58 protein-coding genes, 1 tRNA gene and 1 pseudogene (2 of these 60 cut by a window edge) are annotated in these 55,491 nt (G+C 63.3%); 34 read left to right on the forward strand and 26 right to left on the reverse strand.

Translation table 11 applies throughout. The features are described from left to right. Nucleotides 1-693: the 3' portion of a DUF1013 domain-containing protein gene (locus X743_RS166200; RefSeq protein WP_023763715.1), read on the forward strand. It extends 3 nt beyond the left edge of the window; only the last 693 of its 696 coding nucleotides appear in the window; its start codon lies off the left edge, out of view; its stop codon occupies nt 691-693. 49 nt (nt 694-742) lie between these two features. Here the strand turns inward: X743_RS166200 and X743_RS166195 are convergent, their stop codons facing one another. From X743_RS166195 to X743_RS1000000170270, 4 genes are all read right to left on the reverse strand, one after another. Continuing rightward, complete coding sequence (locus X743_RS166195; RefSeq protein WP_013529238.1) at nt 743-1,462, reverse strand: YafY family protein; 720 nt, start codon at nt 1,460-1,462, stop codon at nt 743-745. Between the two features lie 168 nt (nt 1,463-1,630). Beyond that, on the reverse strand, nt 1,631-2,038 hold the full coding sequence (locus X743_RS166190) for a hypothetical protein (RefSeq protein WP_013892622.1): 408 nt from the start codon (nt 2,036-2,038) through the stop codon (nt 1,631-1,633). Nucleotides 2,039-2,104: 66 nt separating this feature from the next. Then, entirely contained in the window at nt 2,105-2,695 is a 591-nt protein-coding gene (locus tag X743_RS166185) for a DJ-1/PfpI family protein (protein ID WP_023763716.1), read from the reverse strand. 104 nt (nt 2,696-2,799) lie between these two features. Beyond that, nucleotides 2,800-2,967 (reverse strand): hypothetical protein, encoded by a 168-nt coding sequence (locus tag X743_RS1000000170270; RefSeq protein ID WP_013892624.1) that lies wholly within the window; start codon nt 2,965-2,967, stop codon nt 2,800-2,802. Between the two features lie 298 nt (nt 2,968-3,265). Between X743_RS1000000170270 and X743_RS166180 the strand changes: the two genes are divergently transcribed. Both X743_RS166180 and X743_RS28755 read left to right on the forward strand, forming a co-directional pair. Next, on the forward strand, nt 3,266-4,213 hold the full coding sequence (locus X743_RS166180) for a ring-cleaving dioxygenase (RefSeq protein ID WP_023763717.1): 948 nt from the start codon (nt 3,266-3,268) through the stop codon (nt 4,211-4,213). 116 nt (nt 4,214-4,329) lie between these two features. Next, the gene (locus X743_RS28755) at nt 4,330-4,491 is read left to right on the forward strand and encodes a hypothetical protein (protein ID WP_023763718.1); all 162 of its coding nucleotides are present in this window, start codon (nt 4,330-4,332) and stop codon (nt 4,489-4,491) included. A 32-nt stretch (nt 4,492-4,523) separates the two neighbouring features. Here X743_RS28755 and X743_RS166175 read toward each other — a convergent pair whose 3' ends face one another. From X743_RS166175 to tkt, 7 genes are all read right to left on the reverse strand, one after another. Then, nucleotides 4,524-5,237 carry an SGNH/GDSL hydrolase family protein gene (locus X743_RS166175; RefSeq protein ID WP_023763719.1) on the reverse strand — a complete coding sequence of 238 codons (714 nt, stop codon included), beginning with the start codon at nt 5,235-5,237 and terminating at the stop codon, nt 4,524-4,526. 59 nt (nt 5,238-5,296) lie between these two features. Next, nucleotides 5,297-6,037 (reverse strand): thioredoxin family protein, encoded by a 741-nt coding sequence (locus X743_RS166170; RefSeq protein WP_023763720.1) that lies wholly within the window; start codon nt 6,035-6,037, stop codon nt 5,297-5,299. Between the two features lie 161 nt (nt 6,038-6,198). Then, complete coding sequence (locus X743_RS166165; protein WP_023763721.1) at nt 6,199-7,224, reverse strand: class I fructose-bisphosphate aldolase; 1,026 nt, start codon at nt 7,222-7,224, stop codon at nt 6,199-6,201. A gap of 149 nt (nt 7,225-7,373) precedes the next feature. After that, complete coding sequence (locus tag X743_RS166160) at nt 7,374-8,570, reverse strand: phosphoglycerate kinase (protein ID WP_023763722.1); 1,197 nt, start codon at nt 8,568-8,570, stop codon at nt 7,374-7,376. 158 nt (nt 8,571-8,728) lie between these two features. Further along, nucleotides 8,729-10,609, reverse strand: coding sequence for a potassium/proton antiporter (locus tag X743_RS166155; RefSeq protein WP_023763723.1), 1,881 nt, complete (start codon nt 10,607-10,609; stop codon nt 8,729-8,731). 296 nt (nt 10,610-10,905) lie between these two features. Next, nucleotides 10,906-11,916: a type I glyceraldehyde-3-phosphate dehydrogenase gene (gap, locus tag X743_RS166150; RefSeq protein WP_013892632.1), complete on the reverse strand. Its 1,011-nt coding sequence runs from the start codon at nt 11,914-11,916 to the stop codon at nt 10,906-10,908. Nucleotides 11,917-12,075: 159 nt separating this feature from the next. Continuing rightward, a complete protein-coding gene (gene tkt, locus X743_RS166145) occupies nt 12,076-14,067 on the reverse strand; it encodes a transketolase (RefSeq protein ID WP_023763724.1) in 1,992 nt (663 codons plus the stop codon). 262 nt (nt 14,068-14,329) lie between these two features. Here tkt and X743_RS166140 point away from each other — a divergent pair, with 262 nt between their 5' ends. The 4 genes from X743_RS166140 (at nt 14,330) to X743_RS166125 (ending at nt 16,905) form a co-directional block, all read left to right on the forward strand. After that, a complete protein-coding gene (locus tag X743_RS166140; protein WP_023763725.1) occupies nt 14,330-14,602 on the forward strand; it encodes a DUF4164 domain-containing protein in 273 nt (90 codons plus the stop codon). An 11-nt stretch (nt 14,603-14,613) separates the two neighbouring features. Continuing rightward, a complete protein-coding gene (locus X743_RS166135; RefSeq protein ID WP_013892635.1) occupies nt 14,614-14,979 on the forward strand; it encodes a cell division protein ZapA in 366 nt (121 codons plus the stop codon). 249 nt (nt 14,980-15,228) lie between these two features. After that, nucleotides 15,229-15,888, forward strand: a complete 660-nt coding sequence (locus tag X743_RS166130; RefSeq protein WP_023763726.1) for a peroxiredoxin — start codon at nt 15,229-15,231, stop codon at nt 15,886-15,888. Nucleotides 15,889-16,044: 156 nt separating this feature from the next. Then, nucleotides 16,045-16,905: an MBL fold metallo-hydrolase gene (locus tag X743_RS166125; RefSeq protein WP_245264146.1), complete on the forward strand. Its 861-nt coding sequence runs from the start codon at nt 16,045-16,047 to the stop codon at nt 16,903-16,905. A 274-nt stretch (nt 16,906-17,179) separates the two neighbouring features. Here X743_RS166125 and rpoH read toward each other — a convergent pair whose 3' ends face one another. Both rpoH and X743_RS166115 read right to left on the reverse strand, forming a co-directional pair. Continuing rightward, the gene (gene rpoH / locus X743_RS166120; RefSeq protein ID WP_013892638.1) at nt 17,180-18,091 is read right to left on the reverse strand and encodes an RNA polymerase sigma factor RpoH; all 912 of its coding nucleotides are present in this window, start codon (nt 18,089-18,091) and stop codon (nt 17,180-17,182) included. A 209-nt stretch (nt 18,092-18,300) separates the two neighbouring features. After that, nucleotides 18,301-19,353 (reverse strand): RluA family pseudouridine synthase, encoded by a 1,053-nt coding sequence (locus tag X743_RS166115; protein WP_023763728.1) that lies wholly within the window; start codon nt 19,351-19,353, stop codon nt 18,301-18,303. Nucleotides 19,354-19,379: 26 nt separating this feature from the next. Between X743_RS166115 and X743_RS166110 the strand changes: the two genes are divergently transcribed. From X743_RS166110 to X743_RS166080, 7 genes are all read left to right on the forward strand, one after another. Continuing rightward, nucleotides 19,380-19,763 carry a hypothetical protein gene (locus X743_RS166110; RefSeq protein ID WP_023763729.1) on the forward strand — a complete coding sequence of 128 codons (384 nt, stop codon included), beginning with the start codon at nt 19,380-19,382 and terminating at the stop codon, nt 19,761-19,763. Next, nucleotides 19,760-20,164, forward strand: coding sequence for a VOC family protein (locus X743_RS166105; protein ID WP_023763730.1), 405 nt, complete (start codon nt 19,760-19,762; stop codon nt 20,162-20,164). The genes X743_RS166110 and X743_RS166105 overlap by 4 nt, the downstream gene beginning before the upstream one ends. Nucleotides 20,165-20,255: 91 nt before the next feature. After that, nucleotides 20,256-20,330, forward strand: a tRNA-Glu gene (locus X743_RS166100). Between the two features lie 19 nt (nt 20,331-20,349). Then, nucleotides 20,350-20,721, forward strand: coding sequence for a hypothetical protein (locus tag X743_RS166095; protein ID WP_023763731.1), 372 nt, complete (start codon nt 20,350-20,352; stop codon nt 20,719-20,721). Nucleotides 20,722-21,511: 790 nt separating this feature from the next. Continuing rightward, nucleotides 21,512-22,093 (forward strand): VOC family protein, encoded by a 582-nt coding sequence (locus tag X743_RS166090; RefSeq protein WP_023763732.1) that lies wholly within the window; start codon nt 21,512-21,514, stop codon nt 22,091-22,093. Between the two features lie 22 nt (nt 22,094-22,115). Continuing rightward, entirely contained in the window at nt 22,116-22,961 is an 846-nt protein-coding gene (locus X743_RS166085) for a glutathione S-transferase family protein (protein ID WP_023763733.1), read from the forward strand. 265 nt (nt 22,962-23,226) lie between these two features. After that, the gene (locus X743_RS166080) at nt 23,227-23,619 is read left to right on the forward strand and encodes a hypothetical protein (protein ID WP_023763734.1); all 393 of its coding nucleotides are present in this window, start codon (nt 23,227-23,229) and stop codon (nt 23,617-23,619) included. 152 nt (nt 23,620-23,771) lie between these two features. On the opposite strand, the gene X743_RS166075 is transcribed toward X743_RS166080, so the two are convergent. Next, nucleotides 23,772-23,987: a hypothetical protein gene (locus X743_RS166075; RefSeq protein ID WP_023763735.1), complete on the reverse strand. Its 216-nt coding sequence runs from the start codon at nt 23,985-23,987 to the stop codon at nt 23,772-23,774. A 312-nt stretch (nt 23,988-24,299) separates the two neighbouring features. On the opposite strand from X743_RS166075, the gene X743_RS166070 reads away from it, so the two are divergent. Next, on the forward strand, nt 24,300-25,223 hold the full coding sequence (locus X743_RS166070) for a DUF2865 domain-containing protein (protein ID WP_023763736.1): 924 nt from the start codon (nt 24,300-24,302) through the stop codon (nt 25,221-25,223). A 137-nt stretch (nt 25,224-25,360) separates the two neighbouring features. Then, nucleotides 25,361-25,596: pseudogene (locus tag X743_RS1000000174090) on the forward strand (hypothetical protein). A 49-nt stretch (nt 25,597-25,645) separates the two neighbouring features. Here X743_RS1000000174090 and X743_RS166065 read toward each other — a convergent pair. After that, on the reverse strand, nt 25,646-26,002 hold the full coding sequence (locus X743_RS166065) for a hypothetical protein (protein ID WP_224686826.1): 357 nt from the start codon (nt 26,000-26,002) through the stop codon (nt 25,646-25,648). 182 nt (nt 26,003-26,184) lie between these two features. Here X743_RS166065 and X743_RS166060 point away from each other — a divergent pair, with 182 nt between their 5' ends. The 7 genes from X743_RS166060 to phoB all read left to right on the forward strand — a co-directional run bounded on the left by X743_RS166060 (nt 26,185) and on the right by phoB (nt 35,684). Next, a complete protein-coding gene (locus X743_RS166060; RefSeq protein WP_023763738.1) occupies nt 26,185-29,952 on the forward strand; it encodes a PAS domain-containing protein in 3,768 nt (1,255 codons plus the stop codon). Between the two features lie 531 nt (nt 29,953-30,483). Continuing rightward, nucleotides 30,484-31,539, forward strand: coding sequence for a phosphate ABC transporter substrate-binding protein PstS (gene pstS, locus X743_RS166055; protein WP_023763739.1), 1,056 nt, complete (start codon nt 30,484-30,486; stop codon nt 31,537-31,539). A 66-nt stretch (nt 31,540-31,605) separates the two neighbouring features. Next, complete coding sequence (gene pstC, locus X743_RS166050; RefSeq protein WP_023763740.1) at nt 31,606-32,589, forward strand: phosphate ABC transporter permease subunit PstC; 984 nt, start codon at nt 31,606-31,608, stop codon at nt 32,587-32,589. A gap of 4 nt (nt 32,590-32,593) precedes the next feature. Then, nucleotides 32,594-33,445 carry a phosphate ABC transporter permease PstA gene (gene pstA, locus X743_RS166045; RefSeq protein WP_023763741.1) on the forward strand — a complete coding sequence of 284 codons (852 nt, stop codon included), beginning with the start codon at nt 32,594-32,596 and terminating at the stop codon, nt 33,443-33,445. Further along, nucleotides 33,442-34,245 (forward strand): phosphate ABC transporter ATP-binding protein PstB, encoded by an 804-nt coding sequence (gene pstB, locus X743_RS166040; RefSeq protein WP_013892654.1) that lies wholly within the window; start codon nt 33,442-33,444, stop codon nt 34,243-34,245. The genes pstA and pstB overlap by 4 nt, the downstream gene beginning before the upstream one ends. A 25-nt stretch (nt 34,246-34,270) precedes the next feature. Continuing rightward, nucleotides 34,271-34,978, forward strand: a complete 708-nt coding sequence (gene phoU / locus X743_RS166035) for a phosphate signaling complex protein PhoU (protein ID WP_023763742.1) — start codon at nt 34,271-34,273, stop codon at nt 34,976-34,978. A gap of 16 nt (nt 34,979-34,994) precedes the next feature. Continuing rightward, nucleotides 34,995-35,684, forward strand: a complete 690-nt coding sequence (gene phoB, locus X743_RS166030) for a phosphate regulon transcriptional regulator PhoB (protein WP_010911896.1) — start codon at nt 34,995-34,997, stop codon at nt 35,682-35,684. 167 nt (nt 35,685-35,851) lie between these two features. Here phoB and X743_RS166025 read toward each other — a convergent pair whose 3' ends face one another. Further along, nucleotides 35,852-37,096, reverse strand: a complete 1,245-nt coding sequence (locus X743_RS166025; protein ID WP_023763744.1) for an ROK family protein — start codon at nt 37,094-37,096, stop codon at nt 35,852-35,854. 270 nt (nt 37,097-37,366) lie between these two features. Here X743_RS166025 and xylF point away from each other — a divergent pair, with 270 nt between their 5' ends. The 4 genes from xylF (at nt 37,367) to X743_RS166005 (ending at nt 42,481) form a co-directional block, all read left to right on the forward strand. Next, nucleotides 37,367-38,407 carry a D-xylose ABC transporter substrate-binding protein gene (gene xylF / locus X743_RS166020; protein WP_013892657.1) on the forward strand — a complete coding sequence of 347 codons (1,041 nt, stop codon included), beginning with the start codon at nt 37,367-37,369 and terminating at the stop codon, nt 38,405-38,407. A 143-nt stretch (nt 38,408-38,550) separates the two neighbouring features. Beyond that, nucleotides 38,551-39,867 carry a sugar ABC transporter permease gene (locus X743_RS166015; RefSeq protein ID WP_023763745.1) on the forward strand — a complete coding sequence of 439 codons (1,317 nt, stop codon included), beginning with the start codon at nt 38,551-38,553 and terminating at the stop codon, nt 39,865-39,867. A 15-nt stretch (nt 39,868-39,882) separates the two neighbouring features. Further along, nucleotides 39,883-40,695, forward strand: a complete 813-nt coding sequence (locus X743_RS166010) for an ATP-binding cassette domain-containing protein (RefSeq protein WP_013892659.1) — start codon at nt 39,883-39,885, stop codon at nt 40,693-40,695. Between the two features lie 145 nt (nt 40,696-40,840). Further along, a complete protein-coding gene (locus X743_RS166005) occupies nt 40,841-42,481 on the forward strand; it encodes a CHASE domain-containing protein (RefSeq protein WP_023763746.1) in 1,641 nt (546 codons plus the stop codon). A 94-nt stretch (nt 42,482-42,575) separates the two neighbouring features. Here the strand turns inward: X743_RS166005 and X743_RS166000 are convergent, their stop codons facing one another. The 6 genes from X743_RS166000 to X743_RS165980 all read right to left on the reverse strand — a co-directional run bounded on the left by X743_RS166000 (nt 42,576) and on the right by X743_RS165980 (nt 46,053). Continuing rightward, nucleotides 42,576-42,821 carry a YMGG-like glycine zipper-containing protein gene (locus X743_RS166000; protein ID WP_023763747.1) on the reverse strand — a complete coding sequence of 82 codons (246 nt, stop codon included), beginning with the start codon at nt 42,819-42,821 and terminating at the stop codon, nt 42,576-42,578. 83 nt (nt 42,822-42,904) lie between these two features. Further along, nucleotides 42,905-43,231 carry a hypothetical protein gene (locus tag X743_RS165995; protein ID WP_023763748.1) on the reverse strand — a complete coding sequence of 109 codons (327 nt, stop codon included), beginning with the start codon at nt 43,229-43,231 and terminating at the stop codon, nt 42,905-42,907. A gap of 135 nt (nt 43,232-43,366) precedes the next feature. Continuing rightward, entirely contained in the window at nt 43,367-43,543 is a 177-nt protein-coding gene (locus X743_RS1000000172705) for a hypothetical protein (RefSeq protein ID WP_023763749.1), read from the reverse strand. Nucleotides 43,544-43,675: 132 nt separating this feature from the next. Beyond that, a complete protein-coding gene (locus X743_RS165990; RefSeq protein ID WP_023763750.1) occupies nt 43,676-44,707 on the reverse strand; it encodes a sensor histidine kinase in 1,032 nt (343 codons plus the stop codon). 179 nt (nt 44,708-44,886) lie between these two features. Beyond that, nucleotides 44,887-45,051: a DUF1328 domain-containing protein gene (locus X743_RS1000000170285; RefSeq protein ID WP_013892665.1), complete on the reverse strand. Its 165-nt coding sequence runs from the start codon at nt 45,049-45,051 to the stop codon at nt 44,887-44,889. A gap of 207 nt (nt 45,052-45,258) precedes the next feature. After that, entirely contained in the window at nt 45,259-46,053 is a 795-nt protein-coding gene (locus X743_RS165980) for a response regulator (protein WP_023763751.1), read from the reverse strand. Nucleotides 46,054-46,277: 224 nt separating this feature from the next. Between X743_RS165980 and X743_RS165975 the strand changes: the two genes are divergently transcribed. Then, on the forward strand, nt 46,278-46,481 hold the full coding sequence (locus tag X743_RS165975; RefSeq protein WP_013892667.1) for a NepR family anti-sigma factor: 204 nt from the start codon (nt 46,278-46,280) through the stop codon (nt 46,479-46,481). A gap of 3 nt (nt 46,482-46,484) precedes the next feature. After that, complete coding sequence (locus X743_RS165970) at nt 46,485-47,036, forward strand: sigma-70 family RNA polymerase sigma factor (protein WP_013892668.1); 552 nt, start codon at nt 46,485-46,487, stop codon at nt 47,034-47,036. 42 nt (nt 47,037-47,078) lie between these two features. On the opposite strand, the gene X743_RS28540 is transcribed toward X743_RS165970, so the two are convergent. Further along, nucleotides 47,079-47,528 carry a response regulator gene (locus tag X743_RS28540; protein ID WP_031257401.1) on the reverse strand — a complete coding sequence of 150 codons (450 nt, stop codon included), beginning with the start codon at nt 47,526-47,528 and terminating at the stop codon, nt 47,079-47,081. A 333-nt stretch (nt 47,529-47,861) separates the two neighbouring features. Here X743_RS28540 and X743_RS165965 point away from each other — a divergent pair, with 333 nt between their 5' ends. Both X743_RS165965 and X743_RS165960 read left to right on the forward strand, forming a co-directional pair. Continuing rightward, nucleotides 47,862-48,188, forward strand: coding sequence for a DUF883 family protein (locus tag X743_RS165965; RefSeq protein WP_023763754.1), 327 nt, complete (start codon nt 47,862-47,864; stop codon nt 48,186-48,188). A gap of 11 nt (nt 48,189-48,199) precedes the next feature. Further along, nucleotides 48,200-48,682 carry a hypothetical protein gene (locus X743_RS165960; protein WP_023763755.1) on the forward strand — a complete coding sequence of 161 codons (483 nt, stop codon included), beginning with the start codon at nt 48,200-48,202 and terminating at the stop codon, nt 48,680-48,682. Between the two features lie 28 nt (nt 48,683-48,710). Here the strand turns inward: X743_RS165960 and X743_RS165955 are convergent, their stop codons facing one another. After that, nucleotides 48,711-50,243, reverse strand: coding sequence for an HWE histidine kinase domain-containing protein (locus X743_RS165955; RefSeq protein ID WP_023763756.1), 1,533 nt, complete (start codon nt 50,241-50,243; stop codon nt 48,711-48,713). A gap of 133 nt (nt 50,244-50,376) precedes the next feature. On the opposite strand from X743_RS165955, the gene X743_RS1000000170290 reads away from it, so the two are divergent. After that, nucleotides 50,377-50,550 carry a hypothetical protein gene (locus X743_RS1000000170290; protein ID WP_013892673.1) on the forward strand — a complete coding sequence of 58 codons (174 nt, stop codon included), beginning with the start codon at nt 50,377-50,379 and terminating at the stop codon, nt 50,548-50,550. Nucleotides 50,551-50,579: 29 nt separating this feature from the next. Here the strand turns inward: X743_RS1000000170290 and X743_RS165950 are convergent, their stop codons facing one another. Then, on the reverse strand, nt 50,580-51,500 hold the full coding sequence (locus X743_RS165950; RefSeq protein WP_023763757.1) for a diacylglycerol kinase family protein: 921 nt from the start codon (nt 51,498-51,500) through the stop codon (nt 50,580-50,582). A gap of 281 nt (nt 51,501-51,781) precedes the next feature. Between X743_RS165950 and X743_RS165945 the strand changes: the two genes are divergently transcribed. Next, nucleotides 51,782-53,083, forward strand: coding sequence for a PRC-barrel domain-containing protein (locus tag X743_RS165945; RefSeq protein ID WP_023763758.1), 1,302 nt, complete (start codon nt 51,782-51,784; stop codon nt 53,081-53,083). Between the two features lie 61 nt (nt 53,084-53,144). Here X743_RS165945 and X743_RS165940 read toward each other — a convergent pair whose 3' ends face one another. After that, nucleotides 53,145-54,713, reverse strand: coding sequence for an alkaline phosphatase family protein (locus X743_RS165940; RefSeq protein WP_023763759.1), 1,569 nt, complete (start codon nt 54,711-54,713; stop codon nt 53,145-53,147). A 226-nt stretch (nt 54,714-54,939) separates the two neighbouring features. Here X743_RS165940 and X743_RS165935 point away from each other — a divergent pair, with 226 nt between their 5' ends. Beyond that, on the forward strand, nt 54,940-55,491 hold the 5' portion of the coding sequence (locus X743_RS165935; protein WP_023763760.1) for a VOC family protein. The gene runs 381 nt beyond the window's last position; the window shows 552 of its 933 coding nt (coding positions 1-552); it begins with the start codon at nt 54,940-54,942; its stop codon lies beyond the right edge, outside the window.

A 55,491-nucleotide genomic window follows, 5' to 3' on the forward strand; every position in this document is an offset into this window, starting at 1 on the left:
GCCAATACGCTGCTGATGCCCAAGGCGACCGCCGTCTGGCTGGTCGACAACACCGCGCTCTCCTTCGAGCAGATCGCGCAGTTCTGCGGGCTGCATCCGCTCGAGGTCAAGGCGATCGCCGATGGCGAATCGGCGCAAGGCATCAAGGGCATGGACCCGATCATGACCGGCCAGCTGACCCGCGACGAGATCGCGCGCGCCGAGAAGGATGCCAACCATCGGCTGAAGCTTTCGGACCCCAAGGTTCGCGTGCCCGAATCCAAGCGCAAAGGCCCGCGCTATACGCCGCTGTCGAAGCGCCAGGACCGGCCGAATGCCATTCTGTGGCTGGTGCGCAACCATCCCGAACTCAAGGACGCGCAGATTTCGCGCCTCGTCGGCACCACCAAGTCGACGATCGAGCAGATCCGCGAACGCAAGCACTGGAATTCGGCCAACCTGCAGCCGATGGACCCGGTGACGCTGGGCCTTGCCTCGCAGATCGACCTCGACATGGAAGTCAACCGCGCTTCGCGTGGCCGCGAACAGGCACAGCCGGTCGGCGACACGCTGCTGCCGGCGGCCCTGACCGAGCGGCTGGTGCCGGCCCCGGAGAAGCCCAAGGACGAGGACGCCGAACTCGATGCCAACGCCGTGTTCGCCAAGCTCTCGGCACTGAAATCGAAGGACGAGGATTCCGACGACGAGAAATGAGCGCCCGCAACATGACGACAAAAAAGCCCGCTTCGAGCGGGCTTTTTTGTCAGCTTCGCGCCGCGCGGTCCGGCGCCATGCCGTAATCCTCGCTGCGTTCCACCGCGCGGTAGAAGTCGGCGAGCTGCTTGCCGCGCTCCGGCTTGAAGATGCGGCCGGCGATGACCACCGAGGCGATGCGGTCGATGCGGAAGGCGCGGAAGTCGTCGCGCATCTCGCACCAGGCGACCAGCGTCCATACCTTGCCCCAGAACCACAGGCCGAGCGGCCGGATGTCGCGCGCGGTGCCGCGCCCTGCCTCGTCCGAGTAGTCGATGGTCAGCACCTGGCGCTTTTCCACCGCCCGCTCGATCAGGTCGATCGCCTCGCGGGCGGCGTCGCTGACCACCCACATCGGCGTGTGGATCTCGGTGCGGGCAATGCGGTCCTTCTCGGCATCGGGAAGCACGGCGCCGATCTTGACCAGCGCCTCGTCGGCGGCACGCGCCATGGCGGCGCCGCCGAAGGCGCGCACCATGCGCGCGCCGGCAACCAGCGCCACGATCTCGTCACGCGTGAACATCAGCGGCGGAAGGTCGAAACCCTCCCTCATCATGTAGCCAACGCCAGCCTCGCCGTCGATCGGCACCCCGGTCGACTGCAGGTCGGCTATGTCGCGATAGATCGTTCGCTCGGAAACCTCGAGCCACGTGCCGAGCTTCTGGGCGGTGACCAGACGGCCACCACGCAGATGCTGCACGATCTGAAAGAGCCTGTCGGCGCGGCGCATCGTTTGCTTCCCCAGTGTTTTTCCTGGAGCAGTTCACCGTTTTATGGAAACGGCGACCTGCTCCAACTCTTTGTCTTGATGCAATTCCGGACGGAAAACCGTTCCACACCGGAATTGCTCCATGCATGCAGTGGCTCCCGGACAGGATCCACTTCCAAATGACATGCATTAAGGTTTCAGCCCTTCGCGCTTGCGCTGCGCGGCAACGAACTCCGCGCCAAAGGACAGTTTTTTCGTTGTCGGCGTCTTCGCATCGAGCACGCGCCAGAATGGGGCGATGTCGCTCAGCGTCATGCCGCGTTCGAGATCCTCCCTGGCGGCTTCGGCAACGGTGCGCAGATGATAGCCTATGGTGACCGGGCATGTCACTTCGGCGCCATGTTCGACGGCAAGCGCGGTGCGCAACGCGCGCACGTCCATCTCGACGCCTTGGGGAATGGAACGGATGAAATCGTCGACCTGCCGCGCCGTCGGCACCAGCATCGGCTGGCCTTCGACGACGTCTCCCATCGTGCGCGGCGTTGGTTTCACGCCGTTGATGCCCGGCGTGTTCAGCCTGTCGTTCCAGCTTTTCATCGATCGTCCTCTCGGCCGGCCATGCGCATTATCCCACCATCGCACGCAGCTACTGACAGCATACTGTCAGGAGGCTTCAGCATACTCCCTGGCGAACAGCCCCCGCATCTGCGCGAGATCGCCGCCCTTTTCGGGGTAGAGCGTCTGCAAAAAGGCAAGGGCGAAGGTGCCGGGCGCCGAACCCGGCGCGGAAACGATCCTGCCGTCGGCCACGGCATGCAGGACGTCCTGGTAGTTGATGTCGCCGGCATAACCGGTTTCGTGGCGGTTGATCCAGTCGCGGCCATTGCTGGTATGCCTGGCCTTCGCGAACAGGCCGGCCCGGGCCAGCGCAAGCGTCCCGGCGCAGATGCCGCCAACGACGCCGTCGCGGGACGCGACGGCCGTAAGCAGTCCTGCGACATCCGGCTGTGCCTTGCCCGCCCATTGATCGGAACCGATTACGGCGACGGCATCGAGATCTGCATTCTCATCGACACTCGCGGAGCGGTCGGGCGTTAGCCGAAAACCGCTGATTCCGGTTACCGGCTTGCCTTCAGGCGTCAGCGAGACGGCGCGGGCGCCGAACCATTCCACCGCCGAGGCCGCCAGCAAGCCATATTCCCAGTCGGCGAAGCCTTCGATGAACAGAAAGCCGATTGTCTTCCGATCAGGCATAAGCTCGCTCCATCCCTTTAGCGCCGGACTTTGTTTTCATGCATGTCGCGATATATCTGGGCGTTGACGCGCCCATGTCCAACGCGCTGTCTCGAAATCTTGTCTCAATTGCCGCGATGGCGACGATCGGCATACATGTCCGGCCAGCCGATATCCTTGCGGATGTCCGCCGGCAGCGAATTCATGAAGCGCTGGGTGCGGATCTCGTTGCGCATGGTCCGCACCTTGCCGACATAGTGCTGCACGCCGCGAAGAATGGTAAACCCGTTCATGACTATTCTCCTCTCTCTGACTGGAGGCAGTATCGCATACCCCTCCTGACAGCAGTCTGTCAGGAGGATGGCAGGGCGCACGACAATAGCGCGCACGGGCGGGGTCGCCGGAGAGTGGCTCTTGGACCACGGCCTCCGACCAGCTTACGGACAGTCGATTGTTCACTGAGTAGGAGCAAATCAATCTGCCATTGTTCAATCAGCAGCGACGGACTGTCGGAGCGCAAGGCCTTCAGCGTCATGGCTGCCGTTCCGATATGGAGGGAGAAAATTCCCCCCAAAAACAGGGAGACGCCCCATGAGCCTGCAACTGACAGGAATCCACCATCTCACCGCCATCACGGCCAACGCGCCCGGCAATCTTCACTTCTACACGAAGGTGCTAGGGTTGCGGCTGGTCAAGAAGACGGTGAACCAGGACGACACCTCGGCCTACCACCTTTTTTACGCTGACGGCGAGGCTTCGCCGGGCACCGACCTCACCTTCTTCGACTGGCCGGTCGGGAGCGAGCGGCGCGGGACGCACAGCATCGTGCGGACCAGCCTCAGGGTCGGCAGCCGGGATAGCCTTGCTTGGTGGAAACAGCGCCTGACCGGCGAGACGATCGCGACGGGAGAAATCACCGAGACTGGCGGCTATGCCAGCCTGGATTTCGAAGACCCCGAGGGCCAGCGCCTGCGGCTGGTCAGTGATGGCGGCAAGGGCGACAGTCATCCCTGGGCGCAAAGTCCGGTTCCGGCCGAGCACCAGATCCGCGGGCTCGGACCGATCGTCATCAGTGTCCCCGACATCACCAACACCGAGGCGGTGGTGAGGGGGGTCATGAACATGCGCAAGGCGCGGGAGTATGCGTCGCCGGAAGGCCAGGTTCACGTCTTTGAAATGGGCGAGGGTGGGCCGGCGGCGGAGCTGCATGTCCTGGTGCAGCCAGGTGTCGCGCCGGCAAGGCAAGGCACCGGTGCGGTCCATCACGTTGCGTTCAGGGCGCCGGACCAGGAGACGCTGCATCAGTGGACGGCGCGCCTGGCCGAATTCCGCCTGCCGTCGAGCGGCGAGGTCGAGCGCTATTACTTCCGCTCGCTCTATTTCCGCGAGCCGAACGGCATCCTGTTCGAGATCGCCACCGATGGGCCGGGCTTCACCGCCGATGAGCCGCTGGAGACGCTGGGCGAAAGCCTGGCCCTGCCGCCATTCCTCGAAGCAAGGCGCGCTTCGATCGAGGCTGGGCTGAAGCCGCTGAAATAGGCCGCTGCGCGCTCAAGGCGGGCGCCGCGTCCCGGTTCGGGATCGCGGCGCCGGTTCTTTCCCGGAGACCGGACGATCCGCTTTGACAGCCAGCCACGTTGCTGGTCAAAGGCGGCATGACGAAATTCCTCGCCCTTGTCATTATAGGCTTCATGGTCATCCAGCTGATCAAGCCGCTCGGCTGGCCCGGGCTCAAGCGACGGGCTGATTTCTGGAAGCTGGCGCTGCTCGCCATGGCCGCGATCTCGCTGGCCGCCGTGCTCGGGCATTTGACATAGGGCGGCCAAGACAGAGCCTACCCGGTCGGCGTTCAGCCGGCGATCACTGGGCCGACAAGATGCTCGGCCCAAGCCCGGTAGCCGGCCTCCGAGGCATGGAAGCCATCCGAGGCAAACCCTGCCTCGGGATCGGTGATCGGCAGGCGAGGTGCGGGCACCGCGCCGCGCTCGAGGCACAGGCGCTCGCCCATTCGGTTCATCGCGGTGGCACGGACTTCCAGGATCTTGCCGAGCAGCGACGGCATCGCCGGTGCCCGCGTGAACTCCAGCACCGGGGACCACACCACGCGCGCCTCCGGCCATTTGGCGCGCAGGCCGTAGAGCAGGCCGCCGAACTCCTTCTTGAAGCGCGGCACCGAGTGGAAATTCTTGGTGTCGTTGGTGCCGATGGCCAGCACGATGTGCGTCCACGGATCGGCCGACAGATTGGGCAGGACATGGTCGCGAACCTGGCCCGATGTCGCCGAATTGAAGCCGGCGGCGCGCCAGCGGACCGTGCGGCCGGTGCGCCGCGAAATCATGACGGCGAGTTGCGCGGCAAGTCCGTCCTCGGAATTGCCGATGCCGACCGAGGCGGCCGAGGAGTCGCCCAGCACCAGCAGCGAGATCGCAGGCGCTTCGCCTGATATTTCATGCATGACCGGTCCCTGCGCCGGCAGCATGCGGGTGGTGCGACGGCGCACGCCCAAGCCCTGCCAGACGTAGACGGGGTAGGCGAGCCAGGTGAGAAGGGCCGGGAAGCGCATGGCGATACCGTGAAATGATCAGGCAGGCTTAGCGCATGTTCGGGCCGAGGTGAACGCCTTCAGTCGCAGCAGTTGGACTTGCCGGCCTGGTCGTCCTGATATTCGTCATGCAGCCGCACCCAGTCCATCAGGCCGTGATAGGGACCGTTCTCGTTGCGGCCCTTCGGCGTCATGTCGAGATAGTCATAGGTGCCGATCTGCGCCTCGCCGCCGCGGGCCCGCGACATCAAAGTGAGGAAGATGTCGCCGGTCTCGTCCTTGTAGAAAACACTGGTGCCGGGAAGTTCCTTCGAGGTGCGGGGACGGGTCTCGAAATTGTAGGTGGTTTCACCGGCGGCGATCTGCCTGTCGGTGAAAGAGACCTGCATGTCGAAGTTGAAATCCGACGCATAGGACGACACCCAGTCGAACTTCCAGCCCATGCGCTGCTTGTAGGGCAGAAGCTCGGCCAGCGGCGCGCGCGAGATCACGACCAGCGACACGTCGTGGTGCTTGAGGTGCTGATTGGCGCCGTCGATATGGTCGGCGAGGAAGGAGCAGCCCTCGCAATGATGCGAGCAGCCCGGACCGAACATGAAGTGGTAGACGATCAGCTGGCTGTTGGCGCCAAACAGGTCGGCCAGTTTCTTCGGTCCTTGCCCGGTCTCGAAGACATAGTCCTTCCTGATCTTCAGCCACGGCAGTCCGCGCCGCTCGGCCGCGACGCGCTCGCGAAGCCGCGTCAGTTCCTTCTCGCGAGCCAGATGCGCCTTGTGCGCCTGGAACCAGTCTTCGCGTGAAACAACCTTGTTGCGATGCATGAATCTCTCCCTGTCTGCATCCCAAGGACGTTCGGGACGAGCGAAACCCGACATCGCCGCCAAGGAGATAAGGGTGGAGACGCGCCGTCCCAAGCCCGGCATGCCACAAACAAAAACCCGGGCGCGGCGGCCCGGGTTTGAAGGAAGACGAAAAGATGTGGTCAGGCGGCCTGTTCCAGGCTCGCTTTCCATTTGCCCAGCGCCGCAAGGTGGTTCATGTGGGCGCGGTGGGTGAAGGCGGCCTGGCCGGCGGCGACGTTCGAAGCCTTGCCGCTCCAAGCCTTCTGCGGGGCGGCCTGCAGCGCGCGGCCGTAGGAGAAGGTCAGCTTCCACGGGTGCGGACCGATGGCGTTGATCGCGCTGAGGTTTGCGGTCGCCTCCTCGTCCTCCTGGCCCCCGGAAAGGAAGGCGATGCCCGGCACCGCCGCGGGCACCGTCTGGCGGAACAGTTTTATGGTCTTCTCGGCGACTTCGTCAGGGCTGTCCACCGTGCCTGACTTCTTGCCCGACAGGACCATGTTGGGCTTCAGGATGGTGCCTTCGAGCACGACGCGGGCTGCATGGAGTTCGTCATAGAGCTTGATCAGCGTCGCCTTCGATATCTCGTAGCAAGTGTCGATGTCGTGGGCGCCGTCCATCAGCACTTCCGGCTCGACGATCGGCACGATGCCGGCTTCCTGGCAAAGCGCTGCATAGCGGGCGAGCGCGTGGGTGTTCGCAGCGATCGAGGTGGCCGAGGGCACGCCCTTGCCGGTATCGATGTCGATCACCGCGCGCCATTTGGCGAAGCGGGCGCCGAGCTGGTAATAGTCGGCAAGCCGCTCGCGCAGGCCATCGAGGCCTTCGGAGACGGTGTCGCCGGGAAAGCCGGCCAGCGGCTTGGCGCCGGCATCGACCTTGATGCCGGGAATGGCGCCAGAAGCCTTGATGATGTCGACCAGCGGCGTGCCGTCGGCGGCCTTCTGGCGGATCGTCTCGTCGTAGAGGATGACGCCGGAAATATACTTCGTCATCGCGTCCTTGGCGCGGAACATCATCTCGCGGTAGTCGCGGCGGCTATCGGCGGTCGATTCGACGCCGATGACGTCGAAGCGCTTCTTGATCGTGCCCGAGCTTTCATCGGCGGCCAGCAGGCCCTTGCCGCCCGCCACCATCGCGGCGGCAATGTCTTCGAGACGTTCGCTCATACTTGCTTCCTCCTGAAGGGGTTCTTCCGCGCATAACGGAAGTCTACCGCCAAAGGAATGGCATCGGAAAGCTCGAATCGATTGAAAGTCCCGGGCCGCCTCTCCGGCTCTCGCCGAGTTGATCGGACTGCCCGTTTTTCCTGGAATGCCTACCGCTTCAGCACGTCGACGCCGGGCAGCGGCTTGCCTTCCATCCATTCCAGGAACGCGCCGCCGGCGGTCGAGACATAGGTGAAGTCGTCGGCGACACCGGCGTGGTTGAGCGCTGCCACCGTATCGCCGCCCCCGGCAACGGAGACCAGCTTGCCGGCCTTGGTGCGCGCCGCGGCATGCTTGGCCGCGGCCACCGTGGCGTGATCGAAGGGAGCGATTTCGAAGGCGCCGAGCGGGCCGTTCCAGACCAGTGTCGCGGCGCGGTCGATCCATTCGCCGACGGCCGTCACGGTCTTTGCGCCGACATCGAGGATCATGCCGTCGGCCGGCACCTCCGAGATGGCGACGGTTTCGCAGGCAGCGCCCGCCTTGAATTCCTTGGCGACGACGCCGTCGACCGGCAGGATGATGGCGCAGCCGGCCTCGGCCGCCTCGATCATGATCTGCTTGGCGGTCGCGGCCAAATCATGCTCGCACAGCGACTTGCCGACACTGGTGCCGCGCGCGGCGAGGAAGGTGTTGGCCATGCCGCCACCGATGACCAGCGCATCGACCTTCTTCACCAGATTCATCAACAGGTCGATCTTGGTCGAGACCTTGGCGCCGCCGACGATGGCGACGACCGGACGGACCGGGTTGCCCAGACCCTTCTCCAATGCTTCGAGTTCGGCCTGCATGGTGCGGCCGGCGAAGGCCGGCAACAGGTGCGCCAACCCTTCCGTCGATGAATGGGCGCGATGCGCCGCCGAAAAGGCGTCGTTGACGAAGATGTCGCCATTGGCGGCGAGCCGTTCGGTGAAGGCCGGATCGTTCTTCTCCTCGGCCTTGTAGAAGCGGGTGTTTTCGAGCAGCAGCACGTCGCCCTTGTTCATTGCAGCGACCGCGCTTCCCGCCGTGTCGCCGACGCAGTCCGAGGCAAAGCCGACGGGACGGCCGAGCACCTGCGCCGTCGCTTTCGCGATCGGCTCCAGCGAGAATTCGGGAGAGGGGCCATCCTTGGGGCGGCCGAAATGGGCGAGCAGGATGACCTTGGCGCCCTTGCCGGACAGCTCGGCGATGGTCGGCGCGATGCGCTCGATGCGGGTGGCGTCGGTGACCTTGCCGTCGGCGACGGGAACGTTGAGGTCGACGCGCACCAGCACGCGCTTGCCGCTGATGTTGCCGATGTCGTCCAGTGTCCTGAAGGCAGCCATGCCGATCCCTTTCCTCGAAAAATCGCCGGGACCATACCCCGCATCGGCTACGATGCAAGACTTGGGCTGGGTTCGGGACGAAATTTTGAGGCGGGCGGGCACACAGTCCGTGAAGACAGCGCCGACGTAGATGAGGGAGGCGCAAACGAGCGCCGCGGTCAGCTTCCCGTCGCTGCCTTTTCGACCGGCGGCTCAGTGGCGTCATCCGTCTTTGCCGCCACCTGCGGTACCACCGGTCTGCGCCAGTCGCGGATGAAGGCAGCGAGGCGGTCGACGATCTCGCCGGCACTGAGGAAGACCGGCACCCGCGCCACCGGCGCAGTGGGCTCGAAGGAGAGACCCAGCCCGGTGATCCTGCCCTTGTCATCGACATCCCTGACGATCAGCTCGATCGGACCGATCAGCACACGGTCGGCATATTCGGCATGGCCGCCGAGCCGCGCGGTGACCAGCGCTCCGACGGTCTGCTTCTGCTCAGCTTCGGTCAGGCCCGGCGCGTAGGCGGCTTCCAGTTCGGCGGCCGAGCGTGCCGGGTCGACGGCGAAGGCGCCGAAGAAATCAGCATCCTCGGGATCGACGACGGCGCGACTGGCGAACAGCTTGTCGAGCAGGCGCGGATAGCGGTCAGGCACGAAGATGTAGACCTGGTCGCCGGCGGCGAGCCGGCCCATGTCCTGGAAGCGCATCGAGCGCCCGTCGCGCAGCACCAGCGAGGGCCGCGCCCAGCGCGGAATGCGCTCGCCGCGTGCCACCGGGCTGCCTTGTGCGACACGATAGGCGAGCAGTTCGTGGTGGGCGGAGCCCGGCAATTCCAGCTCGACCTTGTCCAGCGGGCCGAGGCGCGCCGGCACGATGAGGCCAAGGCGACGTGCCAGCGGGCCAACCGTCCAGCCCTGGATGACCAGCGACACAAGCACGATGATGAAGGCGGCATTGAAGATGGTGCGGCCGTTCTCCAGCCCTCCAAGCAGCGGGGTGATGGCCAGCAGGATCGAAACCGCGCCGCGCAGGCCGACCCAGGAGACAAAGGCGACCTCAGGGCGAGGCAAGCGGAACGGGATCAGGCAGAGCCAGACCGCGATCGGCCTGGCGATGAACATCAGGAACAGGCCAAGCGCTATCGCCGGCAGCATGATCGCCGGGAATTGCGAGGGCGTCGCGAACAGGCCGAGGATCAGGAACATGATGATCTGTGCCAGCCACGACATACCATCCTGGAAGCGCTTGAGGATGGTGACGGCGCGGATGTCGGAATTGCCGGCGATGAGCCCGGCAAGATAGACCGCCAGAAAGCCCGAGCCGCCGATCGCGCCTGCGGCGGCGAAAACCATCAGCGATAGCGTCAGCACGAAGATCGGCAGCAGGCCATGATCGAGGTTGAGCCGGTCGACGAGACGCACGATGCCGAGACCGCCGAGTATGCCGACAACGGCGCCGAGGCCCATGTTGACGAGGAAGCCCAGCACCAGGTTGGTGATCAGGACGTTGGTTTCAGGATTGGCATGGGCGGCGATGACCTCGACCAACGTGATGGTGAGGAAGATGGCGATCGGGTCGTTGGTGCCGGATTCCACCTCGAGCGTGGAGCGCACGCGCTCGCGCAAATTGATCTCGCCGGCGCGCAGCAGGAAGAACACCGCAGCCGCGTCGGTGGACGCGACGGCAGCTCCCAACAGGAAGGATTCCAGCCAGCTGAGGTCGAGCAGATAGTAGGCGGCGGCCCCGAACAGGCCAGTGGTGAGCAGCACGCCGAAGGTCGCCAGCGACAGCGCCGGCCCCGCCGCCTGCCGCAAGGCATTGAGCGGCGTGCCGAAACCGGAATCGAACAGGATTACGGCAAGCGCCAGTGAGCCGGCAAAATAGGCGACGCGGGCATTGTCGAATTCGATGCCGAGGCCGTCGGTTCCGGTGGCGAGCCCGATGCAGAGAAACAGAAGCAGGAGGGGGGCGCCGAAGCGGAAGGCGATCAGGCTCGAAAACGCGGCGGCGACGACAAGCGCTGTGCCGACCAGCGTGACGAGATAGATCGCATGCTCCATCCGTGATTTGCCCCTCGAATTCCTGACGCATGACCCCGAAATCGGGATCGATTTCGGAAAGGGTCATGCGCCAAGTCAAAGTGTTACAGCGTCCTTTGCGCGTCCGAGGACGCGCGGCGCTGTAATGCTTTCCCGATTCAACGGAGAGTGGGGCGAAGGCATGGCCAGCGCAAGGCGGCAGCGTGGTTTTTTGGCCGAAGCCGCTGATTTCCGGGCGGCTGACCGTTGCGGCTCGGCAAATGAAAAACGCCCGGGCGAAGCCGGGCGTTTCAGGACTTGCGAAGACGGATCTTCGATCAGGCGATGGTCTTGCCGAAGGCGACCGCGGTGTCGCCCATGCGGTTGGAGAAACCCCATTCATTGTCGTACCAGGACAGCACCGAAACGAAGTTGCCGTCCATCACCTTGGTCTGGTCGAGCGCCATGATCGAGGAACGCGGATCGTGGTTGAAGTCGATCGAGACATTCGGGTGATGGGTGACGCCGAGAATGCCCTTGAGCTTGCCGTTGGAGGCGGCGATCACCGCTTCGTTGATTTCCTGCACCGTGGTTGCGCGCTTGGCGATGAACTTGAAGTCGACGACCGAGACGTTCGGGGTCGGCACGCGGATCGAGATGCCGTCGAGCTTGCCCTTGAGGTCGGGCAGCACGAGGCCGATCGCCTTGGCGGCACCGGTCGAGGTCGGTATCTGCGACAGCGCGGCGGCGCGGGCGCGGTAGAGGTCCTTGTGCATGGTGTCCAGCGTCGGCTGGTCGCCGGTGTAGGAATGGATCGTCGTCATCATGCCCTTTTCGATGCCGACCGTCTCGTGCAGCACTGCGGCCAGCGGCGCCAGGCAGTTGGTGGTGCAGGACGCGTTCGAGATGACGATGTGGTCCTTGGTCAGCTTGTCGTGGTTGATGCCGTAGACGACGGTGAGATCAGCGCCGTCGGCGGGTGCGGACACCAGCACCCGCTTGGCGCCGGCGGTGAGGTGCGCGGCGGCCTTGTCACGGGCGGTGAAGATGCCGGTGCATTCGAGGGCGATGTCGACGCCGAGTTCCTTCCAGGGCAGCTGCGTCGGATCCTTGATCGCGGTGACCTTGAATTTTTCCTTGCCGACGGTGATCTGGTCGCCATCGACGCTCACCTCGTGCGGGAAGCGGCCGTGCACGCTGTCGTAGCGCAGCAGGTGCGCGTTGGTTTCGACCGGGCCGAGATCGTTGACGGCGACGACGTCGATGTCCTTGCGGCCGGACTCATGGATGGCGCGCAGGATGTTGCGGCCGATGCGGCCGAATCCGTTGATGGCAACTCTGACGGTCATGTTTCTCTCCCTGGGAGTTGGAAGGTAATTTGGTCCGCAGCTTCATAGCGGCGGACGGCCGAAGAATCCAGCCATTCAAGGCATGGATTTAAATCGATTAGGTTGGGCCAGCCCACGAAAAGGCGAACGCAGTTTCGTGGGCCTGGGCACTTCAATCGGTTATTTGCCGTGCAGGCGGGCTTCCGCCGCCTTGGCAGCCGCCTCGGCGGTGATGCCGAAATGCGGATAGAGCTGCTCGATGGTGCCCGAGGCGCCGAAGCCGGTCATGCCGATGAAGATGCCGTCCGAGCCGATGAGATGATCCCAGCCCTGGCGGATGCCGGCTTCGATCGCCATCTTGATCGGCGCGTTGCCGATCGTCTTCTTCCGATAGTCATCGCTCTGCTTGTCGAACAGTTCGAAGCAAGGCACCGACACGACGCGGGTCGGGTGGCCGTGCCTCTCCAGCAAGTCGCGGGCGCCAAGCGCGATCTCGACTTCGGAACCTGTGGCGAAGATCGTCACCGCCGCCTCGCCGCTGGCCGCGGCCAGTTCGTAGGCGCCCTGGCTGCTCAGGTTCTTGTCAGAGTGCTCGGTGCGCACTGTCGGCAGGTTCTGGCGGGTCAGCGCCAGGGTCGACGGGGTCTTCTCCGATTCAAGGGCGATCTGCCAGCATTCGGCGGTTTCCACCGCGTCGGCCGGACGAAAGACATTGTGGTTCGGGATGGCGCGCAGCGCCGCCATATGCTCGACCGGCTGGTGGGTCGGGCCGTCTTCGCCCAGACCGATGGAATCATGGGTCATGACGAAGATCGAGCGGATGCCCATCAGCGAGGCAAGCCGCATCGAGGGGCGGGCATAGTCGGAGAAACACAGGAAGGTACCGCCATAGGCGATGAGGCCGCCATGCAGCGTCAGGCCGTTGATCGCGGCGGCCATGCCGTGCTCGCGGATGCCGTAGTGGACATAGCGCTGGCCGTAATCGTCCGGCGTGATGTTCTTGGTCTGGCTGGTCTTGGTGTTGTTGGAGCCGGTGAGGTCGGCAGAGCCACCGATGGTCTCGGGCACGGCGCCGTTGATGATTTCGAGCGCCATTTCCGAAGACTTGCGGGTGGCGACCTTCGGCTTGTCGGCCGAGAGCTTCTTCTTGTAGTCGGCAATGACGGCGTCGAAATTGGACGGCAGCTTGCCGCTGGTGCGACGCTCGAACTCGGCCCTCAGCTTGGCGTCGGCCTTGGCGAGGCGACCTTCCCAATCGGTGCGTGCCTTGACGCCTGCCTTGCCGGCGGTGCGCCAGGCCTCGAGGATGTCGGCCGGGATTTCGAAGGGCGGCGAGTCCCAGTTGAAGAACTTGCGCGCGCCGGCGATCTCGTCGGCGCCAAGCGGCGAGCCGTGCGCCTTGTTGGTGCCGGCCTTGGTCGGTGCGCCGAATCCGATGGTCGTCTTGCAGGCGATCATCGTCGGCTTGTCGGAATGGCGGGCGGCCTCGATGGCATAGGCGATGGCTTCAGGATCCGTGCCGTCGATGTGGCTGGCGTTCCAGCCGGAGGCCTGGAAGCGGGCGACCTGGTCGGTGTTGTCGGCGAGCGAGACCGGCCCGTCGATCGAGATGTTGTTGTTGTCCCAGAAGACGATCAGCTTGTTGAGCTTCAGATGCCCGGCCAGCGCGATGGCTTCCTGGGAAACGCCTTCCATCAGGCAGCCGTCGCCGGCCAGCACGTAGGTGTAGTGGTCGACGAGGTCGTTGCCGAAGGCGGCATTCATGATGCGCTCGCCGAGCGCGAAGCCGACCGAATTGGCGAGGCCCTGGCCGAGCGGGCCGGTGGTCGTCTCGATGCCGGTGGCATGGCCGTATTCGGGATGGCCAGCCGTCTTCGAGCCCAGCTGGCGGAAGTGCTTGATCTGGTCGAGGGTCATGTCCTCGTAACCGGTCAGATGAAGCAGCGAATAGAGCAGCATCGAACCATGGCCGGCTGACAGGATGAAACGGTCGCGGTCGGCCCAGTGCGGGGCCTTGGGGTCATATTTCAGGAAGCGCGTGAACAGCACCGTGGCGATATCGGCGCAACCCATGGGCAGGCCGGGATGGCCGGAATTCGCCTTTTCGACGGCGTCCATGGAGAGAAAACGGATCGCATTGGCCATCCGGTCATGTTGTTCACGCGACGTCATGGTTCCTCCAGAAATGGGGGTTTGGGGCTTGGGAGAGCCCTTGAAAAGGGTGCGCGACACATAGCAGGCGCGGGCTTTTAGTCAACAAATCGGGTGCATATTTGCCGGTCTTGTGATGCCGACGGCGGGCCTACATTAGCGTTAGCGGGGGACAGTCGCGAGAGCTTTGTTGACGTCGCCTTCACCCGGTGCCTAATGTTTCCGATATAACGCGTTCTGAACGCGAACGATTCGGTGATGGGCAGGGCACAGGACGAACGCCATGACCGGGGAAACCACGCTCAAGGAAGTGATCGCCAGGCTGGGCAAGGCCATGGAGGGGCTGGAAAACGCCGTCGCGGCCAAGCTCGAGCACGAACGCGACTACTCGGAAGCCGAGGCCGAGGTGCAGCGGATGAATGCCGACCGCTCGCGGCTGGCGCAGGAACTCGACAATTCCGAAGCACGCGCCGAACGGCTGGAAGACGCCAACAAGGAAGTCTCGCGACGGCTGGTAACCGCCATGGAAACCATCCGCGCCGTGTTGGACAGATAGGAGCTGGCCCGATGGCACAGGTCACGGTTTCAATCGACGGCAAGCAGTATCGCATGGCCTGCGACGAGGGCCAGGAAGAGCATCTGATCGACCTAGCCGAACGCTTCGACCGTTATGTTTCACACCTGAAGGACTCGTTCGGCGAGATCGGCGACCAGCGGCTGACCGTGATGGCCGGGATCATGGTGATGGATGAGCTTTCCGAGCTGCAGAAACGCGTCAAGGGCATGGAAAGCGAAGTGCTCACCTTGCGCAAGACGCGCGACGAGGCGCTGACCAAGGCCGACAAGAGCGACAGCGTGCTGACCAACGCGCTCGGCGCGCTGGCGCAGCGCATGGAGGATCTCACGGCGACGCTGGCGGTCAACAAGGCCTGAGCAAGTCGCGGTTGAACGGCATCGCGCGCCGGATCTGTTGTTTCATGCAGACCTGTCTCCGGCAGAGACAGCTTCGACTTCGGCGGACATCCGAAAATCCTGCCGCAATTTCCATCGAGGACAGAATCTTTTTCGCCGCCAGCGCTGCAGCTGGCAGGTTTAAGCATTTTGTCGGCGCTGCCGGGAGTGCTAAAAAGGTGTCGAGCCGCGGCAGCGGGTTTGCGGCATTGTCAGGGGTAGGGATAGATCATGAGCCTTCGTATCAACGATATCGCACCGGACTTCACCGCCGAGACCACCCAAGGGGTGATCCAATTCCATGACTGGATCGGCGACGGCTGGGCGATCCTGTTCAGCCACCCGAAGAACTTCACCCCGGTCTGCACGACCGAGCTCGGCACGATGGCGGGGCTCGAAGGCGAGTTCAAGAAGCGCAACGTCAAGATCATCGGCATTTCGGTCGATCCGGTTGCAAGCCACGACAAATGGCAGGCCGACATCAAGACGGCGACCGGCCATTCCGTGAACTATCCGCTGATCGGCGACAAGGATCTCAAGGTCGCCAAGCTCTACGATATGCTGCCAGGCGGCGCCGGCGAGACGTCGGAAGGCCGCACACCCGCCGACAACGCCACGGTGCGCTCGGTCTATGTCATCGGGCCGGACAAGAAGATCAAACTGGTGCTGACCTATCCGATGACCACGGGCCGCAACTTCGATGAAATCCTGCGCGCGGTCGATTCCATGCAGCTGACCGCCAAGCACCAGGTGGCGACGCCGGCGAACTGGAAGCAGGGCGAGGACGTCATCATCACGGCCGCCGTTTCCAACGAGGATGCGATCAAGCGTTTCGGCGCCTACGAAACCATCCTGCCTTATCTCAGGAAGACCAAGCAGCCATCGGCCTGAACAGGCGCCGGAACGTTTTTCGTCTTTTTCACCCCTACGGGCCACGTCATGCTTGACTGGCCGGTAGGGGGTGGACAAGCATGCCTCTGTCGGGGTTCGGCGGAGAAAATCATTCCTGCCGCCGCGTTGGGTTGGGAGCTCGGTTTGGACATTGCTTTGGCAAGACCGCAGGTCAGGGGCTTCTATGACAAGCCGACCGGGGCCATCCAGTATATCGTCGCCGATCCGGCCACGAAGCGCTGCGCCATCATCGACCCGATCCTCGACTTCGACGAGAAATCCGGCGCAACGGGTACGAAGAGCGCGGACGCCTTGCTCGATTTCATGAGGGAAGACGGGCTGGAGCTGGAGTGGATTCTCGACACCCATCCGCATGCCGACCATTTCTCCGCCGCGCATTACCTGAGAGAAAAGACCGGGGCGCCGACAGCGATCGGCGACAGGGTCGTCGATGTCCAGAACCTGTGGAAGGCAATCTACAACTGGCCGGATTTTCCTGCTGATGGCTCGCAGTGGAACAGGCTGTTCGGGGAGGGCGAAACCTTCCGGATCGGCACCCTTCCGGTCAAGGTGCTGTTCTCGCCCGGACATACGCTGGCGTCGATCACCTATGTGGTCGGCGACGCCGCCTTCATCCACGATACACTGTTCATGCCCGACAGCGGCACGGCGCGGGCGGATTTTCCCGGCGGCAGCGCCTTGCGGCTCTGGCATTCGATCCAGGCCATCCTGGCTTTGCCAGATGAAACGCGCGTCTTCGTCGGCCATGATTATCAGGCGGGCGGCCGCGAGCCTCTGTGGGAAAGCACGGTGGCCGCGCAGAAGGCCACGAACATCCATCTGGTCGCCGCGCACAGCGAGGCCGAGTTCGTCGCCTTGCGCGAGGCGCGTGACCGGTCCCTGCCGATGCCCAGGCTGATCCTGCATGCACTGCAGGTCAACATGAACGGCGGACGGCTGCCGGAACCGGAGGCCAATGGCCGGCGATATCTGAAGTTTCCGCTGGATGGGCTTTGAGGGATATTTTTTGTGGGGGCCCCGCCGGTGAAACTGCCGATCTCCCACATGACCTTTCAACCAATTGTAGCTGGCCGTCTGAACTGACGTCCGGCCGGAGATGGCTGAAATCGAAAAGTAGCGTTCCTTCACACCCCCCTCTGTCCTGCCGGACATCTCCCCCGCAAGGGGGGAGATTGGCCATGTCCCGGTTTTCGCCAACCGCCAGCCGAACATGAAAAAGGCGGCGCCAGTTTCCTGACGCCGCCTTTTGATCTTGTTGCCGAACCCGGCTTTACGCTGCCGGCTGCGCCTCGATGGTGCGCAACGCCTGCATCTGGCGCTTGGCGGCGGCCTTGACCGCATCCTGCACCTTCTCGAAGGCGCGCACCTCGATCTGGCGCACGCGTTCGCGGCTGATGTCGAACTCGGCCGACAGCTCTTCCAGGGTCAGCGGCTCCTCGGCGAGGCGACGCGCCTCGAAGATGCGCCGCTCGCGATCGTTGAGCACTGCAAGAGCACCGGACAGCATGCCGCGCCGGTTTTCCAGCTCGTCCTGCTCGATCAGCATCTCTTCCTGGCTTTCGTGGTCGTCGACCAGCCAGTCCTGCCATTCGCCGGACTCGCCTTCCGTCGCCCGGATCGGGGCATTGAGCGAGGCGTCGCCTGACAGGCGGCGGTTCATCGACACCACTTCGGCTTCGGAAACGTTGAGCCGCGTGGCGATCTCGGCGATCTGGTCGGGCTTGAGGTCGCCGTCATCCAGCGCCTGGATCTTGCCCTTCACCTTGCGCAGGTTGAAGAACAGGCGCTTCTGGTTGGCGGTCGTGCCCATCTTGACCAGGCTCCACGAGCGCAGGATGTACTCCTGGATCGAGGCCTTGATCCACCACATGGCGTAGGTCGCGAGGCGGAAGCCGCGCTCGGGTTCGAATTTCTTGACGGCCTGCATCAGGCCGACATTGCCTTCCGAGATCACTTCGCCAATCGGCAGGCCATAGCCGCGATAGCCCATGGCGATCTTGGCGACGAGCCTCAAATGGCTGGTGACGAGCTTGTGCGCGGCGGACGTGTCTTCATGCTCGGCATAACGCTTGGCGAGCATGTACTCTTCCTGCGGCTGAAGCATGGGAAAGCGGCGGATTTCTTCCAGGTAGCGGCTGAGGCCGCCTTCGCCGGAAACGATACTGGGTAGTGACTGGGCCATGATAGCGCCCCCTCTCTATTGGAGTGATGCCCCCGAAACGCGGCGGGCATGTGACGCGAGCACCAAAAGGCTCGCCCGCGACATCGGATCATATACAGGAACAAAACCAGAAAAGACAGCATTTGTTCAACACGAAACGGTGTGTCACGCTGAAGTGAACAATGTCAGTCAGGTTTTTGATGGCTGGCTCAACGCTGTCGTCGGCAGGTTCAGACCTTGCGAAAGCCGCCGACGAGTTCCTCCATGTCCCTCGGTATCGGCGCCTCGAACCTCATCGTTAGATGGGTATCGGGATGACGAAATGCAAGGAGCCAGGCATGCAAAGCCTGCCGGGAAAATGCCTTGACCTGGCTTTTCAACGGTTCGGGCAGCCGGTTGGTCTTGGTGCGGAAGGCCTGGCCGTAGTCGGGGTCGCCGATCACCGGATGACCGATATGGGCCATGTGGACACGTATCTGGTGGGTGCGGCCGGTTTCCAGCCGGCATTCGACCAGGCTTGCGGTGGCGAACTCCTGCTGTTTCTCGCCAAAACGCTCCTTGACGGCAAAATGGGTGACGGCGTGGCGGGCGTCGTCGCGGCCTTCCGGCACCACGGCGCGGCGCACCCGGTCGGCGGCGCGACCGAGCGGCGCGTCGACCGTTCCGGTCGGCCTCTGCGGTATGCCCCAGACCAAAGCCAGATAGGCGCGTTCGAGATCGCCGGTCAGGCCATGATCGGCGAAGGCTTCGGATAGGGCCTTGTGGGCGCGGTCGGTCTTGGCCACCACCATGACGCCGCTGGTCTCCTTGTCGAGGCGATGGACGATGCCCGGCCGGCGCACGCCGCCAATGCCGGAAAGGCTCTCGCCGCAGTGATGGATCAGCGCATTGACCAGCGTGCCGGTCCAGTTGCCGGCGCCGGGATGCACGACGAGCCCGGCCGGCTTGTTGATGACGATCAGTGCGTCATCTTCATAGAGCACATCGAGCGCGATGTTCTCGCCCCGCGGCTCGGCCGGCTCGGGCTCCGGCATGGCGACCGAGACACTTTCGCCTGGAAGCATCTTGCGCTTGGTTTCATCAACCGGCTTGCCGTTGATGGAAACGGCTCCCTGCCGGATCAGCATCTGCACGCGGCTGCGCGACATGTCCGGGCCAAGGCTGGCAGCCAGCCATTGGTCGAGGCGCTGGCCCGCCGCATCCGCGCCCGCCACCAGCACGGTGGGTGCCTCCATCAATCCGTCCTCTATCAATTGAGGGGCCTCTTCGCTATGAGCGCTCATTGAAAAACCGTTCCGGAATGTTTGCCATGGCCAGCCCAACCGCCGAGGAAGATCAGGAAAAGCCGCTCGACCCCGAAGTCGAAAAGGTGCGCAGGAAACTCGTCCGTTTCGTCGGCATCAATCTCGGCCTGCTGTTTCTTGCCCTTATGGTGGTGATCGGCGCCCTTGTCTACAAAGCGCGCAACGCGCCAGCGACGAACCCGCCGCTGGCCGGCGATATCCAGACCCCCGCCGGCGAGCTTGCCAGCGGCGACATCGTGCTGCCGGTCGGGGCCAAGGTGGTGAGCCAGTCGCTGTCCGGCAACCGCGTCTCCATCGATGCCGAGCTCACCGACGGCGGCCGCGCGATCTTCATCTATGATATCGCGGAGCGTCGCCTGATCGGCCGTTTTGCAATTCGCAACAGATGACGGGTTTCGCCGAACATCGTCGCGTCGCGACCGTTGCGCTGGTCGTCGCCAACTATGACGAGGCGATCGCCTGGTATGTCGGGCGGTTGGGTTTTGATCTCGTCGAGGATGTCGATCTCGGCGGTGGCAAGCGCTGGGTCACGGTGGCGCCGGCCAATGGGGGCGCCAGGCTGCTTCTGGCCGAGGCTTCCGACGAGGCACAAAGCAAAAGCATCGGCAACCAGACCGGTGGCCGGGTTTTTCTCTTTCTCGAAACCGACGACTTCGCCCGCGATCACGCGGCGATGCTGGAGAAGGGCGTCGAATTCCGCGAGGCGCCGCGTTTCGAACCCTACGGCACGGTGGCGGTTTTCGCCGATCTGCACGGCAATCTCTGGGACCTGATCGAGCCCAAACGGTAACGCGTTAGCTGCTTTTTGTCCGATGCGTTAAAGCAGCCGAAACCCCAGTTGCTTTTTCCCAGCCGTCAGCCTATATCGCCGGTTCTTGAACGCGCCCATCGTCTAGCGGTCAGGACACCGCCCTCTCACGGCGGGAACAGGGGTTCGATTCCCCTTGGGCGTACCAATGGTTTCTGCCAGATGCGATGCTTGCGCCATACGGCCTGTTGCAGCAAGTTGGCTGCATGAAACAATTGGCTTTGCCGCTCCTCATTTCCGCGTCCCTGATCGCCCAGTGCGGTCCGTCGTTCTCCAAGGACAGGAAGATCACCGGCACCATTCGGGGTTTCGAATGTGGCGATAATTGCTATCTGACCATTGTCGACCGCAGGAAGCAGGAGCAAGTCGGCCTGTGTTCCGCTCCCGAGTGCGGAAGCTGGAACGAGCAAACCGCGATGCCGTCCCGCTACACGGGAAAACGCGTGACCGTTACAGTCGGACAAGGGCAGCAGATCGATGACAGCGGCAACGTGATGGGAGAGATGATGTCCTTCACGAAGATCAGATTTCTCGACTAGCCTTGGCGGTATTCGCGACCACCTCGCGCTCCAAGTGGAAGTGGAGGGCCAGCGCAATGCCGGCCCCTTTTGCTTTTAGACTGCTGTGCAGCGGTCCGTCCGGCGCAACAACGGCTCGGCCGTTCCTTCCCACAGTTTCGGATCACATTCTGACAAAGTACCCGTGTGGGTTGCGTTCACCGAAAGAAGCGGCAAAACCCGCGAAAATCCGGCGGCCGCATGGCCGAATTCACCCAATTTAAGTCAGGCCGCGACGCTTGAAAGCGCAACGATCTCTGTTACTTGGCATGCGGGTAGCGTCCGCGGATGGCGGATTTTGGGTCGGGTAGAGTTGGGATGTCCTCAGTGAAGATTATTTGCTCGCGCTGCCATGGCGGCGGCAAGGTTTTCGATTGCTCGAGATGGTCTGCGTCAAAAGGGCATTGCTGCCCGCAGGGGACGCATCAGACAAGCTGCCCGGGGAAGACCATCGCATGCGCCGAATGTGGCGGCGTGGGGATGCTGGCCGTGGCCGAGCTCAGGGCCGTCGCGTAATCGCGGTTTCGGCCATGGTGCTACGAGCGCGGCTTTGGCTAGGGCTGATAACCGCAATCCTTAAAAACGTTTCCCTGGCTTTTACAACCAGGAACGGTTTCGCCGGCGTGCCAACATTAGGGTTCGCCGCTTCTGGCGCGGCGGAGCCGATTGCATTAGCATTACCTTCTGGGTCTTGAGGCACAGTTCGAGTGGCGCGCAGAACGCCGCGTGCCGGGCAGATCCGCACGGGCAGCTGATGCCTCGGGAGGGGCCAATGCAGAAACTGCAATCGCAGGGTGTCCACCACATCACGCTGGTTGGCGCCGGCCGCCAGACCTCGATCGATTTCTGGGAGGGCGTGCTCGGCATGCCGTTCATCTTCGAGCAGCCCAACCTCGACAAGCCCAAGGAGAGCCATCTCTATTTCGATCCCGGCGACGGCCGGCTGATCACCATCTTCACCGACGAAAGCCGCACGCCGGAGAAGCGACGCACGCCGACCGATACGGGCTGTGTCCATCACATCGCCTTTTCGGTGTCGCGCGTCACGTTCCTGCAGGCGGTCGCTCGGCTCGACGAGCGCGGCATCAAGCACAGCGGCGTCAAGGATCGCGGCTTCATGGATTCGATCTATTTCGAGGATCCGCTCGGGCTGCTGATCGAACTCGCCTCCTATCGCTTCGAGCCGCCGGCCGGCTTCACCCATGCCGACGTGCTGATGGAAGCGCACAGGCTGCGGGTCGCGCGCGGCGACTACAACATAGCCGAAGTGCATCTCGCCGATGCGATCCAGGCGCTCGTCGAGCGTTCGCGCGCAACCCTGTCGGATGACCGGGCGCCGAAGAACCCATACTGAACGGACACAGAGGGAGGAACAAATGGCCAAGACAGCGACAATAAAGGCGAAGAAACCCGCGGCCAAGGTGGCCGCAAAGACGACCCCAAAGGCGGCGGCCAAAGCAGCGGCGAAACCGACGGCAAAGGCCACCGCAAAACCCGCTGCGAAGGCCAAGGCCAAGCCGGCGAAGAAACCAGGGCTGAAGCTCAGCATGCTGAAGCCGAGCGTCAACAACATGACGGTGCGGGTTTTCGCGCGCGCGGCCGGTTTCGATGCCGCCGAGACCGACGCCTGGGGCCACACGCGCTCGCCCGAATATATGGCGCGCAATCCGGCGCACCTGACGCCGATGATCGAGGACAAGGGGCTGCCCAGAGGCGTGCTTTGGGAAAGCTGCGCCATAATGCAGTATCTCGCCAACAAGCACGGGCTGGAGAAATTCTATCCCACGGCCCCGGCCAAGCGGGCAATGGTCGACAGCGCCATGTTCTACCTGATCGGCACCCTCTACCCCTATGTGGCGCGCGCCACCTATCCGGCGCTGGGTTTCCCGCACTATGCCGGCGAGGTCGGCCACAGCGACGCCCATCCCGACAAGAAGTCCGAAGCGCAGAAAGCAGCCATGGCGGCGATCGCCGAGCCGCTGGAGGTCTTCCACAGCTTCTTCAGAGACGGCAAGCCGTTCATCGGAGGCAAGCACCCGTCGATCGCCGACATCCGGCTGGCGGCGACGCTCGAATTCCTGGCCGTCATCGACTACGCGCTGCCCAGATGGACAAGGGAGTACATGGCGGCAATCGAGAAGAAGCTCGGCAAGGCCTACGCCGAGCCGGCCGGCGACGTGCGCGGCTATATCGCCCATGTGAAGTCGCAGGCCAAGAGTTAGGGATTCGTTAACCAAAGCCCTGTCTACTGCCCGGAATTCACCGCGCGACCACGGATGTACTGGCGCCGAGGTGGAAGGAAAGGTCGGCCCCGCGCCGGCCTTTTGCTTTTTGGGGTGGTGGTGCCGGGACATCGCGGCACGAAACTCAGCAACGCCGAGGCATCAACTTTTGCGTCGAGATATTGTCATTGCCAACGTCGGCTCTAACATCCCTTACAGCCAGTCCAGCCATGAATGCCGGCCGGCAGTGAAATGAGGGATTGCAATGAAGTGCGTCGCGGCAAGGCTGATGATCGCCGTTGGAATGCTGGTCGGGACCCTTCTCCCGTCACAGGCCGCGACGCTCAATACAATGGCTGATGTCGGCGCCGCGATCCAGGCATGCTGGACGCCCCCGGCGGATGCCGGGAATTCGACCGTAACCCTGAGCTTCAGCTTCAAGCGCGACGGCACGCTGATCGGTCCACCAAGGGCGACTGCCGTCAAAGTGGCCGGCGATGACAAGGCGCGGCAGGCGTTCATCGACGCGGCCACCGCGGCCGTCAAGAATTGCACGCCCCTGACTTTCTCGCCGACGCTGGCACAGGGCATTGGCGGCAAGGTGTTCACGTTGCAATTGGTTTCCCCGAAGCAGTTGCAATCGGTCTCCCCGAAGTAAGAGCTGCCTTCGCCGACCTTACGGTGACCATGCCCGACGCCATGGGTGAGGGAAGGCTCGCGAAAAGCAGACTGTCCGGCAGGCTTTATGCCTCTGGCCGGTACCCTCCGTGACCAACGGCTCAATAGCCCGGCGCTTTTGGGATAAATGGCTCAATGGCTCAGGCGCCGCGCCTCGGCATGCCGTGCCAGATCCGGGGTCTCGAAGACGTAGTCGTTCCAGGCCGATTCCGGAATTTGCCCGGCCAGATAGCACTCCAGCAACAGGTTCTGCTCGGCATTGAGCGGCCGTGGCGCGCCCTCATGATCAAGCCCGAGGGAATGAAAAAGGTTTCTTGTCAGTTCCGATACCGTGAAGTGGATCGACATCAGCGTTCTCCTTTGCCTTTCAACGCCGCGGCCCAGGCAAAGGTTTCAGGTCAGGTATCGGATTTAGTCGCGCGCCTGGCGTCCTGCCCTTGCAGCATTGGCGCCCACCGATCGGGCCGCACTGTTTCCGGTTCGTCTCAATCTTGAAATAAAAATGTAATATCGAATTCACAGAGGTGGTCCTATTACATTAAATGAAGGTATACTTAGGTCGAAAGTCTTGAATATTAGACTAAGCTCATTTAGTAAAAGGTTAGATCAGTCTAAAGAACGTGATTCCAGACTATCCGCAACAATGATCATGTCGTCCCGATGACCCGTTTCTGGTTTCTCATGATGATGATCGCACTGGTAATGGTGACCGCCTTTGCGCTCGGCACAACATCTTCCTACGCGGACAGTTGCAGCGCGATCAGAGGCCAGTTGTTTTCCGCCGGCCGCGGCGGCGGCGTGAGCCCGGAACTGGCGCAGCTGCGCCGCCAGCTCGCGGCGATCCAGGGCCTGGAGAGGCAGCGCAGATGCACCGCGCAAAGTGCGACGAGCGGTTTCTTCAACGCTTGCGCCGACCTTGCCAGGAACCGGTCGGACGTGCAGCGCCAGATCGTGGCCGCGTCCAATTCCGGCCGGGACATTTCGGGCCTGCAGGCACGGTTCGTGGCGCTCGGTTGCACATCCCGGGGCAAGGAGCAGCGCCCGGCGCCGAAGGCGCAGTCCGCGGCGGCAACGGCGGTGCCAACGTACAGCGGCAACACGATGCTGTTTTGCGTGCGCCTTTCGGATGGATATTTCTTCCCGGCGCCCAAGTCGCAATTCGCCGGCAACGACGATCTCAAGGATATGGCCGATCAATGCCGCTACATCTGTGACGATCCGGCGGTCGACCTCTACACGCTGAGCGATGCCAGTCTGGAAACCGAAAAAATGGCCGCGCTTGATACGCGCAAGCCTTATACGGAATTGCCGACGGCTTTCCGCTACCGTGAGGATGCCAATTTCAAGGCCTGTGACGTCAAGCGCTATTACCGGCGGGTAGCCGAACTGAGAGCGAGGACGGTCACGCCCACGAACATGAGCAATGCCATCATCCCCCTGCCGCAGCCAAAGCCGGACCTCGGCAGTGTCGGGGCAATTCCGGGATCCGGCAGCGAGGCTCCGGGCACCGCTCAGTTGCAATCGATCGAGGCCGGCAAGCGGTCGGTGCGCGTGATTGGCCCTGCCTTCTTCCCCGTGGAATAGCAACGGTTTTTCGAACCCGGCGGCCGACCGCCGCGATGAGCCTGTCGCTTACCTGGCCGCGATCCTGGCCGCCGCGATCCGGCTGGAACAGGTGCCTGCTCCCTGCGTTGTGATCGACATCAGCTGGGAGCAACGCCATGGCGACGTTCAGGGAAATGCGGGTTCTGGAGATCCTCGAAGACGGCTCCTTGACAAGGACGAGAAGATCGCCGAACTGCGCAAGATCGAATCCGAGGCGCGCGGGCTGCAGCGGGCAGCGTCGGAGAGCCCGATGGGCGACGATGACGGCTGGCAGGACGATCTGCGCCAGGTTCGTCTGGCGCTCGACAAGCTCGGTGCAAAAGAACCCAAGAAGGGCGCGGCAACGCTATAGCGTCCTATCTGCTGTAGGGTTCCGGCAGGCGCTTTCTGAAGAAGTTAGCCTAGTCGCAGACCATGCGAACGCGTTGGCCTGGAGCGCTTACATTCCTGCACGCCAGCTGCTTTTCCGGGCCGGAAGACGACGGAGCCGGGGAGGAAAGCCTCCTTTGATGCCGTTTCTGCAAGGCAGGCTTCACAACTCTGCGCTCGGAAAACCGTTCGGGCGACTGTGGTGGCGCCGGAAACGCGCCATTGTCGACCTGCGACGGTCCGTAGTCGACATTGGGTGGCGGCCGGTCCCAGAAGCGCCTGGCATCGAGCGGCCGCGGGATGATGACCGTGCCGTCATAGCTGCGCGAACAGCCGCTGCCGAAAAGCAGCGCCACGCCCAGCAAAAAAGGCCCTATCCGTCCAGACATAAGCAACACCCCTGCGGGCGCTTATAACGCAGCGTTGGCCGACCCGGCAACCGGACGGAACAACGCGGCAACAACGGTCCGGTTGCTCGTTAAGGTTAGCGGATCGTTAATGCTTCTCGGGCACATTCCGCCGACGAACCGCGGAGGGAGGGTTCGGCCTTGATTTTCGGGGTGGGGACAGCATGGCGGAAGCGGACGAAGCAATCGGCGCGCGCGGCAAGCGCGAGCCCGGCAAGGCAGCAGGGCAAGGCGGCGACGCCTTGCCACATACTGCCGACATGGATCGCGCCGAAGGGCTTCGCCAGCTTGTCGAAGCCGGCTCGGACTGGACCTGGGAGACCGATGCGGAGCTGCGCTTCTCCTGGCTTTCGCAGGGCTACCAGGCGGCGACGGGCATCGATCCGGCCGATGTGCTTGGCCGGTTCCGCTTCGATTTCCTCAACCAGGTCCTGAAGGGCAATCGCAGCGCGGCAGCGCATCTGGAGGATATGCAGGCGCGCCGACCGTTCCGCGACTTCGTCTATGAGCTGAAGGGCGGCGGCGCCGACTGCCGCTGGGTGCTGACCTCAGGCTTTCCACGCTTCGACAGCGAAGGAAAATTTGCCGGCTATCGCGGCATCGGCCGCAACGTCACCGCGCTGGCCGCCGCCTTCGAGGAGATGGCGCCGAAACAGGACGAAGACGTTTCCTCGCAAAGCCTCGCCAACCTTCGCACGATGGTCGATTCGATACCGATCGGCGTGCTCGTCCTCGATGCCCACATGCGCGCGGAGGTGATCAACCGCGCCTTCCATGACTTCTGGAGGATCGATCCAAACCGCGCCGGGATCGGCTCCAGCTTCCGCGAGCTGATGGAAGCCAGCCGTGCCATCGATCCTTTCGGTGCCGACGAGACTGCCTGGCAGCACCATGTCGCCGAGCGCGAAGCCGAGATCAGGGCCGGCGTCGCTGGCTCCAGGCAATTGCCGCACAATGACGGGCGCACGCTGGTCGCCTCACTGGCATCGCTGGCCGGTGGCAAGCGGCTCATTTCCTATGTCGATGTCACCGACATGAAGGGCCGCGAGACGGAAGCCGAGGATGCCCGCAAAAACCTCGCAACCGTTCTGGAATCGCTGCCGGCAGGCGTCATCATCTACGACCGAGACGACAAGTTCGTCTTCGCCAACCGCAAGCTGCAGGATTCGCTGCCGGCACTGAAGCCATACTGGCAGCCTGGGCGCACTTTCCGAGAGGCGCTGGAGTTCGGTCACGAGGTCGGCTACTTCCGCTCGAGCGGCGATGCCGTGGTCGACAGCCTTTATGCGGTCGATACCGAACGCTGGCTCGACGGCATGCTGAGGCGCTACCGTTTGCCAAATTCTTCCTATGAGCGTCTCAATGCTGATGGACGCTGGTACCAGGTCTACGACATGCGCACCGATGACGGCACGTTCATCGGCGTGCGCGTCGACATCAGCGACCTCAAGAGCCGCGAGGCCGCCTTGCGCGACTCGATGCGCCAGATCGATCTGTTCCGGCACGTGATGGACGAGCTGCCGGTGGCCGCCTTCATCAAGGCGCAGGACCTGAACATCGAATTCGTCAACAAGGCCTGGTGCGCGCTGACCGGCCTCGCCAAGGACGACGTCATCGGCCGGACCGACCGGCAATTGTTCGGCGCCGAGGAAGCGGAAGGCTTCAGCCATGACGACACCGATGTCGTGGCGACCGGCAATGTGCGCGAGGTCGAGGAGCCGATCACCCATCGCGACGGCACGGTGCGGCAGTTGATGACGCGCAAGAGCCGCCTGGTGGCCAGCGACGGCTCGGTGCACCTTGTCGGCTCCAGCACCGACATCACCGATGTCAAGGCACGCGAGCGGGCGCTGGAAGAAAGCATGCGCGAGAACGAGGTGTTCCGCAGCCTGATCGACAACGTGCCGGTGTCGATCTACGCCAAGCGCTCCGACCTCAGGCAGTTCTACGTCAACAAAGGCTGGTGCGATCTCACCGGTCTCGGCAAGGAAGAGGCGATCGGCAAGACCGACGTCGAGATCTTCGGGCCGGACGGCGAGGCCTTCGTCGCCGGCGACCTGGCGGTGCTGCGCACCGGCGAAACCCAGGAGATCGAGGAGACGGTGACGCTTGCCGATGGCAGCGTGCGCCACCAGTTCGCCCGAAAGGGCGCGATGATCGCGTCCGACGGTTCGCTCTATCTGATCGGATCAACCACCGACATCACCGAATTGAAAATGCGCGAGGCCGAATTGCGCGAGGCGCGCCAGCGTGCGGTGCTCGCCGACCGCGCCAAGTCGGAATTCCTCGCCAACATGAGCCATGAGATCCGCACGCCGATGAACGGCGTGCTGGGCATGGCCGAACTCCTGGCCAAATCCAATCTCGATCCAAAGCAGAAGACGTTCACCGATATCATCGTCAAATCGGGCAACGCGCTTTTGACCATCATCAACGACATCCTGGACTTCTCCAAGATCGATGCCGGCCAGCTGGTGCTCGATCCGTCGCCCTTCAATCTCGCGGAGGCGATCGAGGACGTCGCGACGCTGGTGTCGACACGCGCCAAGGAAAAGGATCTCGAACTCATCGTGCGCATCGAGCCGAGGCTCGGAAGCCTGTTCATCGGCGATGTCGGCCGCATCAGGCAGATCGTCACCAACCTGCTCGGCAATGCGGTGAAATTCACCGACGAAGGCCATGTGCTGGTCGACGTGACCGGCGAACGGATGCCGACCGGAACCAAACTGACGATCTCGGTCACCGACACCGGGATCGGCATACCCGAGGAAAAGCTGAAGCTGGTGTTCGAGAAATTCAGCCAGGTCGACACCTCCTCGACAAGGCGGCACGAGGGCACCGGGCTTGGTCTCGCCATCACCTCGCGGCTGGTCGAGCTGATGGGTGGCAAAATCGGCGTGGAGAGCGCCGAGGGCAAGGGTTCGACCTTCTGGTTCGAGGTGACGCTGCCCAGCGCCGAACAGCAGAACGGGCAGCGCATCATGCCGGTGGATGTGACCGGCGCTCGCGTGCTGATCGTCGACGACAATGCCGTGAACCGCGCAATCCTGACCGAGCAGATGACGTCGTGGACATTCGATTCATGCGCGGCTGAAAGCGGCGCCGAGGGGCTCAAGGTGCTGATCGCCGCCGCGGCCTATGGCGTACCGGTCGACTGCGTCGTGCTCGACTACCAGATGCCTGGGATGAGCGGCGCCGAAATGGCGCGCATCGTGCGAAACACCGCCGGCCTCGCCAACACCCCGATCATCATGCTGACCTCGGTCGACCAGTCGCTCGCCAACACCAGCTACCGCGATCTCGGCATCGACGCACAGCTGATCAAGCCGGCGCGCTCGTCGGTGCTGCTGGAAACGCTGGTCGCGACCGTCCAGCGCCATCGCCACACCACGGTTGGCCACGCCGCCCAGCCATCGGCAGGCGAGGCGCCTAATGCGCCTCAGCGGCCGCAATTGGCGCTGTCCGAGCAGCGCGCGCAATTGCAGCCGCCGGCGGTTCGTCCCAGGCTGCCCGCCGTCGGCGGTGACGGACAGAGGCTTGATATCCTCGTGGCAGAGGACAATGAGGTGAACCAGATGGTCTTCACCCAGATCCTTGGCGAGACCGGCTACGGCTTCGAGATCGTCAGCAACGGCCGCAAGGCACTCGACGCCTTCGGCAAGCTCAATCCGTGCATGATCCTGATGGACGTCTCGATGCCGGAGATGAGCGGTCTTGAAGCGACGGCCGCGATCCGCCGGCTGGAGGAAGAAACCGGCACGCATGTGCCGATCGTCGGCGTCACCGCGCATGCGCTCAAGGGCGATCGCGAACGGTGCCTGGAGGCGGGCATGGACGACTATCTGCCCAAACCGATCAGCCCCAGGGCCCTCTTGGAGAAGGTCGAGCGCTGGGTCGGCGCCAGCCGCCAGGTCCAGCGCAACGCGGGATAGCACCGCGTCGCGGATTCGCGGCATCTGACGACGCAAGCCGAGGGAATCAGTAGGAGATTCCCTGCTACCCCCGCGTGCAATGGCTATGGTGCGATCGCACCATATCAAAGGCTGTGCCTAGCCGGGACAATGGCGACATCGAATTCCGCTCATCCAGTTACGGGCGGGAGCAGCGACCGCCGGCAAGGAACAGCGTCACTCTACCCCAACGGACCTGTTTTCGGCGATGGCCCGGCCACGACACGCTCTGGCCTCGAGCAACGCACTCCCGTCCGGATTTTCTTCATCCTTGAAAGCCCCGTCGAATCCGGCGGTGGCTGCGCCCGGCGGACGGCCCAAGCCCATGATTCCGGGGACAAACTCGGATCGGCTCGCGAACCAGCCGCGCCACCGCCTTTGCCGGCTCCGGCGACGCGTTACCGGGCTGACATGAAACTGTCATGCGACTGTTATAATCGGAGGCTATTGGCCTCAGCGGGCGCTGGCAAGAAATGGCGCCGAGAGACCATCTTCCGAACAGGAGCAGGCCACATGAGACATTTCATCCGCTCGGCGGCCGTTGCGATTGCAATGGCTGCGGCGTCCACCATCACCCTTTCCGCGGCAATGGCAGCTGACCTTTCAGGCGCCGGCTCGACCTTCATCTATCCGGTGTTTGCCAAGTGGGCCGACACCTACAAGAAAGACACCGGCGTCGGCCTCAACTACCAGTCGATCGGTTCCGGCGGCGGCATCAAGCAGGTCATCGCCAAGACCGTGACCTTCGGCGCCACCGACAAGCCGATGTCCGATGCCGATCTGGAAAAGAACGGCCTCGTGCAGTTCCCGATGGTGATGGGCGGCATCGTGCCGATCGTCAACCTCTCCGGCGTCAAGCCGGGCGAACTCGTCCTCGACGGCAAGACGCTGGCCCAGATCTATCTCGGCGCCATCACCACCTGGGACGATGCCGCGATCAAGGCGCTGAACCCCACCCTCACCCTGCCGTCGACCGCCATCGCCGTCGTGCACCGCTCGGACGGCTCGGGCACCACCTTCAACTTCACCGACTACCTGGTGAAGCTCTCGCCCGACTGGAAGGACAAGGTCGGCTCGGACACGGCCGTTGAATGGCCGACCGGCGTCGGCGCCAAGGGCAGCGAAGGCGTTGCAAATACCGTCAAGCAGACCGACGGCGGCATCGGCTACGTCGAATACGCCTATGCCAAGCAGAACAACCTGTCCTACTCAAAGATGGTGAATGCAGCCGGCAAGGTCGTCGAGCCGTCGCTCGAATCCTTCGGCGCTGCCGCTTCGAACGCCGACTTCAAGACTGCCAAGAACTTCAACGTCATCATCACCAACGAGCCCGGCGACACCACCTGGCCGATCGCGGCTTCGACCTGGGTGCTGATCCACAAGGTTCCCGATGACGCTGCCGCCACCGGCGAAGCGCTGAAATTCTTCGCCTGGGCCTACAAGGACGGCAAGGAAACCGCCAAGGCGCTCGACTATGTGTCGATCCCCGACAGCGTCGTCGACCTGATCAAGGCTTCGTGGAAGACCGACATCCAGGCCGACGGCAAGCCCGTCTACGCCGGCGAGTAACATCTCTGGAGGAGCGCCGCGCCCGCGGCGCTCCTCTTCCTTCAACTCGAAAGAGCCGAGCTTGACATGAGCGCTGTCCAGGAAGCCTTGCCAGCCATTCGAGGTTCGCGCGACGCCATCGTCAGGCGGTTTGCGCTGACAGACGCGATCTTCCACGCAATGACCCGCGCCGCCGCGATATTGGTGCTGGTGCTGCTCGGCGGCGTCGCGATCTCGCTGTTTGCTGGCTCTTGGCAGGCCCTCTCGACCTTCGGCTTCTCGTTCCTGACCAGCGAAAGCTGGAACCCGGTGACGGAGAAATTCGGCGCGCTGGCGCCGATCTACGGCACCATCATCACCTCGGCAATCGCCATCCTGATCGCCGTGCCGCTCGGCATCGGCATCGCCATCTTCCTCACCGAGCTTTGCCCGCGCCCGCTGCGGCGCCCCATCGGCATGGCGGTGGAATTGCTGGCCGGCATTCCCTCGATCATCTACGGCATCTGGGGCCTGTTCGTGCTGGCGCCGTTCCTGCAGACCACGGTGCAGCCGTTCATCATCAGCGTGTTCCACGGCGTCCCCGGCCTCAGCAGCCTGTTTGCCGGCCCGCCTTACGGCATCGGCCTGCTGACATCGTCGATGATCCTTGCCATCATGGTGCTGCCTTTCATCACCTCGATTACCAAGGACGTCTTCGACACGGTGCCTCCGGTGCTGAAGGAATCGGCCTACGGCATCGGCTGCACGACCTGGGAAGTGACGCGCCGCGTCGTCATTCCCTACACGCGGATCGGCATCATGGGCGGCGTCATGCTCGGCCTTGGCCGCGCGCTCGGCGAGACCATGGCGGTGACCTTCGTCATCGGCAACGCCCACCGCATCAGTACGTCGCTGTTTGCGCCCGCAACGACGATCTCCGCGACCATCGCCAACGAATTCACCGAAGCGGTCGGCGATCTCTACACGTCTTCGCTGGTGGCGCTCGGCCTGATTCTGTTCGTCATCACTTTCCTGATCCTTGCCATCGCACGCTACATGCTGATGCGCATCGACGCCCGCACCGGAGCCTGAACCGATGTCGACAGCCACGTCGCTTCACCAGAGCCGCAAGCGCAAGAATGGCGTGATGATGACGCTGTGCGTCGCCGCGGCGGGCATCGGCCTTGCCTGGCTGGCGCTCATTCTCGGCGCCTTGCTCTACAAGGGCCTGTCGGGCGTCAATCTTTCGGTCTTCACGGAAATGACCCCGCCGCCCGGCGACGCCGGCGGCCTGCTCAACGCCATCTACGGCAGCATCGTGATGACCGTCATCGGCATCATTGTCGGCACGCCGATCGGTGTGCTGGCCGGCACCTACATGGCCGAATACGGCCGCTTTTCGAAGCTCACCACCATTGTCCGCTTCATCAACGACATCCTTCTGTCGGCGCCGTCGATCATCATCGGCCTGTTCGTCTACGAATTGATGATTCGGCCGATGGGGCACTTCTCGGCGATCGCCGGCGCCGTCGCGCTGGCGATCCTGGTCATCCCCGTCGTCGTGCGCACCACCGAGGACATGCTCAATCTGGTGCCCAACGCCTTGCGCGAAGCCGGCACCGCGATCGGCGCGCCGCGCTGGGTGGTCATCCGTTCTGTCGCCTACCGCGCCGCGCTTTCGGGCATCGTCACCGGCATATTGCTGGCCATTGCCCGTATCTCCGGCGAGACGGCGCCGCTGCTGTTCACCGCGCTCAACAACCAGTTCTGGTCGAGCAATCTCAACGCGCCGATGGCCAGCCTGCCTGTCACCATCTTCCAGTTCGCTCTCAGCCCCTACGAGGAATGGCAGCAACTGGCCTGGACCGGCGCACTCATAATTACATTGACGGTTCTCGCGCTCAGCATCTTTGCGCGCAGCCTGACCGGACGCAGAGAGGACAAATGAGCCAGATGTTGTCTCCAGACATGACGATCGCCGCCGAGGCAGCCGCCAAGGCAAAGATCGAGGTCAAGAACCTCAATTTCTACTACGGCCAGTCGAAGGCGCTGAAGGACATCACGCTGTCGCTGCCCGAACGCAGCGTCACCGCCTTCATCGGACCGTCGGGCTGCGGAAAGTCGACGCTGCTGCGCGTCTTCAACCGCATCTACGAGCTCTATCCCAGGCAGACAGCCGAGGGCCAGGTGCTGCTCGACGGCAAGAACGTTCTCGACCGCTCGCAGGATCTCAACCTGTTGCGCACCAAGATCGGCATGGTGTTCCAGAAGCCGACGCCGTTCCCGATGTCGATCTATGAGAACATCGCCTTCGGTGTCAGGCTCTATGAGAAGATCAGCAAGGCCGAGATGGACGGCCGCGTCGAACAGGCGCTGAAGCGCGCAGCACTCTGGACCGAGGTCAAGGACAAGCTCAATGCCAGCGGCCTCAGCCTTTCGGGCGGCCAGCAGCAGCGGCTCTGCATTGCCCGTACCGTGGCGGTGAAGCCGGAAGTCATCCTGCTCGACGAGCCGGCCTCGGCGCTCGATCCGCTGTCGACCGCCAAGATCGAGGAGCTGATCGACGAATTGCAGGCCGACTACACGATCGTCATCGTCACCCACAACATGCAGCAGGCGGCGCGCGTGTCGAAGCAGACGGCCTTCATGTACCTGGGCGAACTGGTCGAGTTCGACAAGACGGAGAAGATATTCACGTCGCCCCGCGAGAAGCGCACGCAGGACTACATCACCGGCCGCTTCGGCTGATCGCACGCATACGAGGACCAGGATCATGGCCGAACACACGGTTGCAGCCTTCGACGAAGATCTCGGACAGATCAGCAGGCTGATCAGCGACATGGGCGACCTCGCCGGCTCGATGGTCGGCGGTGCCACCAAGGCGCTGCTGAACTCCGACAATGCGCTCGCCCAACGCGTCGTCTCCGATGACGCGATCATGGATGCGCGCCAGCGCGAGCTGGACGACCGCGCCATCACGCTGATCGCCAAGCGCCAGCCGATGGCCGACGATCTGCGCCACGTCGTGGGCTCGATCCGCATGGCCGGCGATCTCGAACGCATCGGCGACCTTGCCAAGAACATCGCCAAGCGCGTCGGCACGGTCGGGCTCTCCGCCACGCCGCGCGACCTGTCGCACTCCATCGACGCGATGGCGCAGCTGGTGCTGATCCAGGTTCAGGGTGTCATCGAGGAATATGCGGCGCGCGATGCCGACGCACTGGCCAAGCTGCGCGCCGACGACGAGCGTATCGACGTCAAATACACTTCGGTGTTCCGCGAACTGCTGACCTACATGATGGAAGATCCGCGCAACATCACCGCCTGCACGCATCTTCTGTTCTGCGCCAAGAACCTCGAACGCATCGGCGACCACGTGACCAACATCGCCGAGAATGCGTATTATGTGCTGACCGGCACACAGCTGCCCGCCAATCGTCCGAAGCAGGACGAAACCGCGATGTCGGCGCCGGCGGCATAGCAGGGGTGACCAGCCGATGATCGCGCCACGCATCATGGTGGTGGAGGATGAGGAGCCGCTAGGGGTGCTGCTCCGCTACAATCTGGAATCCGAGGGCTACCAGGTCGAGGTGGTGACGCGCGGCGACGAGGCGGAGATCCGCCTGCAGGAGAACGTGCCCGACCTTCTGGTGCTCGACTGGATGGTGCCGGCGGTGTCCGGCATCGAACTCTGCCGGCGCCTGCGGATGCGGCCCGAGACCGAGCGGCTGCCGATCATCATGCTGACCGCGCGGGGCGAGGAGAGCGACCGCGTGCGCGGCCTGTCGACCGGCGCCGACGACTATCTGGTCAAGCCGTTCTCGACGCCGGAATTCATGGCACGCGTCAAGGCGCTGCTGCGCCGCGCTAAACCTGAAGTGCTGTCCAGCGTGCTCAAGGTCGGCGATATCGTGCTCGACCGCGAATCGCACCGCGTCTACCGCAAGAAGAGCGAGATCCGGCTCGGACCGACCGAGTTCCGCCTGCTCGAATTCATGATGCGCCATCCCGGCCGCGTGTTCTCGCGCAGCCAGTTGCTCGACAATGTCTGGGGCGAGACGATCTACATCGACGAGCGCACCGTCGACGTGCATGTCGGGCGGCTGCGCAAGGCGGTCAACAATGGCCGCATGCCGGATGTGATCCGCACGATTCGTGGGGCGGGCTACGCGATCCGGGAAGATTAGGGGATATGCTGATATTCAGGTGATGCCGGCCTGCGAATGGCGGCTTCCTGCGCTTCCGGTACTCACGGACCCAAATGTCCGCTCCGTTCCGGTTCTCGGAATCCACCATCCTCGCCTCGGCCTGACCTGAATCTCAGCACGTCCCAGGTCGCGATCCGATATTCGGTTCAGGCCACATTCTTCCCAGCCGCGCCTGCTCTCGCCTGCACGCCCGGCGCGAAAATCTCCTGGTCGACGAAGGTCAGCGCGCGCATGGCGCAGCCTTCGCGGATCAGCGGCAGTTCGTTAGGCTCGGTGTCGAAAGAGATCGATTTCGAGTGCTGGCCGCCGGCGGTCTGGGCAATCGCCTCGCGCAAGGCCGGCTCGATCAGGTCGAAGGCGGCGGCGCTGACGCCGACCATGGCGACGGGGGCGGGATCGATCAGCGCGAACAGGCTGCCGAGGCCATAGCCGAGTGCCTCGCCGGCCTTGCGATAGGCCTGGCGCTCCGGTCCGTCCTTGTCGCGCGCCGAGGCCGCCAGCGCCCGCATGTCGGCGTCGCTGACGTCGACCGGTTCGGTGTCCTCGCCAAGCTGCCTCGCGCTTCGCCAGATGGCGTAGTTGCCGGCGTAGGCCTCGACGCAGCCGCGCCGTCCGCAGCGGCAGAGTGCGCCGCCCGGCCGGTGGATCATGTGGCCGAATTCGCCACCCGACGAGTGGGTGCCGGTGAACAGTTGGCCTTTCAGCACCAGGCCCATGCCGATGCCGTGAGACAGCAGAATGGCGATGAAGTCGTCGCGGTAGCGCTCGGGATCGCGCCAGCGCAGCGCCACCGCCATCATGTTGCAGTCGTTTTCCATGGTGGCGGGGATGCCGAACTCGGCCTCGAATATGTCGGCGAACGCGATGTCGGTCTGCGGCGTGATCGGCGACCACAGCATGGCGCGCGCCTCGGTATCGGTGATGCCCTGGATGGCCAGTGCGATGCGGGCGACGCTGCGGACATCGATGTCGGGATCGTCGATGCGGCGCCGCACGATGGCGACGCATTCGCCGATCAGCGCCTCGCGCGACATAGTCAGCGTGTCCAGCCGGCGCTGTTCCTCCGATATCACCTGGCCGGCATAGTCGATGACGGCGACCGACAGGAAATTCAGCGACAGCACCACGGTCATCACCGCCGCCGCCTCCGGGTTGAGGGTAAGGCCGACCTGCGGCCGGCCGCGTTTCAGCGAGCCGGCCTCGCTCGGCTTGCCCTCGGTCAGGACGCCTTCGCCGATCAGGTCGGAGGAGATCGCCGAAATGGTCGAGTGGCTGAGACCGGTGGTGGCGGCGATCTCGGTGCGCGAAGGCTGACCGGCACGGCGCACGGCCGAGATCACCATGGCGCGGTTGCGCCGGCGCAGATCGTCGTGGCGGATTCCGACCGACATGTTTCCCACATCCTCCCGGTCGCCGCGGCCTTTCGTGCCTCCCGAAGGCCGCCAAGCGACGCCACCAAATACTGGCAGAAGCGCCGCACGCTGTCATTATTTATTCCGGAGCTCGAAAAAAAGTCCGCGGCACCTCAAAATCCATCAGAATCATCGTTGACAGTGTTCCGGCGATGGACCAGTGTTTTTTCGAGGCTCGAAAAAATAGGGCCTTTGTGCCGGCCTTAGGGTCAGTTTGGTCGCGCCGTACGCGGCGCAGGGAGGAATATCATGAAGAAATTCACAGCCGCCATCCTGGCGGGTGTCGCCATGTCGCTGACGCTTGCGTCGGTCGCGCAGGCGAAGGACAAGGTCATCGGCGTTTCCTGGTCCAACTTCCAGGAAGAGCGCTGGAAGACCGACGAGGCCGCGATGAAAAAAGCGATCGAGGCCGCCGGCGACAAGTACATCTCCGCCGACGCGCAGTCCAATCCCGGCAAGCAGCTCACCGATGTCGAAAGCCTGATCTCGCAAGGCGCCAATTCGCTGATCATCCTGGCGCAGGACGCCTCGGCCATCGGCCCGGCGGTGCAGAAGGCATTGGACGAAGGCATTCCGGTCGTCGGCTATGACCGCCTGATCGAGAACAAGGACGTCTTCTACCTGACCTTCGACAACAAGGAAGTCGGTCGCTTGCAGGCCAGCGCGGTGTTCAAGGCCAAGCCGGAAGGCAACTACGTCTTCATCAAGGGCTCGGGTGCCGATCCGAATGCCGACTTCCTGTTCTCGGGCTCGATGGAAGTGCTCAAGGAAGCCATCGACAGCGGCAAGATCAAGAATGTCGGCGAGGCCTATACGGACGGCTGGCTGCCCGCCAACGCCCAGAAGAACATGGAACAGTTCCTGACCGCCAACGACAACAAGGTCGACGCGGTGGTCGCGGCCAATGACGGCACCGCAGGCGGCGTCGTCGCGGCGCTGACGGCGCAAGGCCTTGCCGGCACCGTGCCGGTGTCCGGCCAGGACGGCGACCATGCGGCACTCAACCGCATCGCGCTCGGCACCCAGACCGTGTCGGTGTGGAAGGACGCGCGCGAGCTCGGCAAGAATGCCGCCGAGATCGCCTCGCAGCTGGCCGACGGCAAGAAGATGGCCGACATCGCCGGTGCGAAGGACTTCACGACGCCTGGCGGCAACACCGTCAAGTCGCTGTTCCTGACACCGGTTGCGATCACCAAGGACAATCTCAACGTGGTCATCGACGCCGGCTGGATCAAGAAGGACGAGGTCTGCGCGGGCGTCGCCGCTGGCAGCGTCGCGGCCTGCAACTGATCTCGAAGACGTCAGACAATGAAACGCCGCGGCTGCCAGGCCGCGGCGTTTTTTCAAGAAGATTTGTGTTTCCGCCGCTGGCGGGTAACTTCCAGGCTCTATTCCGGCATCCGCGCCAGACGGCAAGCCGGCGGGAGGATTTCATGACCGACACGACCTCAAATGCACCGGCCGACACCGCGCGGGCATCGGAACTTGGCGCGGTCGCCCGGTTTCTGAAGGCAACCGAACTCGACACACGCATGCTTGGCATGGTCGGTGCGCTGCTGGTCATCTGGATCGGCATTCACATCCTGTCGGGCGGACTGTTCCTGACGCCGCGCAATCTCTGGAACCTGTCGGTGCAGACGTCCTCGGTCGCGATCATGGCGACTGGCATGGTGCTGGTCATCGTCATGCGCAACATCGACCTTTCGGTTGGCTCCGTCGAAGGTGTGATCGGCATGATCATGGGCGTGGCGCAAGCCGAATCCCTCATTCGCGTCATCGGCTTCCAGCTTGGAAATCCCTGGCTCTGGATCATTGCACTGGCCGCCGGCGTGGTGCTCGGTCTCCTGATCGGCGCATTCCAGGGCTTCGTCATCGCCTACCTCGAAGTTCCGGCCTTCATCGTGACACTGGGCGGCCTGCTGGTCTGGCGCGGCATGGCATGGCTCATCACCAACGGGCGCACGGTCGCGCCACTCGACGCCACATTCCAGCTGATGGGGGGCGGACCGAGGGGCTCGATCGGCGCCACCGCCAGCTGGATCATCGGCGCCGTTGCTTGCGCGGCTGTCGCTTTCGCGCTGCTCAACGGTCGGTCGCAGCGCAAACGGTTCAACTTTCCGCTGCGTCCGGTCTGGGCGGAAACCTTTCTCGGCGTAGTCGCCTGCGCCGCCATCCTTTGCGCGGTGTGGATCGCCAATTCCTATCCGTGGCCAATCGGCATCGTACGCCAGTACGCACAGCAGAACGGCATCGCCATTCCTGAAAATGGACTGTTCATCGCCCACGGCATTGCCATACCGGTGCTGATGGCGGTCGCGGTCGGCATCGTCATGACGTTCATCACCAAGCGCACCCGTTTCGGCCGCTACGTGTTTGCCATCGGCGGCAATCCGGAGGCCGCCAATCTCGCCGGCATCAACACCCGATGGGTGACGATGAAGGTGTTCATGATCATGGGTGTGCTGGCCGCGATCAGCGCGGCGATCTCGTCGGCCCGTCTTAACGCGTCGACCAATGCGCTGGGCACGCTGGACGAGCTTTTGGTGATTGCCGCCGCCGTTATCGGCGGCACTTCGCTTGCCGGCGGCTCCGGAACGGTGCTCGGCGCCATGCTCGGCGCGCTGCTGATGCAGTCGTTGCAGTCCGGCATGGTGCTGCTCGGCATCGACTCACCGCTGCAGAGCATCGTTGTCGGCGCCGTGCTCGTCGTCGCGGTCTGGCTCGATACCGTCTACCGCAAGCGGGTCTAGGGAAGGAGAACCATCATGGCCGACAACACCGCTCCGGCATCTGCTCCCGCCGGCACGTCGCTGGTCGATATGCGCAACATCTCGATCGCCTTTGGCGGCATCCGTGCCGTCGACGACGCCTCGATCGATCTTTTCCCCGGCGAGGTCGTGGCGCTGCTCGGCCACAACGGCGCGGGCAAGTCGACCCTGATCAAGATCCTGTCCGGCGCCTACAAGCGCGATGCCGGCCAGATCTTCGTCAATGGCGAGGAAGCGGCGATCTCCAACCCGCGCGACGCCAAGAAATACGGCATCGAGACGATCTACCAGACGCTGGCGCTGGCCGACAATGTCGACGCCGCCGCCAACCTGTTCCTCGGCCGCGAGCTGATGACCGCCTGGGGCACGCTCGACGACGTCGCCATGGAGGCCGAGGCGCGCAAGGTGATGGGGCGGCTCAATCCCCGCTTCCAGCGCTTCAAGGAGCCGGTGATCAAGCTGTCTGGCGGACAGCGGCAATCGGTGGCGATCGCGCGCGCGATCCTGTTCAACGCCCGCATCCTGATCATGGACGAGCCGACCGCCGCACTCGGTCCACAGGAAACGGCGCAGGTCGGCGAACTGGTCAGGCAGCTCAAGTCGGATGGCATCGGCATCTTCCTGATCAGCCACGACATCCATGATGTGTTCGAACTGGCCGACCGGGTCTGCGTGATGAAGAACGGCCAGGTCGTCGGCACCGCGCGTACCACCGACGTGACGCAGGACGAGGTGCTCGGCATGATCATTCTGGGTAAATGTCCTCCGGGGGCCATTCCTGGGCCGGGTGCGCTGAAGATCGCCGCCTGAGGCCTTTTGGCGGTCCCATCGACCCGTCGGGCACGGTTGCCGCTCACGTGATGTATCAGCGATCACGATGGCATGGCATTGCCATTGTGTTGACCCGGCGATTTGCCCATAAAGGCCTGATATCGCTCATGGACCGCATCATCCGTTGAAGAAGCTTTTTCCAATCGTCGCGTTCATCGTGGTCGCGCTGATCAGCATGACCATGGCGGGGTTTGCCTATTTCGCGACGCAGGAAGCCGCCCGCATCAAGTTCGAAGGGGCGGCCGACGATGCGCTCAACCGAATCGAGAGCCGTATCGACCTGCATCTGTCGCTGCTGCGTTCCACGCAGGCTCTGTTCGACGCCCGCAACGGCGACATATCGCAGAATGAGTTCAAGGCATTCTTCAACGCGCTGGATATGAAGGACAATTTCGCCGGCCTGCGCGGCATAGGGTTCCTCCAACTCGTCAAGACGGGCGACGAGGCGGCTGTCGAACGCGATATCCTCCACGATTTCGGCGCCAGCCATCCGGTCTATCCGGATACGACGCAGCCCTGGCGCGCGCCCATCACTCTGTTCGAACCGCTGGATCCCTCCAACCAGGCGAGTATCGGCTACGACATGTTCAGCGAGCCGGTGCGGCGCGCGGCGATCGAAAAGGCAATGGCAGACGACCAGCAGCACGCGAGCGGGCTGGTGCAACTCGGCCAAGGCACCGGCGCCGCGCAGACCTTCACCGGCTTCCTGGTCTTCGTGCGGCTCAACGTCGAAACCGCGCCCGAGGTCATCAACGCATCGCGATCCTCGACCGCGGGCTTTCTCTACGCAGCCTTCCGGGCCCGCGACTTGTTCCAGATCGCGCTCAGCCGCACGCCGCTGCTGCCGGTCAACACCGAGATCTATGACGGCACGGTGAACGGCGACAATCTGTTGTTCCGGTCGGAGACGCCGCCCGCTTCGTCGTTTGGCGACGGGCTGCTGGTTACCCGCAAGATCATGGTGGCCGGCCGCGCATGGACCATATTGTTCAGGCCGACCAGCGCCTTTTTGCAACCGTCGTCGCGCGCCATCCCGGTGATGCTGGGGCTGTTCGGCCTGCTCGCGGCAGGCGCCATCGCGCTGGTGGCGCGCTATCAGGAACGGGCTTACGAGGCGGCATCGCGTCTGCACGAGACGACCGAAAAGAGCCTGCTCGAAAAGGACCTGATGCTGCAGGAGATGAAGCATCGCATCAAGAATTCGATCACCAGGGTGCTGGCGATCGCGCGGCAGACGGCGTCGCGGGCGACCGACGTCAACGAGTTTTCCGCATCCTTCTCGGCCAGGCTGCAGGCGATGGCGGCTTCCCAGGACATGCTGACGCGCTCGCGCTGGCAGAAGGCCGATCTCGCCGATCTGCTGCGCATCGAGCTTGGCCAGGTGTTCGGCAAGGAACTGCCCGAGGGGCTGCTGTCAGGGCCGGAGGTACTGCTCGACGAGACGACGACGCAGTCGCTTGGCCTGACCTTCCACGAACTGGCGACCAACGCGCTGAAATATGGCGATGCCGGCAATTCCGCCAATTCGCTTGGCAGTGACTGGGCGCTCAAGGTGGACTGGTCGCTGGAAGGGCGTGGGCGCGAGCGGACGCTGGCGCTGAACTGGCGGGAGGCCGGAAAAAAGAAAGTCGAGGCGCCGGCCGAAACCGGATTCGGCACCAAGCTGATCGACCTCAACGTCACGCGCGAACTGCGTGGCACGATCAAACGCGATTTCCAGGCCGATGGTCTGAAGGTGGAGATCAGAATTCCCTTGGTCGGCTGAGGTTCAGCCTGTCAGCAAGGATACACAGATTGCCGGTCATAGAAAAATCCGGAGGCCGGACACGGCCTCCGGATTTGCATTCCATTATCGCAGATTAGTTGCAGCGTGCCGTGTAGATACGGCCATGGCGGTCGCGATACTGGCAGTAGCCGTTCTGCAGCTTGCGCACCAGCAGGCCGGAACCGGCACCGACGGCCGCACCAATCAGCGCGCCCTTGCCACCGCCGACCAGGCCGCCGATACCGGCGCCAATCAAGCCGCCGCCAACCACGTCCTGCTCGGTGGAGGTGCAGCCGCTTAGAGCAGCCACCGCAACCATGGCAATAATCATCTTCCGCATTGAGTCACTCCTCACTTTGTGTCCACACTTTGGTAAGCACCAGCAGCCATTTAGCATGAAATAACGGGCTTTGCTGCTCCAATTTATTGTTGGCTAAGGTCGCCTTTTTCTGGGCGCGCCGCGTTCGATGCCACGACGAGGCTGGATATCGCCAGCGAGGCGTCGAGACTGCCATCGGTATGCACATTCCAGACGATCTGATCATAGTCATCCTCGAGTGCGGGATCGACGGCGAGGCACTTGGCGACGACATGTTGCGCCTGCCCCCGCACATCGCCCACGGCGAAGGGACGCTCGGCGGTGCATTCGTCGGCGGTCGCAAAGACGCTGACCGGAACCTGCAGCTCATGACAATCGGCCATCGAGTTGGTGCAACCGATGACCAGCAACAGTGCAGTGATGTGTTCCATGGCGAACCCTCTCGCCACAATAACGGTCCAGATCGGCCAAAAGTTCCTGGTTCCTGGGGGGTGGCTAGCGAATAATGGCTGTCGCGAGCAGCTAACATCACGTCCCCGTTGCCGGCGGGGCAGGATGGATCGCAGTCAGGTCAGCCGGAACACGGTGACCAGGAGAATCGTCGCGGCCGCGGCCAGGACCACCCCCCACAGCAGACCGTGATGAGGCGGGAAAAGTGGTTCCGCGGATGCGTCGGGATCCTGGAATTCGCCCATCGAAACACGAGCCGCCTGTTCCAGTCTGTTCATGTCGGAGACGGTCAAGCATTCCTCCCAATACCTTGTCGCAACCCAAGCAGGTTGCAGCAGTATCTGGGTAAAACAGCATCCGCCCTCATGGTGAACAGCCGGTTAAGAATCGCTGGCCGCCGCGGGCGTTCCCGGCCACCGCGCTCATTATGTCTCGAAATTGCTGTGCGGAACGACAAGGCGGTATTCGAGGTGGCCATCCACGATATCGAGGTTCGCGGTTCCATTCAGGGACGTGGGCACCACCCGCTCCAGCGCGACGCTGCCGAAACGCTTTTGACTGCCTCGGCCGCCATGGGTTCCAATGGCTTCGGCCCAGGTCAGCGACAGGACGACCTCACCGGCGGTTGCGGTGTTGAGATCGGCGCTCACCTCGACGAAACCGTCCGGCCGGGACAGGGCACCATAGCTGACCGAGTTGACGGCGAGCTCATGCATCGCCAGGCCAATATGCAGTGCGGCGTTGGGATTGAGGTAGGGATTGGCGCCCCGGAAGTGAAGGCTGTGCGATGTGCTCGTGCCATAGCGACCGACCTGGCTTGCCACCAGTTCATGGAGGGCCGCACCGCGCCAGTTGGAAGAAGTCACCAGGTCCTGGGAGGACGCCAGCGACTGCAGCCGGCCACGAAAACGGGTCAGGAAATCGCTGATGCCGTCGGAATAGCGGCCGGTCTGGGTCGCTATGCTCTGGATGATCGCCAGCAGGTTCTTCGAGCGGTGGCTGACTTCGCGTAACAGCGTCGTCAATGTCTGTTCGCGGCGCTTCTGCTCGGTCGTCTCGACCATTGTGGTGACCACGCCTTGCACATCGCCGCTGTCGCCATGGTCGGCATCGACCCATACCTGGAACCAACGGATGCCATCTTCGCCCGGGACACTGATCTCAAGCCGCTCCGGATTGCCGGTCGCGACGACATCGCCCTTTGCGGCGCGGATGCGGTCGGCCTGCGCTACCGGCAAGATGCCATTGCCCTCGGCGTTGTCGGAGACCCAGGGCGCACGCATGTTGCGAGCCCATACGGTCTTCATCTCGCGATCCTGATAGAGGACGGAAATGCCGGCATTGTGCAGCGCGTGGAGAAGCGCCCGGCCAAGCTGCATGCCGCTTTCCGCCGGATGCAGCGCGATGACTTCGTCACTCCCCGCGCCTTCCGTCCTATCTGAAGTCTTGGAGCGCATCGGTCAATCTGTCCACCCCTGCTAGGCTGAACGGTTCCCCGGCAAATGGGTTCCCAAGGAAAAACCAGCTTCCAAATAGCGGTCCGCCGGACGGCGTCCGTTTGAGGGACACCGCCCGGCGGTGGCTGGAAACCGTTTGAGGGGTGCGGCTTCCAGTGTTCGCCTGAATGAAGGTCGCCTCATGCCCGCCTGAACAAACCGGCAAGAAGCGAGATGATCAGGAAGGCGAGAAAGACGAAGAACAATATCTGCGCGATGCCAGCAGACGTGCCGGCGATGCCGCCGAAACCAAGCGCGCCGGCTATGATGGCCACGACGAGAAATACGAGCGCCCAGTAAAGCATGGTTCATCTCCTTCCGAATGGTGCGAGCAAAACGTGGGTGGTTGCGGTTTGTTCCACCATTTGCTGAAAAAGACGACGCTTGCAAACGGTTCCGGGGAAATCGCTGATGAGGGAACCCCGGCTTGCAAAGGCCCGCCCGATGCGGCATCGGGCGGCCCTTGCCGGGAAGTCTTGTTGCCAGTCGGATCTTGCGGTTGGACGCCGGGTCTATGCGGCGGCCTTGGCCTGACGGTCGAAGAACAGCGCCTGGCTGATCAGCGCCTTGACCATGTCGGGGTTGAATGGCTTCGTCACCAGGAAAGCCGGCTCGGGGCGCTCGCCGGTCAGGAGGCGCTCGGGAAAGGCGGTGATGAAGATGACCGGCACCGACGTTGATGACAGGATCTCGTTGACCGCTTCGATACCCGAACTGCCGTCGGCGAGCTGAATGTCGGCCAGCACCATCTTCGGCCGCGTCTTGCCGAACAGCGTCACCGCTTCGGCATGGGTGCGCGCCGTTCCCACGACGCGGTGGCCGAGGCTCTCGACCATCTCCTCTATGTCCATGGCGATCAACGGTTCGTCCTCGATGATCAGCACGTCGGTTGCCACCTGGCGAGAGATCTCATTGCTCGCCTGGGCGAGCAGCTCGGAGAATTCCTGGTCGCCGACGTCGAGGATCTCGGCCGCCTCGTCCTCGCTGAAGCCTTCGACGGCGACCAGCAGGAAGGCCTGCCGGGGAAGCGGCGCGATCGCATTGAGATTGGCGGCTGCGCGCTGCTCCCATGCCGATTGTGCCTGCTCCTGCGGAACACGGATGGCGACCGACGTGAACAGTTTGGCGAAAACCTTGTAGAGGGCGATACGGTCGCTCGATGCTTCGGGAAAAATATCGACATCGGCAATGATGGCCTCGAGCATCGCGGCGACCAGCGCATCTCCGCTCTCCTGGGACCCGGAAACGGCGCGCGAGAAGCGGCGCAGGAACGGCAGGTGCGGGGCGATGGTGGCGGATAAACTCATGGTAGGACGTCTCCCTCAGAATGACGCGATTGCCTGGATTTGCAGGTCGAGCTGATTGCAGGCCCAGCTAACATAACGCGGGCTCTCCGAAAAAGTTCCGGCGCAAATGGAACGAATGGGCGCGAACGGCGTTTGGGGTTGGGATGGGCGACCAGACGAGGATGCCGCTTGCCTTGTGTCGAGTTGAATTCAAGCGGCTTCCGTGCTGGGAATATAAGGGCGAAATGAAGGATATGACCAAAGAAATTTTGACTGGCGCCGCGGGCAGGCGCCGGAACGGTTCGGGCGACCCGCTCGGGCCGAACTCCGAAATCGGACGCAAACTCAAGCAGTATTACGACGAGCTGGTCTCCGACGATGTGCCGGATCGCTTTGCCCAGTTGCTCAGGCAACTGGAACGGACCGAACCCGCGCAGAAGAAGGACTGAGGCATGGCAGCGGTCTCCCAAGGCTTCAAGACCGATCTGCTTGGGGCGATCCCAAGCTTGCGGGCCTTTGCCGTGTCGTTGACGCAGAATGCCGACAAGGCCGACGACCTCGTTCAGGAGACGCTGGTCAAGGCGTGGGACAAGCATGAGAGCTTCCAGCCCGGCACCAATCTCAAGGCATGGCTTTTCACCATCCTGCGCAATGAGTTCTATTCGCAAATGCGCAAGCGGGGCCGCGAGGTGCAGGACAGCGACGGCATCATGACGGCCAGGCTTGCGGTGCATCCGGCCCAGCACGGCCAACTCGACCTCAAGGATTTTCGTGGCGCTCTCGAGCAATTGCCGGAAGACCAGCGTGAGGCCATCATCCTCATCGGTGCTTCGGGCTTCTCCTACGAGGAGGCCGCCGAAATCTGCGGTTGCGCGGTCGGAACGATCAAGAGCCGGGTCAGCAGGGCCCGCACGCGCCTGCAGGAAATCCTGAAGATCTCCGGTGAAGATGAATATGGTCCCGATGCGATCTCGACCCAGGTCACAGGGACGGCAGCGCATTGAAGCGTGCCCTGTAGCGGGAACCCGGATGCCGCCGCGTCGGTCTCAATCAAGCGAGCCACGTCCGTAGGCCAGCGCCACCGCTTCGACCAGATCTTCGCCTGAATAGGGTTTGGTGACCAGCCTCACCCCTGGAAACGTTGCCTTAATCTCGTCCGCATCCGAATAGCCGGAGGCAAACACGAAGGGGACGCCTGTTTCACGCAGGCCCGCGGCGAATTCGAGCGTGGAAGTGCCGCCCAGCATCAGATCGACGATGGCCGCGTCGAATTGCGTTGCGACCTTTCGGCCATCGACTTCGGTCAGGTCGCGGGCAATCACCACCTCGCCTGCACCGTGGTCACGGCAAAGCTGCTCGACGTCCATGGCTATGAGGAACTCGTCTTCCAAGACAAGAATGCGCAATCCATCAAGTAACGGGGGCACAGGCAATGGCTCCTTGAAACGGTGGAAGTCATGATGGTTATTTGGGCCGTTGTCATTTAAAAAAGACATGCCGCCGCTCGTCTAACAGAGACATCCCGCCGCTCGTCGGAACTTCGATCCCGGCAAAGCGTTTCAAAATCTTGCCTGCCGCCCGGCGGGCTCTCGAGGAGGGGTCGAAATGCCAAGCCAGAATGGGCGCTTTTCAGCTGATGGATCGCAAGCTGGTCGTCTGGCGCGACGGCGGTTGCGAGGCGCTAAAGCAGCTCGGGAGGGCCGAGCTCTGACGCAATGCATCTTGCCAGATCGGGTGCGCGCGGGCAGCTTTCCAGGTAGTTTGGACCGATGCCGGAACGTTAAGCCGCACGGCGCGTTTGAAATCGAGCAATCACAAGGAGTTAAGCAATGGCAGCTGCCGCAGGAAAGACCGCCAACGAGGCGCGGGCGAATTCGGACCTCGAGGCCGATATCAGGCAGTTGAAGGCCGATATCGACAAGCTTACCAAACAGTTGGCCAAGACCGGTGAACACGGCTACGGCACCGCGCGTCGTGCGGCGGCCGAAAGTGTCGAGCAGTTGCGGGCCCAGGGTGAAGCGGCTTTCGACAGCCTGCGCGGCAACGCCAGGGATATCGAGGCGCAGATGGTGGCGAGCGTACGCGAAAAGCCTGTGACGTCACTGGCAATCGCCGCCGGCGTCGGCTTCCTCTTCGCGCTGCTCGCGCGTCGCTAGTCACGCCGCAGATGGGACTGCTGGCATCGCTGCTCTCGGGTTTCGCTTCAGGTGAAACGATGGCTGCCGTGCGCCGCGCGCGTACGGCGGCCATCGTCTATGCGCTCGCCGCTCTGGCGGCATTGTGCGGTCTCGGCTTTCTGGTGGGGGCCGCCTATATCTGGGCGGCGGCCCGCTATGGATCGCTGGCGGCGGCGCTCGGTTTCGGTGTCGGCTTTCTGGTGGTCGCGAGCCTCGTTCTCCTGATCCATCGGTTGATGTCCGGCGCTCGCGCTCGCCGCGAGGCAAAGCGGCGCAAGACCGACATGAAGGCGATCGGCGTCACGGCCGCACTGGCCCTGCTGCCGACGTTGCTCAAGGGAGGGGGGCTCAAGGGAAAAGGCAGCCTCGGGATCATTCTGGGCCCGGCCGTGGCGCTCGCGGCCTATGCCATTTACCGCGAGAACTCCAAGCCCGGCGCTGACCATCCGGATGATGCCGGCGAGGGGAAATAACGCCGCCGCTTCGGCCCGGATGGGTCCGTCATCTCGACAGGTCTTCCAGGGGCATCGATATTTCGGCGAATACGCCCTCCTGACGGAATTCATGGGTCACTTCGCTTGAAAGGACCTTGGCCAGGCTGCGCCGGATGAGGATCGAGCCAAATCCGTGGCGCTGGGGCGGGGCAACCTGCGGGCCGCCGGTTTCGCGCCAGGTCAGCACCAGGCGACGGTCGCTCTTCCTGCCTTGCGCCTTCCAGCCGAGATCGACCTTGCCCGACGCAACCGACAGTGATCCATATTGCAATGCGTTGCTGGCCAATTCGTGCAGGATAAGGCCGAGACCGACGGCCTGATCGGGCGACAGCAGTAGGTCGGCGCCGGAAATCGTCATGCGCGGCTGGCCGGCTGTGTCAAAGGGTCCGGTCTCGATCTGGACGAGTTCGCGGATGCCGATGCCGCGCCACTCTCGGTCGGACAAGAGATTGTGCGCGATGCCCAGGGCCTGAAGCCGGGCACCGAAGGCTTCCAGGAATTCGCTCGGCTGGCGGGCATGACGCACGGTCTGCGTCGCCAGCGCCTGGACGGTCGCCAGCGTGTTCTTGACGCGATGGTTGAGTTCGCGCAGCAACAGCCGCTGCCGTTCGTCGCCGAGCTTGCGTTCGGAGATGTCGTAGTTGACGCCGAAAATCAGCGTCGGCTTGCCCTCGCCGTCGCGTTCGATGACACGGCCACGCGTCGCGACCCAACGCGGCGGATGGAAGCCCTTCACGCGATATTCACCGAAGTAGTCGTCACTGCCGGTCAAAGCGTCGCGAAAGCGGGTCTCGGTCTGGTAGACGTCGCGCGGATCGATGGCGGTAAGGATGTCTCGTGCCCGCAGCCGGGTCGAGCGCGGCAGGTTGAACAGTTCCGACAGCCGGACATCGCATTCGATGATGTCGGTGCGGATGTCCCATGCCCAACTGGCAAGCGAGGCCGCGTCGAGCGCGATGGCGCGTCGTTTTTCCTCGCGCGCCAGTGCGGCCTCGGCGATAGCGCCGCTGCGGGTTGCATCCTTCAGGGTGAACAGGCTGGCGGCGAGGCCGGCGAGCGTCTTCAACTGGTCGAGCGTGGCGGGGGAAGGATAGGCATGCGGCTTGCGGTCGAGGACGCATAGCGTGCCGATCCTTGCGCCGGCCACCAGCATCGGCGCGCCGGCATAGAAGCGCACATGGTGCTTGCCGGTGACCAGCGGGTTGGTTTTGAAGCGTGGATCCGTCGTTGCGTCCGTCACCACCATGGGTTCGTCGCCGGCGGCGATGGCATGGGCGCAGAATGAGATGTCGGTCGTCGTTTCGGTCTCGTCCAGGCCAAAGCAGGACTTGAACCATTGCCGCTCGATATCGACGAGGGTGACCAGGGCGATCGGCGCTCGCATGACGGTCGCGGCAAGGCTGCTGATGCGGTCGAAGTCCAGGTCCGCGGCCGTATCCAGCATCTCCAGCCCGTGCAGCACGGCCAGACGGCTTTCCTCCCTCACCGCGCGCGCAACCGCGGCCGGCAGAACCGCCACTGTTTCCACCTTGCTATCCACCCAAGTCCCCAAAGCCCAGCCCCGGTCTTTGCCGCTTCGCCGGCCTGCGGCCGATCGGCTCGTCTCGGAACCATCCTAGCAAGGAACCGTTACCGAGAACGTCAACAGGCGCGGAACGAAACAAGGACCGGCCATGATCAAGATCATTCCCGAAAACAAAGCGCGTCAGGGGCGATGGGGCAGGCATGGCTTGCGTATCCTGATCGCCGCACTGCTTCTCGCCTTCGCGGCCTGGGGCATCGCCGAAATCTATGGCGAGGTCGCCAAGACGCCGGCGACAGAGCAAGGAAGCGCGCCGAGCAACTAGAGCCTTGACCGTCATCGTCCGAGATCGCATCAGGCGGCCTTTGCCTCGGCAATGCTGGCCGGCACCAGGACATTGAGCGCGCCAGGCCGGATTTCGAGCGTCGTCTCGCGGTCGAGCCTGACCAGTTCGCCATCCATCACGGCGTGGAACTTCTTACTGCCCGAGTGGATTTTCAGAACCGCCCGGTCGGCTTGGTGGATTTCGACATGCTCGTTGTCGCGCCATTTGCCACGCGCCACGTCGAAGAAGAATTTGACCAGTTCTGCACGCTGCTGCGCCACCGTGACGTAGATACCGAGCACGCCGCCAGCAGGGTTGTCGGCATAGGGCAGGTGGCCTTCGCCAAACAAATTGTTGGTAATACCGATGCCGGTGATGCGCGCCGCGATCTCGGTTTCGCCGATATTTAACGTGACGTTCATCGCCGGCGGATTCTTGATCGTCGCCCACGCCGCCTTAGCCGAAGCCCCGATCTTTCCCAGGCGCGAACCGAATTCCATCCTTTGGCGCAACTGAACCATCCTCGCATGCATGCCGATGGAGAACTGATGGATGAAGGGCTGGCCGTTGGCCGTGGCCATGTCGACGGCGATGATTTCGCCGTCGGCGAAGGATTTCAGCGCGGCATCGAGCGACTGTGGAATGCCCAGGCCGCGTGCGAACAGGTTCATCGTGCCAGCCGGCAATATGGCAAGCGCTTTCTCCTTGCCCATCAGCCTGGCGGCCGCGGCGGAAATGGTTCCGTCACCGCCACCGGCCAACACGATATCGACGGCACGGCGCGAGGCAGCGCTGTCGAGGGTTTCGACCACGTCCTTGCCGGCAACGACATCGATGCTGAGAGAATGGCCCGCGCTTTCCAAGGTCCGACGCATCCGGTCGGAAAAAGCCGCGAGGTCGGTGGTACGCAGGGTGCCACCGTCCCGGTTCAGCACCGCCGCAAATTTCATGCCCGCTCCGCTGTCTAAGACACAGTTTGGCCGGAACTCGCCCAGCCAAAGGCTGAAACGCCGCGAAGCGGGAAAGGTTCCGGCGGCGCCGGAATCCGCCGTTGCATACGGTGGGCTGCCCCGCATTTCGCTTCAGGTTTTCATCACGAACGCCGCGCTTTTTGTCGGAACAACAGCATGCTCACGACGTTGTGAATTGTAGAAATGCCGTGCTCGGCGACGGTCAAAACCCGGCGCGGCGTGTACGCAATGATGCACTCAGGCACGCAGGAGAGATGATCATGATCCGCACCCTTTTAGCTTCGACCGCACTCGCAGCGATGGCCGCGACCGGCGCCTTTGCGCAGACCGAGGCAAGCCCGGGACCGGCCACACCTTCCGTCCAGCAGCCCGCCGCTGGTTCGGCGATACGCGCCGAAGGTAGCATCGTCACCAACATCATCGGCGAATCCGTCTATAACGGCCCCGGTGACGACGCCGAAAACATCGGCAAGGTCACCGATGTCGTCTTCGACAAGGATGGCATGACGAAATCCGTCGTCATCGGCGTCGGCGGCTTTCTTGGTGTCGGAACGAAGAATGTCGCCTTCGACTACGACAAGCTGCAATGGGCCGAGAAGAATGGCGACCGCTGGCTGATTGCCAAGACAACCAAGGACGAGTTGAAGGCCCATCCGGAGTTCGACAGCAAGCCTTATGAACCCGCGCCAGCGCCTGCGGCTTCCAACGCGGCAGCACCCGCGGCAACCGATACGGCACAGGCACCTGCCGCCGCTCCGGCCGAGCCGGTAAAGCGCGCCGATGGCAATCTTGCCACCAACATCATCGGTGAGACCGTCTACAACGGCACCGGAGATGACGCCCAGAACATCGGCGAGGTCAATGACATCGTGCTGTCCAAGGAAGGCAAGGCCGAGTCCCTGGTCATCGGGGTAGGCGGGTTCCTGGGCCTCGGGGCCAAGAACGTGACCTACGACTTCAGCAAGGCAAAGTGGGCCGAGAAGAACGGTGACCGCTGGCTGGTCGCGCAGACCACCAAGGAAGAGCTGCAGGCGCAACCGGATTTCAACCGCAAGGCCTATGATCCTGTGCCGGCGACGACGGCATCCAATGCGCCGGCTGCAACCGCTCCGGCCACGGCGCCCTCCGCCACCACCGCACCTGCCGCCGCTCCCGCAGACAAGACCGCCGAGGCTCCCGCGGCTACGGCTCCCGATCAGACACAGACCGCAGCCATCGACAAGTCGTCGCTGACCCCCATGCCCATCGGTGAGATCAGGGTCGACGACCTTAAGGGCACAACCGTTTACGGCGCCGATGACGCCAAGGTCGGTGAGATCGGCGATGTGGTGCTGACCCCGGACAAGAAACCGGACGCGGTCATCGTCGACGTCGGCGGCTTCCTTGGCATAGGCTCGAAGGAAGTGGCTGTCGGCATGGATAATTTGAAATTCATGACCGACAAGAACGGCAAGAAGTACCTCTACACGACGTTCACCAAGAAACAGCTGGAGGCGCAAACTGCCTATGACAAGGGCAGCTATGCCGAAAAGCGCGACCAGCAGCGGATGGTTGTACGATAGGCAGTAGGGCGGTAGGGCAGTAGGGCAGTAGGGTGCCAAGTCGGCGCCGGCCATGTCGCCCTTACTGCCCTACTCCCTTATTGCCCTCACTCACATACCCCACCACACCATTGTCCGTCAGCTCCGCCAGCGCCAGCGACTGGTCGAGATGTTCGGCACGCCAGGCGAGAAGCCGCTCAGCGAATTCCAGACGAGTGGACAGATGTGCAGGGCTGGTGGCGAGGTTGGTCAGTTCGCCAGGGTCTGCCTCGACGTTGAAGAGCAAGGGTGGCAAGCCGCCGCCAAAATGCACGTATTTGAATTTTTTGGTGCGGATGACAGCCAGATTGCATTGGCGCGAGGCAATGCCGAAATGCTGCTCGGCTTCGCCGTCCGCGATCGAGCGGAAATCGAACTCCCAATGCGCCGCGTCGCGCCAGACAGCAGGGGTTCCGCCGCTCAGGAATGGTCTCAGCGAACATCCGTCGAGATGCGGTTCAGGGGCTTCGCCAAGCAGATCCATGAGCGTGGGCAAGATGTCGACCGCTTCGGTGAAGCGATCGACCGAACTGCCGGCGGCCTTGCGATGTCGTGGATCGCGAATGATCAGCGGGATGTGATAGCTGCCGTCGAAGTAGCCGCCCTTGCCCAGCATGAAATGGTCGCCCATCATCTCGGCGTGGTCCGAGGTCAGCACGATGACGGTGTCGTTCCACGCACCCGCGGCCTTGACTGCTTGCCAGACGCGGCCGAGCTGCGCGTCCATCTCCGCGATCATGCCGTAGTAGATCGCGCGGATCTGGCGGAAATCATCCTCGCTCCAGTCGTGCACTTTGCCTACAGCGCCGGGGCGAAACCTCGCGCGTTTCTGCCCGCCAAGATCATAGGCGAGATAGGGATGGCTCTGCGCTTCAGCCCGCCAGCTCTCCGCGCGGTGAAAGGCCGGGCCTTCGGCCGGATCGTATAGCGTGTTGTACGGCTCCGGCACGATGAAGGGTGGGTGCGGGCTGATGAAGGAGAGATGCGCGAACCAGGGCGCGGCCTGCTCCTGCTCGCCGAGCCAGCGGATGAACTCACCGGTAAGGAAAGCCGTCGGCGTATGGTCTTTCGAATAGGCTGGCGGCGCCTCCGTCACTGCGTCGGCGTGGTCTTCCAGGGGACGATGGATGCCGGGCGATCCGGCGCTGACATCGATGCGCTGCTGCTTCAACCAGGAGAGCCACTGCTTCTGATGCTCGGGCAGCAGCTGGCGCACCGTGAAACCCGGCAGCACGCCTTCGTAGCTCTGCAGCCTTGGGTCGCCTGGCGCCAGCAAGCGCGGATCGAGCGAGACATCGGTGTAGCCGAACAGCGTCGGGTCGTAGCCCAGGCTGCGCGCATGCAGCGCAATGTTGCCGTGGCGAGCGTCGAGCGGCGTGCCGTTGCGGCAGACGCGATTGTTCATCTGGTAGAGGCCGGTGTAGAGGCAGGCGCGGGCCGGCGAGCAAGGTGCGGCGCCGCCATAGTGGCGCTTGAACAGCACGCCTTCGGCGGCCAGCGCATCGGCATTCGGTGTCTTCACCACGGGATGGCCGGCGGCCGAGAGGCTATCGCCACGCCACTGGTCGCAGGTAATCAGGAGAACGTTGGGGCGCCTGCCTGTTCCAGCCACGTGTTATACCTTTCGCTGCATGTTCGAACGCCGCTCATGGAACCGATTTCCGGCAATGGCGCAAGACCGCTTCTGTGAGCCGATTGGTGAACAGATATCGTTCGATTGTTCACTTTTGCAGCACAGTCCATTCTGTGTTTGCCGCCTTTGCCGCAAACGGCGGTGTCCTCATATTGGCGTGGACAGCGGCGAGGGCCGCACAGACACCAAGGAAAGGAGCAAGACAATGCTCGACCAGATCAAGGGGCTGCACCACGTCACCTCGATGGCCAAGGATGCAAGGCAGAACAATGATTTCTTCACCCATAAGCTCGGCCTGCGCCGGGTCAAGAAAACCGTGAATTTCGACGCGCCCGACGTCTACCATCTCTATTATGGCGACGAGGTCGGCACGCCCGGTTCGGTGATGACTTATTTCCCGTTTCCCAACATCGGCAAGGGCCGTCGCGGCGTCGGCGAAGTCGGCACCACGGTTTATTCCGTGCCGCAGGGCACGCTCGCCTATTGGGAAAAGCGCTTTGCCGATGAAGGCGTGACCGGCGTCTCGCGCGAGGAGAGCTTCGGTGAGAAGCGGATCAGGTTTGATGGCCCCGACGGCGACGGTTTCGCGCTGGTCGAGGACAAGGCCGACAGCCGTGCGCCCTGGGCCAAGGGCGGCATTCCCGCGGACGAGGCGATCCGTGGCTTTCACTCGGTTGCGCTCAGGCTGAAGGATGGCGGCGCCACCGAGGAGCTCTTGAAGTTCATGGGCTACGAGGAAGTCGAGAAATCAGGCACG

The sequence above is a fragment of the Mesorhizobium sp. LNHC232B00 genome, assembly GCF_000502435.1.
In the GTDB taxonomy this organism is placed as follows: Bacteria; Pseudomonadota; Alphaproteobacteria; order Rhizobiales; family Rhizobiaceae; genus Mesorhizobium; species Mesorhizobium opportunistum.

Excerpts from the sequence above, each read along its gene's own strand:
- X743_RS166190 (WP_013892622.1), bottom strand. The coding sequence starts at position 2,038 with ATGAAAAGCTGGAACGACAGGCTGAACACGCCGGGCATCAACGGCGTG.
- X743_RS166025 (WP_023763744.1), bottom strand. The coding sequence starts at position 37,096 with ATGTCGGTCGGAATCCGCCACGACGATCTGCGCCGGCGCAACCGCGCC.
- X743_RS166115 (WP_023763728.1), bottom strand. The coding sequence starts at position 19,353 with ATGAGCGCTCATAGCGAAGAGGCCCCTCAATTGATAGAGGACGGATTG.
- X743_RS166195 (WP_013529238.1), bottom strand. The coding sequence starts at position 1,462 with ATGCGCCGCGCCGACAGGCTCTTTCAGATCGTGCAGCATCTGCGTGGT.
- X743_RS166130 (WP_023763726.1), top strand. The coding sequence starts at position 15,229 with ATGAGCCTTCGTATCAACGATATCGCACCGGACTTCACCGCCGAGACC.
- X743_RS165990 (WP_023763750.1), bottom strand. The coding sequence starts at position 44,707 with ATGCGCTCCAAGACTTCAGATAGGACGGAAGGCGCGGGGAGTGACGAA.
- pstC (WP_023763740.1), top strand. The coding sequence starts at position 31,606 with ATGAGCGCTGTCCAGGAAGCCTTGCCAGCCATTCGAGGTTCGCGCGAC.
- xylF (WP_013892657.1), top strand. The coding sequence starts at position 37,367 with ATGAAGAAATTCACAGCCGCCATCCTGGCGGGTGTCGCCATGTCGCTG.
- X743_RS166110 (WP_023763729.1), top strand. The coding sequence starts at position 19,380 with ATGGCCAGCCCAACCGCCGAGGAAGATCAGGAAAAGCCGCTCGACCCC.
- X743_RS166065 (WP_224686826.1), bottom strand. The coding sequence starts at position 26,002 with ATGTCTGGACGGATAGGGCCTTTTTTGCTGGGCGTGGCGCTGCTTTTC.
- X743_RS166080 (WP_023763734.1), top strand. The coding sequence starts at position 23,227 with ATGAAGTGCGTCGCGGCAAGGCTGATGATCGCCGTTGGAATGCTGGTC.
- X743_RS166165 (WP_023763721.1), bottom strand. The coding sequence starts at position 7,224 with ATGAGCGAACGTCTCGAAGACATTGCCGCCGCGATGGTGGCGGGCGGC.
- X743_RS165995 (WP_023763748.1), bottom strand. The coding sequence starts at position 43,231 with ATGGAACACATCACTGCACTGTTGCTGGTCATCGGTTGCACCAACTCG.
- X743_RS166075 (WP_023763735.1), bottom strand. The coding sequence starts at position 23,987 with ATGTCGATCCACTTCACGGTATCGGAACTGACAAGAAACCTTTTTCAT.
- X743_RS166170 (WP_023763720.1), bottom strand. The coding sequence starts at position 6,037 with ATGCATCGCAACAAGGTTGTTTCACGCGAAGACTGGTTCCAGGCGCAC.
- X743_RS165980 (WP_023763751.1), bottom strand. The coding sequence starts at position 46,053 with ATGAGTTTATCCGCCACCATCGCCCCGCACCTGCCGTTCCTGCGCCGC.
- X743_RS28755 (WP_023763718.1), top strand. The coding sequence starts at position 4,330 with ATGACGAAATTCCTCGCCCTTGTCATTATAGGCTTCATGGTCATCCAG.
- X743_RS1000000170285 (WP_013892665.1), bottom strand. The coding sequence starts at position 45,051 with ATGCTTTACTGGGCGCTCGTATTTCTCGTCGTGGCCATCATAGCCGGC.
- X743_RS166185 (WP_023763716.1), bottom strand. The coding sequence starts at position 2,695 with ATGCCTGATCGGAAGACAATCGGCTTTCTGTTCATCGAAGGCTTCGCC.
- X743_RS165965 (WP_023763754.1), top strand. The coding sequence starts at position 47,862 with ATGGCAGCTGCCGCAGGAAAGACCGCCAACGAGGCGCGGGCGAATTCG.
- pstS (WP_023763739.1), top strand. The coding sequence starts at position 30,484 with ATGAGACATTTCATCCGCTCGGCGGCCGTTGCGATTGCAATGGCTGCG.
- X743_RS28540 (WP_031257401.1), bottom strand. The coding sequence starts at position 47,528 with ATGTCTTTTTTAAATGACAACGGCCCAAATAACCATCATGACTTCCAC.
- X743_RS166135 (WP_013892635.1), top strand. The coding sequence starts at position 14,614 with ATGGCACAGGTCACGGTTTCAATCGACGGCAAGCAGTATCGCATGGCC.
- gap (WP_013892632.1), bottom strand. The coding sequence starts at position 11,916 with ATGACCGTCAGAGTTGCCATCAACGGATTCGGCCGCATCGGCCGCAAC.
- phoU (WP_023763742.1), top strand. The coding sequence starts at position 34,271 with ATGGCCGAACACACGGTTGCAGCCTTCGACGAAGATCTCGGACAGATC.
- X743_RS166060 (WP_023763738.1), top strand. The coding sequence starts at position 26,185 with ATGGCGGAAGCGGACGAAGCAATCGGCGCGCGCGGCAAGCGCGAGCCC.
- X743_RS165975 (WP_013892667.1), top strand. The coding sequence starts at position 46,278 with ATGAAGGATATGACCAAAGAAATTTTGACTGGCGCCGCGGGCAGGCGC.
- X743_RS165970 (WP_013892668.1), top strand. The coding sequence starts at position 46,485 with ATGGCAGCGGTCTCCCAAGGCTTCAAGACCGATCTGCTTGGGGCGATC.
- X743_RS165945 (WP_023763758.1), top strand. The coding sequence starts at position 51,782 with ATGATCCGCACCCTTTTAGCTTCGACCGCACTCGCAGCGATGGCCGCG.
- X743_RS166140 (WP_023763725.1), top strand. The coding sequence starts at position 14,330 with ATGACCGGGGAAACCACGCTCAAGGAAGTGATCGCCAGGCTGGGCAAG.
- X743_RS166090 (WP_023763732.1), top strand. The coding sequence starts at position 21,512 with ATGCAGAAACTGCAATCGCAGGGTGTCCACCACATCACGCTGGTTGGC.
- X743_RS1000000170270 (WP_013892624.1), bottom strand. The coding sequence starts at position 2,967 with ATGAACGGGTTTACCATTCTTCGCGGCGTGCAGCACTATGTCGGCAAG.
- X743_RS165960 (WP_023763755.1), top strand. The coding sequence starts at position 48,200 with ATGGGACTGCTGGCATCGCTGCTCTCGGGTTTCGCTTCAGGTGAAACG.
- X743_RS166175 (WP_023763719.1), bottom strand. The coding sequence starts at position 5,237 with ATGCGCTTCCCGGCCCTTCTCACCTGGCTCGCCTACCCCGTCTACGTC.
- X743_RS1000000170290 (WP_013892673.1), top strand. The coding sequence starts at position 50,377 with ATGATCAAGATCATTCCCGAAAACAAAGCGCGTCAGGGGCGATGGGGC.
- X743_RS166015 (WP_023763745.1), top strand. The coding sequence starts at position 38,551 with ATGACCGACACGACCTCAAATGCACCGGCCGACACCGCGCGGGCATCG.
- X743_RS166070 (WP_023763736.1), top strand. The coding sequence starts at position 24,300 with ATGACCCGTTTCTGGTTTCTCATGATGATGATCGCACTGGTAATGGTG.
- X743_RS166105 (WP_023763730.1), top strand. The coding sequence starts at position 19,760 with ATGACGGGTTTCGCCGAACATCGTCGCGTCGCGACCGTTGCGCTGGTC.
- X743_RS166160 (WP_023763722.1), bottom strand. The coding sequence starts at position 8,570 with ATGGCTGCCTTCAGGACACTGGACGACATCGGCAACATCAGCGGCAAG.
- X743_RS166180 (WP_023763717.1), top strand. The coding sequence starts at position 3,266 with ATGAGCCTGCAACTGACAGGAATCCACCATCTCACCGCCATCACGGCC.
- X743_RS166000 (WP_023763747.1), bottom strand. The coding sequence starts at position 42,821 with ATGCGGAAGATGATTATTGCCATGGTTGCGGTGGCTGCTCTAAGCGGC.
- X743_RS166085 (WP_023763733.1), top strand. The coding sequence starts at position 22,116 with ATGGCCAAGACAGCGACAATAAAGGCGAAGAAACCCGCGGCCAAGGTG.
- X743_RS166155 (WP_023763723.1), bottom strand. The coding sequence starts at position 10,609 with ATGGAGCATGCGATCTATCTCGTCACGCTGGTCGGCACAGCGCTTGTC.
- rpoH (WP_013892638.1), bottom strand. The coding sequence starts at position 18,091 with ATGGCCCAGTCACTACCCAGTATCGTTTCCGGCGAAGGCGGCCTCAGC.
- X743_RS166010 (WP_013892659.1), top strand. The coding sequence starts at position 39,883 with ATGGCCGACAACACCGCTCCGGCATCTGCTCCCGCCGGCACGTCGCTG.
- pstB (WP_013892654.1), top strand. The coding sequence starts at position 33,442 with ATGAGCCAGATGTTGTCTCCAGACATGACGATCGCCGCCGAGGCAGCC.
- X743_RS166095 (WP_023763731.1), top strand. The coding sequence starts at position 20,350 with ATGCTTGCGCCATACGGCCTGTTGCAGCAAGTTGGCTGCATGAAACAA.
- X743_RS165950 (WP_023763757.1), bottom strand. The coding sequence starts at position 51,500 with ATGAAATTTGCGGCGGTGCTGAACCGGGACGGTGGCACCCTGCGTACC.
- tkt (WP_023763724.1), bottom strand. The coding sequence starts at position 14,067 with ATGACGTCGCGTGAACAACATGACCGGATGGCCAATGCGATCCGTTTT.
- pstA (WP_023763741.1), top strand. The coding sequence starts at position 32,594 with ATGTCGACAGCCACGTCGCTTCACCAGAGCCGCAAGCGCAAGAATGGC.
- phoB (WP_010911896.1), top strand. The coding sequence starts at position 34,995 with ATGATCGCGCCACGCATCATGGTGGTGGAGGATGAGGAGCCGCTAGGG.